Here is a 41,542-nt window from a genome sequence, read left to right as displayed (position 1 = left end):
CTTTTCTGGCTTTCAGATCTTCGAGTGAAGAGCTTGCAGCTGCTTTCCAATCATTCACAAGTCTTTCATGTTCATTAAGAAAGTCATTGGATGCAGCCTGCAGTCTCTTTAGTGCAATTCGTTCGCGACCGGAGGATGAAAGAAAAACTGACAAATCGTTCAATAGGTCATAGACCCCACTAGCTCTGAAAAGATCTTCTGATCTGGAGGTCCTGGATTGAAGGGCTGTTCTGGCGTCGACAAAGTAAATGCGATTTTCTTGCTCACGGCCGAGTGTCTCATTACTGATCTCGCTCAGGCGCGAGTGGAATAGTCGCTTGATCTCATCGACCTCGTCGTCATCAACAAGATTAATCTTGTTGACTACAACAAAAACACCTTCGGGTCCGAAGTTGGAAAAGAGGTCTTTGGCCCATCTCACTTCCTCGATGCTGAGTGGCTGGGTGGCGTCAAGTACTAATATTGCGCCAGTGGAAAATTTAAAAAAGTCTTGAGTCGCCTTTGTTCGTACAGGGTTTTCAGCAAGACCTGGTGAGTCTACGAGAATCACCCCATCTCTGCATAAGTCTAGGTCTACAGGAATGTCTGCATACAAGATATCGCGAAAGCGATCCTCAGCATGCGACCCATGATCGGCTATGTCAAGCATGAACTCTGATTGGAACTCAGCAAGGCCAAGCGTCTTATGTTTGCCATCTGCGTAGTACACGGTCACGCCTTTATCAGGTGATCCGTGGAAGATTCTTGTGATAACAGCTGTCGCTGGCGCTTGCTTGGCAGGCAAAATCTTCTGCCCAAGAAAGGAATTAAGCAGCGTGCTCTTCCCGTTCTTGAATTCCCCAAGGACGATCAGCTGGAAGATGCCTTTTGAGAGTTCACTGTGCTGGCCTGACAATATCTTGCCTGCATTGCTCGAGCCCGCCGACGCTAACGACCTGAGGTCAGTTCCCTTTTCTAGTGAACTCTTGACGATGTCTAGTGCGGTGTGCAGGGTGGGCGCTGCTTTGCGTTGCTCCATGACATTGTGATAATCCCGCTCTTTGATTATACACGATCAACTCCTTGTGTGCACGCGCTGTAGGCAATGTTCTTTTGGCTCTGTCTAATTGCGGCTTTGCTCTGAGGCTTTTTTTGTCGAAGTTTCATGGATTCACCTGTTCCGTGCTGCTCAAGGTCTCTACAGGTTGCGTTTGCTCCAGCCGGTGATCGTGGCTTCGACGTTCTCGAGGTGCCATTGGAGAGGCCCCCGGCCCTGGGTGCAGCCCCAGCGGCGATAGTGCTTGCCCGGGATGAGCACCCCTCGCAGCCGCAGCTGGCGGAGGGTTTCACGGCTCATCCCCAGAGATGCGCACGCTTCTGCAGTCGTTACCCAGACCCGCTGGCGGGATGACGTGGTAGGCGTGTCCATCAGCCCCCTGTCAGCTGGGCGCGAAAGCGCTTGAGCGTGTCGATCAACCAGGACCGGCGATAGCTCTTTACCTGGCGCGGGGCCCCGTCAACAAACTGTTGGCGGCGAGGGGGTTCTTCGCCAAACTCCTCGCGGTAGGCCCTGGCCACGAGCTTGCCGGCTGCGCAGAACTGGTTGCGCGGCAGCACTTGCTGGAACACCTCCAGCCAGGCATCTCCCAAGGTGAGCTCCTCGTCATACGGGGCGCCAGGCAGCATTCCCGAGCTCGCGGTCAGCACGTTGCTGCGCACGATGTCCTTGAACAGGAGCTGATCGCGTTGATCCATGCCGCCAAGCCGCTCAAACAGGCTGATGCTGCGTTCCACCAAGGAGATCACCTCGGCTTCCCGAAGCCGGGGCGCAGTCGTCTCCACCGGTGTCGGCTGCCCCTGCTGGACACTCTCCAGGAACCAGCCATCCATCCACACCGCGAACGGCGCGCTGATCCAGCGGGCCAGGTCGACCGCGACTTGGGGATGGACCCAGGTGCCGCCGCCCTGGCCCTGGCGGGACTCGATCAGGTCAAACATCCGAATTCCGGAGGTTTCAGCGAGGGCATCCAAATAGGTCTGGCAGCGGTCGCTCTCCCGGTATTTTGACCACTGCTTGTTGTTGGCCTTGCACATCGCCGTGGCATTGACATAGCCATCGGTGACGCGCCGGGAAATCGGCGTGCCGTTCCAGGAACGGGAGATCAGCGCGGGGTGATTCATCGAAACGACATGCGCAGCGGGATAGGACGACGTGGTTGTGGTGTTCATCGGTCTGAAAACGGTGTGACGGGTGGAAGCTCACCGGCATCAGTGCCGGCATCGGGACGGAAGACGGTGCTGGTGACTGGCCGCAGCGGTACGGGCCCGGCGAGTACGAGCAGCAGGGTGCTGAGCTGAAACGCCAACCCCAGCAGGACAAGGCCGCGCAGCCCGGCAAGGCTGGAGGCCGTGACCATGACGGTGGGCCGGCGGGTACGGCAGAAGGCAGGCAGCTGGGGGCCGGGCCGGTGAGGGGGCCTGCCCCTCCAGGCCCCGGCGTTGTGGTCCTGACGATCGAGTGGCATCAGAACAGCTCCTCGTCGTCGTCGGCAGCGCCGGCGCTCCAATTACCGGCACCAGCCCCGGAGGTGGTGTAGCCGTCGACCTCCTCGAAGCCATCGGTGGGATCCACCTGCTCGTAAGGCACGAACTCGACCACCTGGACGGCGCGGGGTTGGAAGGTCATGCCGCAGCCGTTCTCTCCGTCCCAGTCGTAGATGTCGAAGGCCACCACAACCTTGGAGCCGTTGCCGATGGCGGCCCCATCCCAGGGCTGCTTCTTGGCATCGACGATGCGGGGCCCATCGGAAAGGGAGCCGTCGCGCCGCTGGAACTGCGGCACCTTGAACCGCACCACGGTGATCTCGCTGGGCTTCTCCTTGTCGGGCTTCCAGGGGAAGCCCTTCTCGGCGCGGCGCTTGCGGCTGCCGTGCAGGGCGATGAACTGATCTTCCATCGCCAGCAGGAAGGACTGGGCCTTCTCGTCACCGTTGGGGAGCAGCAGGTCGGCCGTCCAGGCCTTGGGCTTGCTCTTGTCGAGCTGATGCCTGGGGGTGATCAGGTGGGCCCAACGCACTTCAGCGAGGGGCGTGCGGAAGATGTCTTTAGCCATGGGATGAATCGGTGGAAACCTTGTGTTGATCGAATGGAGGAAGGGGCGGCAGGCCAAAGCGCTCGCGCAGCAGGTGATGCACCGCTCCGCTGGCGGAGATGTTGTGGCGCTCCATCACCTCGCGGATCCGCAGGTACACATCGGTGCGCACCTGGGTCTGGATGAAATGCCGACCAGCCTGAGAGCGGGGCTGCTCGCCGTAGCGGCGTGGCGGCCGGGGGCGATGGCTTGTGCTCATGGGCCTGGCTCCGCAGGAGCTTCCGCCTGCACCTGGCCCTGCGCTTCTTCGAGGAAGAGCTCGATGAACAAGCTGTGCTGCCGCTGGGTGATGCGATCACCGATGGAACGGGCGTTGCGCGGCACCTGGAAGTGCTCGCGGAAGGCTTTGGTCAGCTCCTGGCGTGTCGCCTGCGGCAGTTCGAGGACGCGGCGGTGAACCTCGCTGACCTCCTCAGGGGTGAGGGGAGCGAGGCCTGGATCTCCGTCCGCAGGTGCCCCGTCACCATTGGCGTCAGCCAAGGGAAGCGACTCTTCCGGCGATGGGTCTTCGGCCTTCGGCTTGGAGCAAGCCTGCTGAGCAATGCCCTCACCGGGCTTGTCATCAGACTGCTCTGAATCCGCGGAATAAGGCTGTACAGCCCGAGCCTGAGAAGACATGGGAATGCCCAGCAGCATCGCCAGCATCAGACCGGTGGTTTCGGCCAGATCGCTGGCCTCATCGGCCCAGGACTCGCTGCAGAGCTCGGCCCCGGCGACATGCATCACCGTGACCTGCAGCCTGGAGCGGCCTTGCTGCTCACGCAGCTGGGCGGACCAGCCGATCCCGCGGCGGAAGGCCGGGCGGGCTGAGTGCACCACCTCCGCCAGATCGGCAGCGGTGATGGGGGACACCTCGGCCTGAAAATTGGCCAGGGCATAGGTGAGCTGTTGCTCGGGAGTGGCGTCGGCCAGGACGGCCGGCGGCGCCTCAATGGCGGCCCCTGGAGGCCTTGGGGGTGAAGCCATGACGGATCGATCGGGCGGTTGCCCGCTGGTCCGGATCTTAGGGCTCTTTACTGAAAGCCGCACTCATAGCGGCTGTTAATTCCTAGCCATCAGGCTGGGACTGGCTTCTTGCCTCTGCGGCCGCTGGGCTTGGTGCCCTTTCTGTTGGCCGCCTCCCACTGGTCCAGCCAGCGCTTGGGCAGGTAAAGGTCGCCTTCGATCCACAGTGGGGCCAGCTCTTCCGGCTTGTAGTCGCCGAAGCCCGTGAGCACTGCAAAGAAGCGCTTGCGATGCTCTTCGCTGGCCTCGACCGCCAAGGAGTTGAGGGCGTCGCTGGGCTCCAGCCCGCACTCGTCGACAACCCGGCGCATCTGGTTGCGCCACTTGCTGGAGAGCTCCGTGGCCTTGCGCTGGCCAACGGTCGGCGCGGGCGTGGTGCGGAACGCTTCCGGCACATCTCTCAGGCCGCAGTAGCAGGCCCACAGTTCCAGTGGCGTCCAGGCCGGGCATTCCTCGTCGCCCAGTGGGATGGCGCCTTCCAGCTTCTCTTTGATCCCCTGGGTCTTGACCGGGCCCCAGTCCTTCTCGGCGATTCGGCGGTTCAGTTCGCCCAGCTGCCAGAAGGCCTTCTGGCGCAGCTCGCCGGCCTTGCCCTGCTCGATCACCGAGAGGTTGCCGTAGGAGATCGCATCGAAGCCGGCCTCTTCCGCCCAGCTGCAGGCGGTGTATTGGGTCCAGCCGTTGGTTCTTCGCCAGTTCAGCAGCATCCGACCGAACGCTGCGCGGTTCTCCTCCTGGCGCTCAAGCAGCTCCGCGTAGGTGATGGCCACGTTCAGGATCCTGAATGGGATTTCCCAAACCATACGGCAAACTTGGCACTCCTAGTCACTTCCTGACACGTCCTGGCATATCAGGTCTGATCTTGTCCGAGCCTCTGCAGGATCTGCTTGGCAAGCTGCCCAGTCATCACCTTCCTTGTCTCTGCTTGCAGCCTCAGGGCAAGCGTGTAGGGGTGCTCGCCCGGGTGGGCCTTTGCGAGACGCCTCAGCCGCTGCTGCAGTTCTGCCGGATCCATCAGTGTCCCAGCAGCACTTGCCTCGGCACGCCAAGCAACTGCTCGGCTTCCTCCACAGAGCGACAGGCCGCGGCCAGGCCCCCGAGCTGCTGCACTAGCCGGAGAAACGCCCGTTGCTCCGGGCCGAGCACGCCCTGGGCTGTCTTGACCTCCAGGGCGACGAACTGAGCGAGCCGTAGGCCGACCAGCTCGGGCGTGATCTCCAGCGACCGCAGACCGATCAGGTCGCTGCTGCCCTTGCACAGCCCGAAGCGCACGAAGCGCCCCTGCTGGTCGACCAGGGCACCGGTGTTGTTCCGCCAGAGCCGCACCGGCCCGCGGCCGCAGGCGAGGCGGATGCGCTGCTGGATCTCGTGTTCGCTGGGGGAGGAGTCCATGCCTCCTGTTGCCAGACTCGGGACAGCGACCACCCTGGTAAGCGCCTTACCAGGCCACACCGCCCTTCAGTCGCGGCAGCCAAGCCTGACTGAAACTGACTTCCGGCCTATACCTACATATGCCAAGTAGGACATCGTCAGCCACCAAGGAAATGCACCCGCCATTGATTGGCCATACCTTTTTACGTCCACTGACGGCCCTGATCCTGACCTGGCAGACCTTGCAGGGCTTGAGTAGCAGCGCCCTCGCACAGTCACTTCACTTCACCAGATTAAAGGGCACAACGGCGACTTGTACAGAAGCACAATCATCAGTCAAATCCGAGCTCAGATCGAGAGGCTTCTTCTCTCCCTATCGGGCCAATGCCGGCACTCGCATTGCGCGGATGGTGTATCCAACATTCACGCTCGATAGCACCTCCATCGGCAAGTATTACTACGGTGCGCCTCCAGGGAGACCGCAGCAGCTGGACATCAATTTATCCGGGGACTCCGACAAGCTTTACCAGGGCCTTCTCTCCTCTCCAGTTTACCTATCCGCTCTTGGTGCACGGATCTTGGAAGCATGTCCAGACATTGGTCTGGTGAGCTTCAATCACTGGCATGAGGGCGGTGTCCCAGTTGGCTTTTTCCCTGATGGCACGGCTCGCACCTTTCGATGGGTCGACCTCGGAGATGGCCCGCACACACGCCTGGTCCCTGGAGAGGACGGCATGAATGTCATGCAATACGAATGGGGGTACTACTTCTCACCATGAAAGCACTCATCTCTTTTGTCACGCTTGCTTTGACCATGGCGTCCCTGGCCGGCAGATCAGCTTTTGCGAACGACAGAGCTTCCGCCTACGAAAGCATCAAGGACCCTCGCTGCCTCAATGCCATTCATCAAGTGCACAGTGACATTGAAAACAGGCTGGGCGGGGATCTGCAAGATGTGCAGATCTATTCACCAGCATCAGAAAGTCCCGCTGCAGCCTCGCCCATTCCAGAGAGGCAGCAGCGGATCGTCTTCAACCTCAACACGCAGTGGTCGCGAGGGCTGCAGGCTACTCAGCAAGCGCACAACGCAAACCAGGCACTCACGAGCAGCCCACAGCTCACCAAGAAATACACAGAGCAAGTCCTCTCCGCCTGCCCAGATGTAGGGAGTGTAGTCTTCTACATGTGGGAATGGGGAGTGGGGTGGTCAGTAGGTAGCGACTCCAATCTAGTGCAAGACCGCTGCGTTTACCCCTCGCAAGGTAGATCGTTCTACATCTGGGGTGAAATCGGCTGCACTTAGCGGTTCGCTCCTCCACCTTTTTGCCTGGCTGCCCAGACGTGCCTGGCCCAGCCGGGCTTGTAGCCCCGATCCTGCTCGCGTTGCAGCAGCTGCTCGAAGGTGCGGCAGCCTGCGGCCGGGTGCGTGCGCCGTGGCCGTTGCTGCTGGTTGGGTTTGGGACGGTGGCGGGCTGCGCCTGTGACTTCCACAAGTTCACCCTCAACCTGCTGGACCCCTCGCCGCTGCTCATCGTGCTCGTCGGTCAGGAACAGATGGCCGCAGTCGGGGCAGACCTGCGCTGCGCTGGGGCAGCTGCAGAAGCACACTGGGCAGTCCTTGATGGGGATCGAGACGCCCTCGCGGCGGCGCCGCCCGGCCAGGTTCCACTCGCGCTCATCGGTCGGTAGGCCATGGCGATGGGCGTTGCCGACGTGATCGAGGATCACGGCCTCCTGTTTCCCAGGTGCGGGACGCAGGGCCCGGCCGACCATCTGCAGGTAGAGCGACAGGCTGGCGGTGGGGCGCATCAGGATCGCCCCGCCGACTGAGGGGATGTCGGTGCCCTCGGAAATGATCATGCAGCTGCTCAGCACCTCCAACTCACCGGTGCCGAGCCCAGCGATCAGGCGTTTGCGCTCCTCAGCAGGGGTGCTGCCGCTCACTGACGCAGCGCGAATTCCCGCACTGCGGAAGGCCGCGGCCATCTGCTCGGCGTGCTCGATCGTGCAGCAAAAAACAATCGCCGTGCCCGGGTGCAGTCGGCGCCGGTAATGGGAGACGGCATCGCCGATGGCGGCCCGGTCCCCAAAGGCGCGTGCCGCCTGCTCGAGATCGAACTCGCCCATCCCCCGGCGGAGCTTGCTGTTCCTTGCACCCGGCCAGGAGAAGACCCGGGGCTTGGCCAGCCAGCCCTGCTCCACCAGCCAGGCTGCTGAAGGCCCCAGCACCAAGGCTTCGAAATAGCCGCCGGCCTCCACGCCCAGCCCCTTGCCGTCGAGCCGCTCGGGGGTGGCAGTCTTGCCGATCAGGTGGGCCTGAGGCCAGGCGTTTATGACGCGGCCCCAGACATTGCCAGCCACCAGGTGGTGGGCCTCGTCCTGAATGATCAGATCCGGCGCAGACAGCAGTTCGAGGCGCCGGACCACGGTCTGCACCGAGCCCACGGCGACCTGCCGGCCCTGCAGCCGGTGGCCGGGGGCGATCACGTCGGGCTCCAGGCCCCAGGCCCGAACGGTGCCGGTGAGCTGCTCGATCAGTTCAGCCCGATGGGCGAGCACCAGCACCCGGCGGCCCTTGCTCGCCGCGCCCTGCACGATCGCGCCGATGGTCTGCCCTTTCCCCGCTCCGGTGGGCATGACCGCACAGACCCGCCGGTGGACCTTGAGGGCAGCGCGGAGATCGGCCAGCAGCTGCTGCTGGTAGTCGCGCAGGACGATCGGGGCCATGGGCGTGACGACAGGCTTTGCGCTGAGTCGGACACCTCAGCAATGTTCAACTTATCAAGCCCTGCCGGGTGCGCTTAGGCTGTGCTCAGAGTTCCAGGTATCCATGGCTTCCTTTGCACCGCCCCTGAGCGTCTCCATCACTGAGGCGCAGTTGGCTTGGCTTGACCAGCGCCGCCTGCATGGCGCCCTCAGTCGCTCGGCGGTGCTGCGCCAGGTGATCGATGCGGCGATCGCGGCAGAACGGGCCGGCATGGCCATGCCAGGGCCTGTGCTGGCGGCAGCCGCTGAGCGTTGTTGAGCTGCGGCGACACCCATGGCAACCGACGTGATAACGGCGGCCTCAGGCCGCTGGAGGGAGCTCCTCGAGGCGCTTGCGGGTCTGCACGCCGAGCAGCTCAGCAATCGCCACCAGCCCTGCCCGGCCTGCGGGGGGCGGGACCGCTACCGCTTTGACGACCGGGACGGCAGTGGCTCCTGGTTCTGCAATCAGTGCGGCGGCAAGGACCATCTGGGTGGCGGCGGAACCGGGATGGACCTGCTGATGCGGGTGCGCCGCTGGAGCTTCCGCCAGGCCTGCGTTGAAGTGGAGCGCTACCTGGGCATGGATCCAGCCGGGACCGAGCGGCATCGGCCCCAGCCGGTGAGCACCGGCAACGGTTCCGGCGGCAAGCTCCCTGCCCCACCGGCCACCCCTGCCGCCACTGGCCTACCTGGCCACGCCAGTCGGCCCTGGCGCCAACCCGAGGTGCCACCTGCTGACGCCGCGCCGCCAGAGCTGGAGCGGGGTGTGATCGCCCAGTGGTGCTATCGCGACGCCAGCGGCGCCCAGCTGTTCTGGATTCAGCGGTTCTGCTCCGCTCGCAGCGGCCGCAAGGGCTTTCTGCATCGGGTCTGGCTCGATGGCAGCTGGCACCGCCCCAGCCGCCGCGATCCCTTCTCCTGCGAGTGGCCAGTCCCCCGGCCCCTCTACGGCCTGCCGGGGCTGGCCCAACGCCCAGAGGCTCAGGTCTTGGTGGTGGAGGGGGAGGGCACGGCCGATGCCGCTGCGCAGCTGTTCCCCAAGCATGTGGTGATCAGCTGGGCCAACGGCACCAACGCCATCGGCAAGGCCGACTGGCAGCCGCTGGAAGGGCGGTCGGTGACGCTCTGGCCCGATGCCGATGCGCCGGGCCGCAAGGCGATGGCGCGGCTGGCCGAACTGTTGAGCGAGCAGGGCTGCAGCCTCGCGTTGGTGGATCCGCCGGCCGATCTCCCGCAGGGATGGGATCTGGCCGATGCCGACTGGAGTCCAGCGTCCGCTGCCGAACATCTGCAGCTGTGGCTGCAGCCACTGCCGGCCGCGAAAGGGGCCTCGAACCAGGAGGCAGAAGCTGATCAGCAGGAGCCCACGTCCGGTGTGTCACCGGCAGGTGGCGGTAGCGGGGCGCCATTCCAGTGCCTCGGCTACGACGGCGAGGCCAGCTACTACCGCTCCGGCCGCACCGGGCAGGTGCTGCGCCTGGCCCGCTCTGCCCACACCGCCACCCACCTGATTGCCCTGGCGCCCCTGGCCCACTGGGAAACCCTCTACCCGAGCCGCACCGGCGTGAACTGGTCGGCGGTGGCCAGTGACCTCTACGAGCGCTCGATCGCCGCCGGGCTGTTCACCCCCGATCGGATCCGCGGCCGTGGGGCCTGGTGGGATGACGGCCGGCCGCTGCTGCACCTGGGCGATCGGCTCGTCACCCCCGAGGGGGAGCACCTGATCACCAGCCCCTTTCGTTCGCGCTACGTCTACCAGCGCATGCCGCGGCTCGATGGGCCGGGCGATGTGGAGCCCCTGTCGGTGCAGGAGGCGGCGGTGATCGTGAGCATCGCCAACCGCTTCCACTGGGATGTGCCCGCCTCCGGCACCCTGCTGGTGGGCTGGGTGGTGCTCAGCCCGATCTGCGGCTCCCTGCGCTGGCGGCCCCACGTGTGGCTCACCGGCGGTGCGGGCTCCGGCAAGAGCGCGATCCTCGATCGCTACATCACTCCCCTGCTGGGTGACTTCGCGCTGCTGGTGAGCGGCTCGACAACAGAAGCCGCCCTGCGCCAATCGATCTGCTCCGACGCCGTGCCGGTGGTGTTCGACGAGGCCGAGAGCAACGAGCGGCCGGATCAGCAGCGGATGCAGGGGATCTTGTCGCTGGCACGGGTGGCCAGCAGCGAGAGCGGGGCCTCCCTGCTCAAGGGCTCCCCCAGCGGTGAGGTGAGCCGCTACAGGGTGCGCTCGATGTTCCTGCTCAGCTCGATCGCCACTGCCCTCAAGCAGGGAGCCGACCGCAGCCGCTTTGCCCAGCTCACCCTGCGCAACCCCGCTGAGCTGCCCAAAGGTGAGCGTGAAATGCACTGGGCCTCGCTGGATCGGGACCTCGATCGCCACATCTCCAGCGAGCTGGGCCGGCGGCTGATCGCCCGCACCGTGGGGCTGATCCCGATGATCCGCCAGGCGGAAGGGGTGTTCACCCGGGCGGCAGCACGGCACTTTGACTCCCAGCGCCTGGGGGATCAGTACGGCACCTTGATGGCTGGAGCCTGGTCGCTGCTCAGCGATGTAGTCCCCACTCAGGATGAGGCCGAGCAGTGCATCGCCTGCCACGACTGGGAGAGCTACAGCCAGAGCACCGAGCTCAGTGATGAGCAGCGCTGTATCCAGACGATCTTGCAGCACCCGTTGCGGGTGGAGTGCCCCGATCGCACCGTCACCCGCACGATCGGTGAGCTGGTGGAGCTTGCCGCCCACCAGGCCCATGACCTGGAGATCAGCGCCGAACTGGCGGGCCAAGCCCTGGCCCGCCAGGGATTGCGGTTGGAGCCGCCCCATCTGCTGGTGAGCAACACGGCTGAGCCGATCGCCCAGATCCTGCGGGAGACGGCCTGGGCCCATGGCTGGGCGGTGGTGCTGTTGCGCCTGGCCGGTGCCCAGCGCCGCGGCCCGGTGCGCTTCTGCGGTGCCGGCATGGTCACGCGGGCAGTGGCGATTCCACTGGCGGTTCTCTGAGCCGGAGCGTCACAGCCATGACACCCTGCAACACCCCACCGTTATGCCGAGATCGGCTGCAGCGCAAGCGATTACAGCGGCTGTAACGCTGTGACGCTTTTCGGCGGGGATAGACACCCTCACACACACATAGGCACCCATGCACACCTGCGTAAAGACACACTGCTGCTTGCTAATGCTTCTATTTATAGAAAGAGGGTTACAACGTCACAGGGTCTGCTTAAGCCCAGCACTGGCGCGGGATTTCGGCTGTGACGCTCACCGTCACGGGCTGTTGCAGGGGAAACGGCCATGCTGACCGCCACCTGGCTTGAGCCCATCCCCGGCCTCTGGCGGGATGAGGAAGACCACCGCTACTGGCTGGGGGATCATCTGTTCCCGGTGTCGATCACCGGCGTGCTGGCCCATGGCCTGAGCGAGACCGCCAAACGGGCGATTGAGGCCAAGCGGCCGATCTGGGAGCCGCGCGGCACCACCGTTCACGCGGCTCTTGAGCAGTACAGCCAGGCCCGCTTCCTGGTGGGCAAAAGCGCCAGCGAAGCCCTGCTGGAAGCCGAGACCTTGCTAGGTCATCACCCGTACCGGGACTGGATCCTGCCGCTGCTGCAGCTGCCGCTCTGGGAGGAGGTACAGGTGATCGCCAGCGAGCGGCTCACCTGCTGTCTGGCCCGCAACGTGGCCGGGGCCTTCGATGGCGCCTACGTGTCCCCGGCGCTGAGCGAGCGGCGGGGACGCGAGGTGCGGGTGCTCTACGACCTCAAGACCCTCTCGGCCCACGGCCGGCCCTACTCCACCGCCGCCCAGCTCGGCGGCTACATGGTGCTGGAGGCCGCCCAGGGAAACCACTACGACCTGGGCCAGACGATCTGGAGCAAGCCCGGCGAGGCCTTCACCAGCACCTTCTACAGCCGTGAGCAGTGCCTGGCGGCCTGGGCCGCCGCCTGGAGCCGCTACTGCCTCGCCCGCAGGCCCTTCTGAGCACAGAGGGAAGACTGGTTAGGAATTAACAGCCCCTGTGATTGCGACTCTTAGTACAGAGCCCATACAGTGAAGCCCTGGCGGGCTCTGGTCTGCTGGCCTCTGAACGCCGTGCTCATGGTGATGCCTGCTGCTCCTGCTGAAGCTGCCTCGGTGCCCTCAGGCGCAACCGACGGGGCGACGGATGCGGTCGACGCCATCGATGCGCTGCTTGATGCGATCACGGCCCTCAAGGCGCAGCAGAAGCAGCTGGAGCAGCAGCTCGAACCGCTGCTTGAGGCCCTCAGCGAGGCGATGGCGGCTGGCCAGCTGGATCCCTCCTTCTCCCATAACGACTGGGCCTTTGCACACAGCAGCGGGCGGCTGAGCTACGAGTTCCCACTGGCGGTGCAGCAGATCGAGCAGCAGCTCAAGGCCGCCAAGGACGAGGCGATCCAGCAGGGCAACGCCACGGAGAAGCGCGGCAAGCCCTTCTGGACCATCCGCCCCCCGAAGACCCAGTTCCTGCCGTTCTGAGCTGATGCCGCAGCGTGCCCACGCCCTGCCTCCCGCCGATCCGGTGGAGGAGCTGCGCGCTGCGGCCAGCGCGGAGGACGACAACGGCCAGCCGCTGTACCAGCCCACCGATCCGGCCCGGCCGATCGGCCATGCCAATCCACCGCGCCGCCCCAAGGGCGTGGCGGTTCATCGGCCCCCCAGGCCCTCGCGATTGGAGGTGGAACGGCGCATTGCTCAGGCACAGCTCTGGGTGGCTCAGCGCCTCCCTCTGGTGCAGATCATTGAAAATGCTCGTGAGAACTGGGGAATCCACAACACTCAGACGGTCAACCGCTACCTGAATCTTGCGCGTGAGCGCATGGTTCAGGAGCTGATCTCTGACCGCCGCCGGCACCAGGCCGAGCAGATCTTTGCGCTGAACGACTGCGCCCGCCGGGCGATGGATGCAGGCCAGTTCAATGCCGCCGTCGGCGCCTTCCGGGTGATCGCTGAGATCGGCGGGCTGCTGCGGGCACCTCTCAAGGCACCGGAGGCCAAGAGCTGATGGCTGGGCTGTTGCTGGATCCCGCTACCGACCGCTGGGCCGACTGGGGCCTACTGGATGGTCCTGATCCAGACCGCCAGCTGAACGGCCCCCAGGCCCACCAGGCCTTTCGTGATTTCATCGTGGCCGCTTATCCCGGCTACGCCTTCCACACCTGGGCCGAGCGACTGATCGCCCTGCTGCAGCGCGTGGCCGATGGCGAGCTCAACCGCCTGATCGTTTGCTGCCCCCCGCGGCTGGGCAAATCACTGCTCGTCTCGAAGCTGTTTCCGGCCTACTGGGTGAGCCGCTACCCCACACGCTTCTGCGCCATCGCCTCCTATTCGGCCGAGCTGGCCTATGCCCATAGCCGTGAGGCGCGGCATTACTACCGCGTCGTTGGCCATCCCCTCTCCAAGGACTCCACCGCCGTTGGCAACTGGCTGACGCCCGAGCGGGGCGGCTGTATCGCTGCCGGTGTGCGCGGGCCGTTCACCGGCAAGGGCTACGCGCTGGGGATCATCGATGACCCCTACAAGGGACCAGAAGACGCCAACTCCGCCGGCCAACGCCAGAAGCTGATCGAGTGGTTCCAATCCGTCTGGCTCACCCGCGCCGAACCGGCCCCAGAGGGGCCCTCGCGAGGGGGTTTTGCAGGCGCGGCGCAGGTGGTGGTGCTGACCCGCTGGCACCAGGACGATCTGATCGGCTGGCTGTTGGCGCAGGAGAGCGGTGACGCTCCGCAGCGGTGGCAGGTGCTGAACCTGCCGGCGATTGCTGAACCAACCCAGCTGCAGATCAAATTCCCAAACACCTGCAGCATCGAGCCGGACTGGCGCCAGCCCGGTGAGCCGCTCTGCCCGGAACGGTTCCCGCTGGTGGAGCTGGAGCAGATCCGCATCCGCGCCGGCAGTTACTGGTGGAACGCGCTCTATCAGCAGAGGCCGTCGCCGGCGGAGGGACTGCTGTTTCAACGCTCCTGGATCCGCACCACTGCGGGCACGCCTGCCCCCGGGGCCCGGGCAAGCCAACGGCCCTTTGCAGCGTTGGTGCTGAGCTGCGATCTGAGTTTCAAGGGGGGAGCGGAGAACGACTACTGCGGCTTCTGTCTGCTTGGCCTGTTGCCGTATCCGGAGGCTCGCCACCCGGTGGCCCAGGCCCAGGCACGGGGTGAGCAGCTCCACCGCAGTGCTTCTCATGTCAGCCCTCCAGCCGAAGCCAAGAATGGCGGCGCCCACCGGATTGAAGTGCTCTGGAGCCAGCACCACCGCCTCGATCTACCGGGCGTGGTCAACTTCCTCGGGCAAACCCTTGGAGCGCTGGGGCAGGGCCAGAGCCCTGATGCAGTGCTGGTGGAGGATGCCGCCAACGGCCCGGCCGTCTGCCAGCTGCTGCGGCGCCAGATCCCTGGCCTGATCGCTGTGCGGCCCACTGGCAGCAAGGTGAGCCGCGCCCATGCCGTGGCCCCGCTGATGGAGGCGGGCCAGTTGGCGTTTCGCCGTGGCAATGACGCCCTAATCAGCGAACTGCTGGGTTTTCCCAACGGGTCTCATGACGACCTGGTGGATGCCTTCTGCCAGGGCGTGATCTGGCTGCAGAACCAGCACTGGCGCGGCCAGGGCACGGCCACGCCCCGGCCGCTGCTGTTCTCCCGCTGAGGGACACGACCCCACCTGTTTCTGATGAACACCTCACCACAAACCCACCGCCCCAGGCCCCAGCAGGCCACCGCTCGCGTGACGACATCGGGCCGTTCGCGAGGACCATTGCGTTCGCCGCATGCTGCTGCTGATGCCTTGGTGGTGGAGCACCTGCCCTTTGCAGCGAAAGTGGCGGCCAACTACGCCCGTCGCACCGGCCACCCGAAAGAAGACCTGGAGCAGCTGGCAGCGATCGGGCTGATTAAGGCCTCACGTCGCTACGACATCCACCGCCCGGGCCGCAGCCCCAATCACTTCATTGCCTACGCCAGACCCTACGTGAATGGTGAGATCACTCATTACCTGCGCGACAAGGGGTTCCTGATCTCGGTGCCGGGCCGCTGGCGGGAGCTGCATGTGCGGGGGCAGAGGTTGCTGGGGGAGGGTCAGCCGCTGGAGGTGATGCTCGGGCGGCTGGGCATCACGCTGGAGCGCTGGCGGGAGATCGGGCAGGCCTGCAGCGTGCGGGTGGTGGCGATGGCGGTGCGTGAGACGGATCCAGAGCTGGAATGAGCAGTGAGCAGGTCGGGGGCAAATTTCCTCAACGCCGATCAGGAAATGCGGCAGCGCAGATATCCGCAAGGTCGTCGTGATAGCCCCAGCCGATTCCCGAAGATGAGCGCACAACCTCTCCCAACCGCTCCCTGAAGGGCTCCTGCAGGTTGACAGGCAGGTTGCAGATCACCTCGGCGGCGCGGCGGGCCATGGCCACCAAGGCGCTGTAGAAGCCCGTATCGATGTCGCCGTATTCCAGCGTGAAGGCATTGCCCTGCTCGAGGAAGAACAGCATCAGGTCGGCATGGGCGATCGGATCAGCAACCGCCTTGCAGAAATCCGCAACAGCCTTTTTGGCCTTGGCCACCTGCAGCGGGCGATCGCGCGACACATCGGGATACAGACTCTCAGCAACGATCGCCTTGAACTCCTCAATCGCAACGCCTTGATCTGCGAAGCGGGCATACAAAAACGCCTTGTTCTGACTGGAGAGCCGGTAGAGCTCACCAACCAGACCAAGTAGCTCTTTCTGGCTCAGACTGGAAGCAGCAGATTTAACGGTTGACCATGACTGCTTGGGCATGATGCATGCTGGCCAGAGGTCGGAGAATTGTCAAAACACCTGAACTCAGCGGACGGTAAAAGCGCGGCTTTCGAGGGTCCACTGGAACGATTTATTAGTAGGTCACTTTGGGCCCGCCCTGAGTTTTCCCTTTTCCCAAAGCCTGAAGCTTGTACTGCCAGGCGTATATTTCCTCGCATGCCTAAATGCCACGCCGACACTTTCTCCTACGAGAAGATGAAATGCCAAGAAGGTCTGCGCAAACTGCGATGCTACAGCACCATGCACGCTGTGAAACGGGGCAATGAAGTGGCTGCAAATCGCCATCTCCGAGAGCTTTCCACCTGCCGCCTTGTAGCCAGTTTGACAACAAAGAGAGATAAATACTTTCTTCGGCGCGCCCCTGACTTTAAGGGCGGCATCAAGCACGTCGGACTTGACCCACTCATCAACCGAGAACTTGATGCCTTCAGGGCTACCATGGCCAACAATTACCACATGCGAATAGGCCGCCTGCTCTTTCTGCCAAATACTTTTTAGCTCTGCAATGGAGCGTATTTTGTAAGCGCGCAGATGGTCATCTGGAACAAGCAATCGACAATATTGGAGAACGGACTCTGTCAGCGGATCAAGCAGCCCCACCTCCGTCTCAAGATCTCCAATCGTGAAAATCAGAATGCCGATGTTGTTCTGGCATAAACCAGAGCCAATCCACTCTGAAGTGACTCCACCCTGCAAGTGGACTTTCACTTTTCTGATGCCGACCTCCGCGATGCGTGTTTCATAGAATGCGGAGGGATGCCCTTCCATTCCTGGAATTCTGGATGCCGGAATAAAAACTTTGTCATCGACCGCAAAACGCGTAGCCATCTATCTTCCCTTGCCTGCTAACTCTTTCTTCGGCGATGCTGTGAACCAGCCCGGCAAGCCGATTGTTTTCCGAGAATCACCATCAGGGCATCAGCTGCGTGAACATGTCTGACAGTCACGGCCGTGACTCTGCGCTGTCCTTCGTCAACCGTAGGTGTGGTTCGCGGGTCTGAGAACCATCCTGATCCCTATTGCTGGCCTATGCGCAGCCCGCATATCTTCTCGGTGCACTGGCTGATCCTGGGGTGTGGCACCGGCAATGGCTGGCAGCGCCGCTGATCCCCGTGCCACCTGTGAACGCTGCAGAGCTGCTCCCCTGGCCTCTGCATCCCAGCCTGGCGGCGCTGCTCCCCCGCCTGGAGCTGATCCAGGACTGCTGGCACCTCCTCGCAGGTCGCAAGGAGCGCTACCTGCCCCGCGGTGAACGCGAGCCGGAAACCGCCTACCGCCGGCGGCTGGAGGCGGCACTGCCCTCGGGGTTTTTCCGTGATGCCCTGCGCACCTTCGCGGGGATGCTGGCCTCCAGCCACTGGCGTGAGCTGCCTGCCTCGCTGCAGGCGGTGATCAGTGATGTGGATGGACGCGGCACCGACCTGGGCGTGTTCCTTGAGCGCGCCGACGTGCTGGTGCTCCGCGATGGGGCTGCACTGATTGGCGTGCTGCCACCTGAGCACCTCTGGCCCAGCGAGGGCGACCGGCAGCAGGCGCTGCGCCGTGGTGATCGCCTCTCCCTGCCGCGTCTGGCGCTGCTGGAGCGCCGCGATGTTCTGAACTGGCACCTGCCCGGCCCCCAGTCCCTACCGGACGCGGTCAGCTTCCGGCTACCCAACCCCAAGGCTCAAGGCGAGCCACTCGAGCCGGATCGACCACAGCATCCGTGGCTCTACGGATCCGTGGCGCTCGACGGGGAGGGCATGAGCGTTGAAACCATCGAGCTGGTGGCAGACCAGCAGGCCCCATCGGGCTGGCGCCCGCAGCGCACGGGATTGCAGCACTACAGGGGCTTCAGCCAGCTGCCCCTGATCTGGTACGCCAGTGATGGTGCCGCGTTTGGGGAGGGTGACCTACCGCACCTGGGCCTGGCGCACCAATACCTCAACCACTTCCGCTGCCAGAGCGACTACCAGGAACTGCTGTACCGCACAGCCTTACCGGTGGGGGTGCGCACAGGGGTCATCGGCCCCATGGGCCATGGCAGCAGCGAGCCGGTGGTGCTCGGCCCCAACAGCGTGATCGATCTGCCGGATGGGGCCAGCTTCCAGTTCGTAGAGATCCAGGCCCGCTCCTTGGCGGAGCACCGCGCCTGGCTGGAGTCCCTCGATGAGGGCATGCGTCGAGACGCCCTGATCCCCTCTGTGGCGCAAGGGGCGCCGCGCACCGCCACCGAAATCTCCCTAGCGGCCTCGCAGGCCTATGCGCTGCTGCAAAGCCAGGCGATTCAGAAGGCCTCGATGTTTTCCACGCTGCTGCAGCACTGGTGCGCGATCACCGGTGAACCGCTTCCCGCACAGGACGGGCCCGCCCTGTTGGTGGAGATCAGCCCGCTGGCACCGGCACCCAAGCCGCAACCCACCGTGGCTGAAATGCTGCAGCTGCATGAGCGCGGCATCGTGAGCGAGCAGGCCCTACGGCAATGGCTGGGGGATCTGGCCGGTGTGGCACCGGCTTCTGCATGACCACCAGCAGCAATACGCCAAGCACACCAAGTGGTGCAGCATGGCAACCCGGCGACCAGGAGGCCATCCGCCAGTGCCTGGGGTTGCCGGCCACGGTTCCCTGCCTGGATGCCATCGGCCGGGCGATGGCGGATCTGCTGCGCCAACACCCAGCTGGGGTGCTGAGCGCCCATGCCCTGCTGGATGCGGTGGCCCTGATCGATCAGCAGCTGCTGGCCGGCGGTAGCGAACAGGAGCAGGCAATTCAGAAGACCAGCCACTCGGGACCGATCGTCGGTTCGGTGGCTGCAGCTGGTGATGCGCCCCTGCAAAAAGCAGATGTGATCGCTTACGACACAGCGTTGCTGCGCGAAGAAAGCGAGACCACTTACGCCAGCCCCAGTTCGCCCGCAATGGCCCTGCTGCGCCAGCGGCGCCGCTACGCCGAGCACCTGCTGTTGCTCCTGCCTGCGCTCAACAGCTGGATGCAGCTCACCGCCGAGGCCGCAGGGCAGCCAGGAACCACACCGATGCTGCGGGGTTGAGCGATGACCACAAGCCCCAGGCGGTTCACTAGCAGCCAGCATCCGCGATCAGATCAGCCCTGGCCAGCGACACCCCTGCAGCCGTTTGCCAATGCACGCCTGCTGCTGGCGGAGAACGCCATCCCCGGGGACACCACCTCGGGGGTTGTGGCGGCGCATGTGCTCGAGTGCTTCCTAAGCCGGCAGCGCTACATCTCGGCCAAGGAGAACGGCCCTGGGGTTGACACCGGCGACTTCACCTACAGCGGCACGATCTGCCGGGCCAGCTGCCTGCCGCCCCATCCAGGCGCCAGCTGGCTGAGCAGCACCCTGAGCTGGGAGCAGAACGGCCGCCGCGTGGCCAGCGGTGGCAGCACCGTGGTGGCCCCTTGCGAGGGACTGATCTGGCTGGGGGACCTGAGCCTTCTGAACCCTGCTGGCGCTGCTGATGTGGATCCCTATGCGCTCCACACCGTGTTCCATGTGCTGGAGTTCGGCGCCAGCCATGGCTCTGGCGGCATCGGCGCCCTGGTGCAGCCGCTGATCGGTGAACGGGTGTTCGGGACGCTCAAGCCGAATCGACTCATCTGATTTCTGCCTCGGCAACAGGTGATGGCAGCGCCGCGATGGGCTGCCGATCCCACTGACAGCCGAGACGGGTCATGGCCACAGCTTCCGCAACCCCCAGCACCAGCACCGCCCGCAGTGGGGGTGATGGCAACGAACTGCTGGACCTCCGCGAACCGGAGACCAGCGAGCAGGACAGCACTGCATCAGAGAACAGCAGTGGCGCGGATGCTGCCGGCGCCAAGGAAGCCACCCAGGGAGCTGGCGGTGATGGCCTCAGCGAAGCCCTCAAGGCCGAGCGGCGCCGCAGCAATCAACTGGAGAAGGAGCTGCGCGGGCTGCGGCAGCAGCTGACCCGCTTCTCGGAGATCAACCCCGAGGAGTACGCCCGCCTGCAGGAGGCCGAACGCCAGAAGCAATTACTGGAGCAGCAACTGGAGCTGCGTGAACGCCAGATGGAGGAGGCTGCCGCTAAACGGGTGGCCGCCGTTTCAGCGGAGCGCGATGCCGCCCATGAGCGCGTGCAGGAGCTGCGCAAGGAGCGGCTGCTGGAGCGCGCCTTCTCGGAAGCAGAAGGCCGCACGGGTGGCGATGGACGCGGCACCTTCTTTCAGGTGTTCCGCTCGATGCTCTGGGACTGCTTCCGGCTGGGCAGCGGCAAGGACGGCAGCGATGTGCTCGAACCCCTCGATGTGCACGGCCAGCCGCTGCTGGGTGATGACGGCAGGCCGATGACCACAGCCGACTACCTCGATCAGCTGCGCATCCACCCCGTGTATGGCTTTCTGTTCCAGCAGCGTGGCGCCATGGGCAGCGGTGCCATGCCCCCGGGCACTGCCGCCAGCAGCCTCGGCTCCAGTGGTTTTGGGGAGGTGATCAATCCCCAGGCGATGAGCGCCAGCGAGCTCTATCGAGCCGGCTTTGCAGCCCACGGCCGCAGCCCGCGATAGGAAGGCCCGGCAACGCCGGGCCAGAGGGCCGCCGCCTCAGAGCACCGAGACGGTGCCGAGGCGCTTGGCGGCCAGCTTGCGGGCCAGCTGATGGGCCAGCTCAGCTGGCAGGAAGCGCGGCTTCTTCACGGGCTTGCCGCGGCGGCCATAGAAGACCGTGACGCGCTCGGCAGCGGCAACCTTGAGCCCAGCCGGGTAGCTGTGCAGCACCAGCTGACGGATCGGACAGGCCAGAGGAGCAGAGGAGGCCATGGGACGGAGGCGAGGAACACCTGTCCCATCGCCGCGGACGACACGACCTGGCAAGGGTCGGCGTAGCCGACTCGCGTCAGCCCTTACCAGGGCGGGGCGAGCAGGGCGCAGCCCTGCGCTCCGGGGCAGTGCTGGTGCTTCCTCGCCGACCCCATGGCCGGACGGCTGCCGGGGCCTGGTTGAGACAGCAGCCGCAACACCGGCTGTAGAACGTGGCGATGACGGCTCCTGAGAACGCCCACAGCCAGCGCTACACCGATGCCCTGGGCTGGGCAGCTCAGCTGCACCGCGGTCAGCGGCGCAAGGGCAAGCCGGTGCCTTACATCGCGCACCTGATCGCCGTGAGTGCTCTGGTGTGGGAGGACGGCGGCAGCGAAAACCAGGCGATCGCGGCTCTGCTGCACGACGCCATCGAGGACGCGGGCCAGAGCCAGGCCTCGATTGCCGCGCGCTTTGGCGAGGAGGTGGCCGCCATCGTGGTGGACTGCACCGACACCGCCGGCCCGATGGAACCCGGAGCCGAGAAGGAACCCTGGCTGCTGCGCAAGACCCGCTTCCTCGCCTCCCTGGAGGACAAACCGCAGACCTCTCTGCTGGTGACGGCAGCCGATAAGGCTCACAACGCCCGCGACCTGGTGCTCGATGCACGCAGCAACCCTGGTGGCTGGGATCGTTTCACGGCGGGGCTGGAAGGCAGCGCCTGGTATCTGCTGCGTGTTCAGCAGGCCCTGAGCCATCGCTTACCCGAGAGTCGCTCCACTGCGCTACTGGCAGAAGCAGTGCAGGAACTGCTGAGCAGTGAGGCCTACCGGCGCCTGGTGCCCCATGGCATCGCTCCGGCGGTGTGGGCCGCCAGTTACCTGGAGCGCCCGGAAGTTCATCCCCAGCCATGATGCTCCTGGCGGTTAGCCAGCCATGGCTGGATCAGCTGTCTGGATCGCGGCGTCTGGCGGCCACGATGCTGCCGCCGCCAAGCAAGGCCAGACCGGTGCCGACGGCCGCATCAAACGAATCCTGCAGGTTCTGGGCGTAACTGCTGCAGAGCGGGCCTGAGTCCTGTCGGCCCTGCGGCCAGAAACAGGTGCCCAGGCCCACGGCATAGATCCCGAACTGAGCCACGAACACACCAACAACGGTTCGCAGCAAGAACCGTTCGCGATCAAACCCCTCACCGCCAGCCATCGCACTGCTCCTGGAATCAGGGGTGGCACGTAAGCAGCCAGCCGGTGCCGGGGCCATCGGCCTGCCAGCGCGGCAGCCAGTTCTTCCAGCTGTAGTGCTGCCCTGCCCCATTGGCATTGGCGGTGTAACCGCCATGCACCAGGTCGGCCTCACCGTTGGGGTCGTTGTGGATCGAGGCGGCATCGGTGAAACCGATCACCACACTCCAATGACCGCCACCGCTTGGGGCCGAGGCAGGGCCGTGGTGCAGCCAGCCCACTGCCACCGGCCGTCCCAGGTTGATCTGCTGCTCGAGCGTTGCGCGCTCACCATTGGTGGCGAAATGCGCGATCAGCCCCAGCGAGCGCAAAGCGGCCAACTGCGCTTCTGCTGAGGTGGTGTCGCCATAGCGAGCACGGATGACGTTGTAAGCGTCGTCGCCACTCACCTTGCCCCAGTAGCGGGCGAGCATGGCGCAGCTGCTGGAGAAGCATTCGCGGTAACCGGTGCCTGAGGCGTTGTCGTTCTGGTTCTCCCAGGCGACCGGCAAGGGATTGGCATGGGCAGGGGCTGGGGGCGCCGAGGAGAAGGTCTGCCGCCAGGGGGCTGCTTCTGTGAGGATTGCCGGGTCGGCCGCCATGACGGCCTGGCGCAACTGCTCGATGCCCGCAAGTTGCTGCGGCTGAGCCTTCCAGTGGTCCCAGAACTGACGCCAGCGTTCAGCGCTGAACTCCGCCTGGGCAGCAGGCGTGGCCGATCCGGCGGTGGTGGTCATGGCAGAGGAGCAGTCTTCTGCTGTTGCCGCAGCAGGCCATGCCAGGTCTGCCTGCCCGTCACCTATCGGGGCGGCTGGAGGGCGCCGCGCCGTAGTCCGTGCAGTTCAGGTTGCTTAGCCTGGGGCCATGACCAACCCCCAGCTCACGGAGAACCTGCTTGCCGTGATCCGTAGCCTGCCGGCTGATGATCGCAGCTGGCTGCTCAGGCAGCTGGAGCAGGACAACAGCGACCTGAGTCACGCTGCCCTGGCTGAGATGGCTGTGGCCGGGGGAGCCTTTGACGACCTGGCCGCAGAACCTGATCTCTACAGCTTCTCGGACGGAGAAGCGATCGTTACCGGCTGATGCTCAGCCGCTACGACATCGTGCTGGTCGCCTTCCCCTTCACGGATGGGCCAGCGGCCAAGCCTCGGCCCGCTGTGGTGATCACCACCAGTGATCGTCATGGGGATGTGCTGCTGGCCTTCATCAGCTCCAACATCAGCGGCCCCACAGCCACCGATGAGCTCGACATCCCTGCCGAGCAGCCAGGCTTCTCAGACACCGGCCTGAAGGTGAGCTCAAGGCTGCGGCTCAGCCGCATGACAACGCTGGCCTTGCCACTGGTGAAACGGCGCATCGGACGGCTTCCGCTGGCCTTGCAGACGACCTGCCAGCAGGTGCTGCAGCGGGTGATCTGCGGACAAGGCTGAGCGTTCCTCTGTTGGAAAGTTCGTCACGCCTCGGCAATAGCCCGTGACATCACTGGGGCCTGGCCCCACCTGTGCCATGGGCCTCACCCTGATCGAGGCAGCCAAATACGAGAACCGGCTTGAGCACCTCGCTGTGCTCAAGACCTTCTCGGAGGGCGACCTGCTCGCCCGGCTGCCGTTCATGAACATCGCCGGCAGCGGCCTCTTCTATTCCGCTGAGCAGGAGCTGCCCTCGGTGGGCTTCCGCGCCGTGAACGAGGGCTACACCCAGAGCTATGGCGTAGTGGACCAGCGCGCAGAAGCGGTGCACCTCTTTGGCGGTGACGTGGATGTGGACCGCTCGATCGTGGACCTGATGGGCCCGGAGGCCCGTGCCAGCCAGATCGAGATGAAGGTGCGCTCAATGCGGCTCACCTTGGAAGCGACGGTGATCAACGGCGACACCGCCAGCAACCCGCGCGCCTTTGACGGCTTGAGCAAGCGGCTGCCGCCTGCTAACCCGATGGCGATCAACAATGCCGCCGGTGCCATCCCTGGTGCCCCTCTGAACTTCGATCGGCTCGATGAGCTGATCGATTCGGTGAATGCCTACGGCGGCAGCAAGGTACTGGTGATGAGCAAGGCAATGCGCCGCCAGCTCAACGCACTCGCCCGCGCCAGCATGGGGCGCGGTGTGTACCAAACCAGCACCAACTCCTACGGGATGACGGTGCACCGCTACCAGGATTGCGACATCCTCACCGTCGACCGCGATGCCCAAGGCGTCGAGGTGATGGGTTACGACGAGGCGGGCGGCACCAGCTCGATCTACTGCTGCACCTTTGGTGATCAGGGCGTGACCGGCCTACAGGGCCCGTTCCAGGGTCGCTACGGCATCTCCGTGCGCGATCTGGGCGAGGTGCCCGATGCACCGGTGTTTCGCACCCGCGTGGATTGGTACGTGGGCTTCGCCGTGCTGCAGCCCCGCAGTGCCGGCCGTCTGTTCAACATCACCCCCGCTGCCTGAGCCATGGCCCTCACCAACGGCAACCCTTTGATCGATGCGGAGACCACCCTGGTGGGCTGGACGAACCGCAGCGCCATCCGCAACACAGAACACACCTTCCTCTCCGGCGAGGAGGTGCTGCTCAACACCAAGCTCGATGCGGCCGCCCGTTTTTCGCTGGTGGCCTCCCATCCCGGTGCGCCTGCTGCGGTGGAAGTGGAGCTGCAACTGGCGCCGCTGCTGCGGGATGGCACCACCGGCAGCTGGATCAGCGCCATCCGCGTTGCCCTACCGGCAGAAGGCGGGCGGGTGGAGGCCTTCCTCTCCGGCCACGACATCCAGATCGCTCCGGTGGACCTGCCGAACATCGATCTGCCGGCAGTGTGTTTAGCCAAGGCGCTCGTGACCCCGACCACACCGGCGGGCATGCACGTGGGCCTGACCGCCACCATCGCGGCCTGAACCCATGGCCCGCAAACACTCCACCAGCCCTGTAGAGGAACCGGCAGCTGCGGTGCGGCCGGTGCAGCCCACCGCGATCGCGATGCCAGCCGCCGTGCCGGCTGGCCTGGTGCGCATCAGCAATGGCCGCCAGGAGCGCTTCATCTGGCCGGTGCACCTGAGCGGCTGGCAACAGCAAGGCTGGAACCTGACCGCTGCCGCCACCGGCGTTCAGATCACGCCGGCGCAAGAGCCAAGCAAGGCGGAGCCAACCTCAGAAGGTTCCGCAACCGAGGCGCTCTTGCTGGATGACCCGCTGCTGTGAAAGGCAAGCAGCGCCTGCTTCAAAGCTGTGGTGCGTCCTGCCGCAGCAGTTGCTTCACGGCTGCATCAAGCGGCGGCAAGTCACTCTCGACGGTTCGCCAAACCCGGTTGAGATTGACCTTGAGGTAGTCGTGAATCAGCACGTCTCGCATCCCTGCAATCTGCCGCCAGGGAATAGAGGGATTGGCGGCTCTGAGGTCTTGACTGAGATTCTTGGTGGCCTCACCGATGACTTCCAGATTGCGAATCACAGCGTCTTGAATCAGACGCGATGCAAGAAATGCGGACTGCCCGGACTCCGTGTACTCAGCGATGCGATCAAGGCAATCGCGAATGCTTTCCAGATAGAGCCGATCCTTGTTCACAGACCTACAGCTTGCTGCAGGATTTCCGAGCGGATTAGAGGATGGAGCGAATCCGGCTCGGCCACATCAACTGGGCAACCAAGCAGTTGTTCCAGCTCCTGACCAATGCCAACCAGTGCCAGCAATGACTGACTCGGAGATAAATCGACCAGCAGATCGAGATCGCTGTTCTCGTGCTCCTGGTTGAGGGCTACCGAGCCAAACACCCTCAGGTTGGAGGCTCCATAGCGCTGAGCGACCTCCATCACCGCAGGCCGGAGCCTCTCGAGACGCTCGCGAATGCTGGGTGTGTCTGTTGTCATTGGTCCAGTCTGCTCGTGAATCGGCAATAGCAATCAGACCCTGGCGAACTCCTGTGAATGGCGCAACACTCAAGAGAACGGCTCCGGGCTTGGCTGCTAGCAGTTCCACTGCAAGCGGCGATGCAGCGGCCAGCCCGCAGCTCATCCGCCTGCTGCCGCCGCTGGGCTGCCCAGGCGAGAGCGTGTGGGTGCCTCCCGTGGAGGTGACCCGCTGGGAGCAGCAGGGCTACCGCCGCGCTCCCATCCCCGCCGCACCGCTGGAGCTGGCCTGGCTGCCGGATGCACCTGTGCCTCTGGATCCAGCTGGCAGCACCGCGGTGTTGCTGCTACTCCAGGCCCGGCCACCGCTGCCAACGGCGCTGACCCTTGATTGGGGTGACGGCACCGTTGAGACCTGGGCCTGGCCCAGCGGCGGCAATGCGCCGCGGCTGCGCCATGCCTATGCCTGCGCCCAGGACTGGCAGGTTTCGGCAGAACAGAGCGGCAGCGGCATCAGCGCCGAGCTGGCGGTGCATCTGCTGGGCTGCCCGATCTGGCCGCCACCGCCACCCCTACCGCCGGGGGCGATTCAACCGCTGATCCCCGGCAGTGGCCTGCTTGGCCAACCCTTCGACGGCCGGCGCCGCGAGCAATGGCAGCTGCAGCGCTGGAGTGGCGGCACCAGTAGCGGCGGCGTACCCGCCAGCGATGGCTCCAGCACCCGCTTCCTGCGAGCCGATGGCCTCTGGGCTACCCCGCCGGGCAGTGGCGGCGGCACCCGCTGGTGGAGTGGCGAGGGGCCACCCGGCCTGCTGCCTGATGCCCAAGCGGGCGACTTCTATCTCGACACCCGCAGCGGTGATCTCTACCAACTGGAGCTGAGCTGATGCCCTGGACACGCAGCACCAACCTCAAGGGCCCCTCGATGCTGCGGGTGGCGCGGCTGCCCGCGGCACTCAGCACCACCTCCAACACCAGCTGGCTCAGCCTGTTCAGCACACCGCTGGCGGCGCAACAGGTGCTCTCCTTTTCGGCGGAGCTCTACTTCTCCAGCGGCGCCAACAACACCGGCCTGGTGACCACCCTCTCAGGCCCCGCCACACCGCAGGCGGTGATCCACAACTTGGTGACCGGTGAATCGCTCACCAGCTTTCGCAACCTCACCGCCAGCAGCTACGACACGCCCCTGATCGGAACCACCTCCGCCGGAAGTTCAGTGCTCAGGGCCCAGGTGAGCGGCACGGTGGAGAACGGCGCCAATGCCGGCAACCTCAGCCTGCGTTTCCGCTCAGAAGTGGCCGGCACAGCCGTGACGGTGCTGCGCGGCTCCTGGTGGCAGGTGCTGCAGCACTGAGCTGCGCTCACCCCAGCGCAACAACGGCAATAGGGGGTGTGCTCTCGCCGGCCACAGGGCCGTTGCTCTTCCATGGCCTGGATTCCCTCCGGTTCACTCATGGGCCCGCAAGGGGATCCCGGCCCGCAGGGACCTCAGGGGGTACAGGGCCAACCCGGTGCCGATGGCGCCCAGGGCGTGCAAGGCCCACAGGGACCAGCGGGGATGCAGGGCGTTGCCGGCCCGGAAGGACCGCAGGGCCAGCAGGGCATCCAGGGTGCTCCGGGCCTGGGCATCACCTTCAAGGGGCATGTGGCCACCGTGGCGGACCTGCCCGCCGATGCCGCCCAGGGCGATGCCTACATCGTGCAGGCGGATGACTCCTTCCGCGTCTGGGACGCCACCAGCAGCACCTGGGTGGATGGGGGTTCGATTCAGGGCCCCCAAGGCATCGCCGGCCCGCAGGGACCCCAAGGCCTGCAAGGAGAGCCAGGCCCCCAGGGCCTGCAGGGGGTGGAGGGCCCCAGCGGCCCCCAGGGCAACCGCGGCACCGGCTGGTTCACCGGCAGTGGCGCACCCACAACCGTGCCCGGATCTGTGCCGGGTGACTTGTACCTGGATCAAACCAGCGGCGATGTGTACGTGCTGAGCTGAGGCCCGGCGCTGCGTGCTGATCACGCCCGCCGGGCCTGGATGGGCTCAGGCCAGCATCAGCCGGCGCTGCGCCTCGAGCTGGGAGCGCCGCAGCAGCTCCTGCTCGGCCAGCAGCCGCTCATCGAGCTCATCGATGCGGGCCAGGCACTGCTGGATTGCGGGGATCACCTCCTCCTCGAGCAGGGTGATCTCCTCTTCTCCATAGGGCTGCTCGATCCAGGTGCGCCGCAGCGGCAAGCCCCGCCGACGCTGAAGGATTTCCTGCACGGAGCGGAGCGTGGATTCCAGCAGCAGGAACGGATCTTCCTCAGGGCGGCAGAACGGCGATTCAGCGGAAGCCGGAATGCCAGCAGCAGAGCGTGTGGCCATGACGATCGGCGCCGAGAGCGGCGCAGCGACGGGACCGATCCCAGCGGAGGCCCGACCGCAGGAGGGCCTCAGACTGGAGAGGCCCGGAGCAAGCCCCGCCAAAAAGGGAATAGAGGAAGCGCCTCAGCCCCCACCCACCAGCTGCAGGCGCAGGGCTGCGATGGCCTTCTTCTGGGCTCGCTGCACGGCCATGGCGCTGATGCCCAACTTGAGCCCAGCGGCGCGCAGCGATAGGCCCTCCAGCAAGGTGAGCCGCAACGCGGTGGCCTGGGCAGCGGGCAGCTGCTCGACCAGCTGCTCCAAGGCCAGCTCCTCGGCATCACTGCCTGAGGCCAGCTCGGCTGCGGGCGCCTCCAACTGATCGAGCAGGGAGTGCTCGCCATCAACCTGGGCATCGAGGCTGGTGTGGCCGAGCGGGCAGGTGCCCTTCTCATGCTCCCGGCGGGAGATGCGCACCAAGCGAACGCGATCGCGGAGGTGGTGCTGCACGGCCCCGGCGATGCAGCGGCGCAGATAGGGCCCAGCGGGCTCGCCTGCTCTGCCGCGGGGAGCGGAGCGGACCAGGGCCTCCCGGGCCACCTGGATCAGATCCTCCCGCTCCACCAGCGGGAACAGGCGCCGGGCAGCTACTGAGGCAATGGCATCGGCCAGCGGCAGGTGCTCCAGCACCAGGGCATCACGGGCACGCAGGGCAGAACGGCTGAGGGTTGGGGACTGCTGGCGGCGGGAGGGAGATGAGAGGGAAGCCATCTGTGGACGGCGGAGAACCCCACCCCCACCGGTCGGCCGCAGCGCCGTGGAAAGGACAACCCGCAGGGGAGCCTGGCCCGATCCTTGACGCGGCGTGAGGACTGGCCGAGGGATGCGGTGGGTCTGCGCCGGGCTGGTGGCGCGTTTATTACGACAGCTAATGGAAGAAACCCCGAAGCCCTACTGGGGCCGAAGTTGTAGCTGAACGACAGCAGCGCCGCCTGCTGGTTGGTGCTCATCTCCGCCCAGCCGGGAATGCGCTGGGCCAAAGACCTGCAGTCGCGCTCAAGGCGGACGGAAAGCAGGGCATCGGCGAGCTACTGGCTGATCGTGTCGCCGACCTTGACCGGAGTGCCATTGATGTAGGTCGTCGTACCCCAGCCAATCGTCCAGGGGTCGCCGCCGGTCTCGGGATCGGGGTAGGCCGTGAGCCGGCAACCCTCAAACTCATTCACTAGGGGAAGCGCCACGGCTACCACTGCGGGGATGTCGGCCACAGGAGCCGGCCCAGCTCCGGCGCCAGCCTGATGGGCGCTCCAGAGGGGCCGCAGGGTGCCGTCTTCCTCAAGTGCCTGGGGGCTCATGGGCCACTAGCTGCTGCAGCTCCGCCAGCAACCAGGCCCGGTGATGTGCCCGCTCGTGATCGAAGTGCTCGTCGTAATCGCCCGCAGGGATGGGGCGGCTCATCGGAACACCACCAGCCGGCCGGGCGGCAGTGCCGGCTGGGCATGGCGATGGTGGCCTGCATACCGGAGGGGAAGAACAAGGCGCTGACCGCCATCCATCGCTCCAGGCAGGCGTTCACCTGGCGGGGCGCCTTGATCCAGTTCGGCAGCTCGCAGGCCCCCACGAAGGCCGTTAAGAAGACGATCTGACTGGTAAGCAGACCGTGGGAGGCCGTAGCTCAGAGCAGCCGCTGCATGGGGGAACATCACAAAAACAGGGGGAGCGATGCAAGCCCTTGCCGGCACGAAAACAGCACTGCAAAGTCAGCCAGTCCTCATTACCATTCGCGCAACCGAACAGGTTGACCTACCGCCTTCAATTAAGGCATCACTAGAAAGATCACACAAGGAAATGAGCTAATAGCTCACAGACCTCTACTTACAGCTTCCACCATCCACACGTGCCAGCGCAAGAAGAATTACAATAACAACAAATAATTGTCTGCCTGTACTCATTGATCTGGGAAAGGGTGAAATGTATGCGCCGGATACGAACATCTTTCATCAAGTGAGGGTAAGCAATCGCAGCAAAATCACCCGGCATCGAATGCTTGAGCGACATAGAGTCCAGAATTATGTTGGATCTAACTTCAACATTCGAAGTGGGATCCGATTCGGGGTCGCATGAATGGAAAGACATCACTTAATCCTAAGGCCAAAAGGGCAATCTGAAAACTCAGCGGTGACACAGTCGCCAGCAACTGAAGAGGTGGCTTTGAAGCCAAGCGTCAAGTGATCTGATGTGAAGAACTCAAGGAAGATTCGCTCCTTGAACACGTCGCTGAGAACTTTGCTCACCGCAACATTTAAAACAGATGATGCGACAGGCCTAGAGCCTTTGGCCTCCTCAATAATTAGGCTGGCAAAGCCATTTCGATTATCAGTGCATATCAGGGAGATGCTCCCAAAGGTAAGCTCAGGCTGCATCGGGGCACCTGAGGCAATCAAAGGGTATGTAGACCCATCAGCCAATTTGAGAGAGTAGTTATTTGAATAATACGGAAGCCACTCGTGGTAGCCAATGATTGCGGCACCGTCAGAGATTAGAGAGTCAGCAAATTGTGATATGTCGACACGCAAAAGCCCAAACTCTTGCCTGAAAGCCTCCGAAACGGCAGGAATACGAGAGGTTCCCCCAACAAGAAGCACCTTATCAACCTGACTAGGATCAATCCCAGCCCTCGCGAGCATTCTCATGGAATGGTCAAGGGCTGAGGCAACCTCATTTAAGATCAGCTGCTTGAATTCTGCCCGGCTTACTGTTAGATCAACATCAATTGGAGAACCTTCACAACGCAACGCTTGAGGGACAAAGAGATCAGCACTATCGACTGCACTAAGATCAATTTTAATCTGCTCTATGTCCGAGCGAAGGACACCCCGGAACTGAGGGTTTATCGAAAGGCTATGAGAATCAATGCCACGCTCTTGTGCGGCTTTATTCAAGACGTATTCAGTCAGAAGATTGTCGAAGTAATCTCCAGACTTATCTCTAATGCATTCAGTCGCGAGTTGCTCAAGGCGTCCAGACCCATACTCAATCACGCAGATATCCAGAGTTCCTCCACCCCAGTCAACGATTAGGCTACGGCGCTTAGTGGGGCTATCAATCATTGAAAGATTATCTTCTCTTGCTAAGTGACCTACAAATGCTGCCAGTGGCTCGTGTACAAATGTCTTTATCGAAATCCCAGCACTTGAAGCGGCGCGACTTAGGCGCTGGCGCTCATAAGAAGAGAACCTTACTGGAACCGTGAAGACCGCGTGTGAGAGTTCAGGGAATCCAGCAAAGCGCTCCAAGAGGTCGCTGCCTAGATATCTAAGGATGAGTCCAGCGATATCCTCAGGAAAGTAGTCCTCACCATAGACCGAGACAGAATAATCAGGATCAGCGAAGTAAACCTTAATAGACCGCGAAAAGATCTCCGAGATAGAGGCTGGCCTACTGTTGACAGCTTCGTATGCAACATGCCCACATTGAGGTGGGTCCGTATGATTAGGGAAATAAACGACTGATGGATGCGGCTTGTCGTTGATATTCTTGTGACTCACCAGCGATTGACCATCAAAGCTTGAGACAAGCGAATTGGTAGTGCCAAAATCAATGCCATAGGTGACCTTCATGAGATAACCTCCAGAACCTTAGCCTCAAGTTGGACAATGGCATTGCGGATCCTGCCCACTAGGCGTTGCTTAGAAGATACTGGATCTCCAGAAGAACTTTGAAGAAGCAGCTCTAGCTTAGTCACTTCAGATTCAAGGCGACGACGTGACTCAATAAGAATTGAACGTATTTTTTGGCCAGTTTTAGCGATATCAACAGTATTCCCACGTTCATTTGATAGCAGCTTAGACTCTAATCCTTCAAGCTCATCTGCGTGATGGTTCTTGATACGCATTATCTCTTGCCTAAGCTCGATCTTCTCGGTTTCGGCAATAGAAAGATCCGAACTCAACAAGGCGATAGATTTTTTGAGGCCACTAGCTTGAGATTCTGCATCCTGCAAGCTTGTGAGTTGAGAAACAAACTCGCTCAACTCATGGAGTGACCCTTCGCTGATTCGTAAGCCCCGGATGTATCTTGCTAGCGATTCATCAAAAATACGGCACACAAGTCTTGATTGAATAGGCAGGGACTTCTTGGGTTGTGCCGAGTCAAATGCTTGCAGGCTGGGATGGTTTTTTGATAGCTTTACGGTTGTATAGCTTGCCTTGACAACATCCATGCCTACCTTCGCGCGAAACTCGGAATTGGAACGGCTGTAAGCAACGGTGGCCATAAGATACGCTGTCGACGCATCAATTGATCGATTGAGATGGCTAGGCAGAAAAGTCTTCCTTCGATTATTTGAGTTATGTGATGCATCTTGCTTCTGATGTTCTCCTGCTAGGCGTTCTAAAAGGCTTTCGTCGAGTATCAGTTTCCGTTTCGCGCCGGCCAGTTTGCTAAATACCAGGGAATCATATTCTTTGACTTGGTTGGAGTTCAATATGTCAGGACAGACGTCAGAAGCAATGGTCTGAGTGAGTAGAGAATGCATTGTTGACTTAAAGTAACTAAGGCCAGACTCATCAGATAGTCCATCTTTTTCATCATTGCAATCCCGGAGAAGCCTATATAGAGAGACCGGATCGAGGAAGAGCAGTGGCTCTAGAGCCTTTTCGTATTCGGATGGAGAGAGCTGAGAGTAGCGAACTTTTATTTTATCTGTAATACGATTGATGCGGGTTTCTTCTGAGAGTTTTTCGACCAGGAGTTGGATGATTGAATCCCTAAGGGATGCGTTCTTATTTTGACCTGCAGATGCCAACGGAAGCTCGTGCTTCATGTCCTTGCACCATCTGAGCCGTACACTTCGGTAAGCCTAGCGTGGGAGACATCAGAGGGCTCTAAGACGGCAGAGCCAGAAAACTTTGCATTTACAAATGAAGCCAGGAAATACGCTTTTTTGTTTGTATATGGAGGGACATGACCGGTAGAAGTCAGCTGTTTCCACTGCAAGGAGACGTGCTTCGGGGAGATCTTCTACTGTGGCAGTGACTGCGCGGGACGCTAGGCCAATAAATTGAATCATTTGATTGGGAACACAGATTGATATTGTGCGAGTCGTGACCGGTGGACTGTCATTCAATGATAGGAGATCGGCAATCCTAGAAGGCTGAAAGAGTGAGGCTACTTTAAAGAAAGGACCTCGAGATGATGGAATGCATTCGTACCAGTCGAAGTAGACTTCGATGACCGCTCGAGCAGCAACACCAAGAGCACCGGGAAGTGAGTGCAGTCGTGGATAAATACTTTTTAGATCTTGATAGCGCCTGAATGGCAGCTCATCATATTCGTCCTCTGAATAAATCAAGAAAAGGAGCTGTATAAAGGCCGACTTAAGCCTCGATCCACTGCTGTCACCTGATAGAGCCAGCCGCTTCTCTTCTTCCCAGTCAATATCACCTTTCGCGTACAGAGCTAGTGCTTGAAGGCAAAACTCTAGGCACTCGATAGACTGCTGAGTCGATAGATCCTGGCGTTGGCGAACTGCGTCTCTGAATCTTGAGTCGCCATCTGCAGTGTGTAACAATAGACCGTGCCTGTGGACATTGAAGACATGCGAGTCCATGTCATCTCTGTCTATCTTTGCTCTGCAGATGGGGCAGATGTCAATGCGACGAGAAACAGGCAAGGGGCGAATGCTGCCCTCGAACGGTACGGTGTCAATTGCATCATCAATGAAGGCAGAGAGTATCCCCATAGCATTCGGCTCCGTTGTTACTCCTCCAATCCCTTAAACACCGCGTCCTCGGGATCTTTGTAGAACTCAATCGAGATCTTGGTCCAGAGGTCATCGGGTAGGTCGTTGAGGCCGCGGCGGGCGGAGACAGGCATCAGCAGCACTTTGGCCTGCTTCTCTACTGCCAATTCGGCGATGGCGATGGCGTTGGGGATCATCTCCACCGAGCCACCCAGATTTAGAGAGCCAATGACGATGGTGCCGCCTCGCGTGTTGCGATCAAGCAAGCCACCGACTAGGGCAATCATCACCGGTAGACCCAGGCCAGCGCCGCTCCGGTCGTTGTCCATGGCGCGCAGCTGGATGGAGTACTCATGGCCGCGCGGGTCGCGATCACCCACCAGACTCTTCGCCCGCGAGTAGAGGTTCTGCTCGCCCACCTTGGTGCTCTCGCGGAAGGCAGGGGGCACGGGCTGGTTGAGGATCTTGACCCCACTGCCAGGCCCCACTGCCACCTCAATCCGGTAGAGGCTGGGGCCGGTTTCGCCGGTGCCGGGGCTGATGGCCCACACCTGGCCAGGCGGCAGTGGATCGCCGTCAATGGCGTCATCGCTGTGGAGCTCGGGGGTGGCCACGAACTTCTCAACCCCATCGAGGCCAAGGGTGTAGCTGAAGTGGGTGTTGCGGAATTCGCTCTTGAGGCAGCGCTTCTGCTGCTCCTTGACGCGGCGGCGTGATTCCAGCGCCAGGCGCACGATCCATTCGAGATCCTCGTCCGGGATCTCCATCTCGGGATCGGGGAACAGCAGCTTGATCAGGGCGCTCACGGTCTTGTTGACACCCTCGATGTCGCGGCCGCTGAGGGCGCCACCGAGGTGGATGCGGTTCTGCATGGCCGCCAAGCGGCTGCCATCGCGCAGGCGGCTCCAGCACTCGCTGAGGAAGTCACTCACCAAACCGAAGTGGCTGCTGAGGTGTTCGTTGGGGTTGAGCTTTGGGAAATCCCAGCCCGGCGCGTAGGCGTGGATGCGGTCCTGGAAGGCCGTGTCGTCGCGCATCTCACGCGGCAGGGGGCTGAGCAGGTGGCCGATGCGTTGCTGCTGCTCCACATCGACGTCGAAGTTGCCCACCATCACGATCCCGCCCTCGGCGCGGATGCTCTCCTTGCCGCGGCTGAATTCGCCCGAGGCCATGTAGCCCTTGAGGATGTTGACGCCGTCCTTCTGATCGAAGGAGACGCCGGCCACCTCGTCAAAACAGACAACGTCGTACTGGCAGACCAGGCCGCGTTGGCCGTTGCCGTTGTTGACGAACATCTTGGCGACGGTGGCCTTACCGCCTGAGATCAAGTGGGAATAAGGGGAGATCTGCTGGAACAGGTGGCTCTTACCCGTGCCGCGTGGGCCCAGCTCGACCAGGTTGAAGTTGCGCTCCACGAAGGGAGCCATGCGCAGCAGCACCACCATCTTGGCCCGCTCATCGAGGGCGGTTGGCTCAATGCCGATCGAGCGGATCAGGAAGTCGCGCCACTCATCTGTAGTGAAAGCAGCTCGGCCCTTGGCCAGTATCCCCAGCACGTTGGGGTTGGACATCTGGATCGGCCGCAGTCCGGCGATGCGGAACGGCCGGCCGTTGCGCTCCTGGGCGATCACCGGGTCGTATTCGAGCGTCACCTCGGCGTAGAAACCATCGGTGAGCATGCGCTCGTTGGCGCGCACCAGCTCGTCGTCGATCTGGGCGTCCTTGATGGCCAGGCTGGGCACTTCTGCCGCATAGGAATCGCTGCGGGTGTCGAGCCGGGCCCGCACGATATCGATGATCTTGACGCTGCCTTGATCACGGGAGCGGGCCTTGAACAGCTCCTCTTCTCCAGTGCGCACGGTGCGGCCCTGGAGCTGCTTCTCGACGATCTGCAGGCCTTCTTCTATCTCTGCTGGATCGGTGCTGGCGCAGTAGCGGCCCAGGAGGAACTCCACCACGTAGGTGGGTACCGGGTACTGGCGGGAGTATTTGCGCACCAGGTCCTTGCGGACCAGGAAGCCATCGAAGGCCTTAGCCCCGAGCTGGTCGAGATGGTCCATCTCGCTGGTGGCGGCGATGTCGGCGCTGCTCATGCTCCGCCTCCCACCACGGTGCGGCGTTGGGCGATCACCCGGCCATCAGGGCTCAACAGCACTGCCACCACCACTGCACCTTCCAGCTCGTCATCTTCCACCAGCAGGCGGGCTCCGCCATCGTCGATCGGCTTGGCCGTGGTGGCCACTGACGGGCCTCCAGCGGCTTCTCGGCGCAGGTCGGCTGACATGCCGGCCGTGCCGCCGCTCACCTCCAGGTTGCAGCGCAGGCCCTTCCAGCTGATCTCGGTAATAGCCGCAGTGGGCGCATTGCTTGCTCCGCCAGAGACCACCAACACGGGGGTGAGGCACTCCTGCAGGCTGATGCCGCCATGGGCATAGGAGTAGCTGCCCCCTGTGTTGAAGCAGGCAGCGCCGCTTGGGGTAGCGAACTGCTCGCTGGGGTTCCAGCTCCAGGGGGCGGTGGGAACTGGCACCTGGGAGTCGCCCTTGATGGCGGCGCAGCGGGCCCACTTGCTGGCGGTGAGGTGCTTGGGCAGCTCAGCTATGGGCAGGCCATCGGGACAGAACAGCCAGCCGTGGTCGGTGACGACCTTCACTGAGCGCCAGCCGGCTTCCAGCAGCTTCTGGATACGGAGTGCCAGCCGCTCGATCTCCGGCTGGATCTGACGCGGCAGATCGTTTTGGAGTTGGTGGCCGCGGTGATCGAGATCACCGATCTCCAGCCAGCCGCGTGCGTCCGGGCCAGAAGGGAAGTTCAGTTCGCCGTCGCCCAGCACGGTGTAGCCCTGGGCGGTAAGGGCCTTGCGCAATTCGGCGGCACTGGTGGGCTTGCCGGAGCGGAAGGTTGGAGCGAAATCTTCCGGTAGGGCCTGGCCCTGGATGTCGCTGATCAGGGGCGTGATGGCGGGCTTGGCTGTGGCTGTGACGGTGGGCAGCCCCGCCCAGCGGGTGGTGAGGCTGCCGGTGATGCCCATCACCTCCAACGACTTCTGCAGCTGCCGGGCAACGTCGTAGCGGAGGCCATCAGCAAAAAACAACACCTCGCCGGGTGCGGCGGTGATGGCTCCTTGCTCTGCAGGCGCAGGCAGGCCGCTGCTGGCGACAGCTTTTTGGAAGCAGCTGGCGGTGTCATTCAGCCAGATCCGTAGCAAGGCTCCGGCCGCCTTACGCACCACGTCTTCCTCGGCGGTGCTGGCCATCGCCACTGCCTGCCAGGCGCTCAGATCAGCCTCCCAGCCATCGGTTGTGTAGGGCGCGATGAACTCCTCAGGGGTGACCCCGACCAGGGGTTGATCGGCGCGTTGGGCGAGCAGGCCGAGCGGCTCAAGCAGCTTTGCCATGGGGGAGAGCCCCAGCTGGGCCCAAATCCAGCTGCGCCGCTCGCGGTGCTGGGCTTCCAGCTCACGCACGCAGCGGCAGGCCTCGGCATGGGATTTGCCGCCCAGGGCCTGGAGACCTGCGAGCACCTGGTCTTCGCAGGCGGCGTTGTGGGAGGGCCAGCGGGAGAGGTCTTGTCCGCCGACGGCCAGGCCCATCTGTTCGGGCTCGACCCGACGCAGCAGCTCAGGGATACCTGGGAAGGCGGTGGGGTTTTCTGCAAAGCGCTGCCAGACCTTGTCCCAACCGCCTTGGCCCTTGGCGAGCCGCTCGGCAGCGGAGAGCTCACCGTCTTTGGCTGGATCGAACTTGAGCTCTTTTTTCCAGGTGGAGCAAAGGACTGCCCACTGTTCTTGGCTGCAGCGTTGCTGGAACGCCGGTGGATCCGCCATCCATTGCAGGAGGTCGCGGATCGAATCAGGAACCAAGTAGGCGTTGAAGTCTTCTGCCTCCAGCCGCTTGCCGTGCAGCTGCTCGAGCGGCACGGAGGCCACTTCAGCAAGGGCCCGGCTGAGAGCTGCTTTGGTGCCCTGATCGCCAGCAAGATCAAGACCCAGGGCATCACTGGAGCTGAGGAACGCGGCCAGGGTCCAGTCGCGCCCATTGCGCTGGAGCCAGAGGCTGCCGCGGAACATCAGCTCAATCAACGGCTCCAGCGCCCAGGGGCAACCCTCGCCGGCACGCAACTCCTGGCGGCTAATGCCAGGCAGATAAATCACCGGGATCTGACCTGCAGCCGCTTCTGCAGCGGGCAGGCTGCGATCGACGATGCAGCGCAGCCACAGCGCCGGGCCCTGCTGGTGATCGGGGTCATAGTTGCCCAGGCAAAGCAGTTCGGGTAACTGCTGCCGCAGCAGGGGAAGCAGCGGCTTCCACTCGCTGCGGGGATCGGTCCAGAGGATGGCGACGGGCGACTCTTCTGCATCGCCGTGGACGTTGCAGCCGCGCAGCTTCTGGATCAGGGATTCGAGCAGGGTGCGGGGCATGACCATCAGGTATCGCCCTCCTGGTTCAGGGGCGCTGGCTGAGCCTGAAGCTGAAAACCTTTTGCGCGTAGGCGGAGATCGATCTCTTCTGCTGCCTTAGCTGCTCGATTTCGGAGCTCGTCAGCCGTTCGGAAACCACTGAGATAACTGGCTTCGTTAGCGCTGAGGGCACCGGGGTCGATGCCGAAGGTGTGGTGGATGGCATCAGGGAACTTCTCGCGCAAACGGCGGATCACCAGGGCTTCAGGCTTGAGGGGCTTGAGCCTGCCGGCATTTACCAGCGTAATGACAGCAGCAACCTGGCCGCCACCGGCCTGGACGTAGTCGGCCAGTTCGGCCAGGGTGCCGCCTAAGCAGGTCACGTCGTCGACCAACACGTAGGCCGTGCCTGGGGTGACTGGGCCATCGAACTGTGGGCGCAGCAACAGGCGCTCCATGGCCTTGGCGCCGGTGTGAAACACACGGGAGGCCTGCACGATCTCGGTTTCCACCTCTCCGTGCAACACCTCTGCGCAGGCACTGGCGAGCACCAGGGGGATGGCGTTGTCGCCCGTGGCCTCGCGTGCATGAGGGGCCACGTAGGTGAGCTCCAGCGGGAGCTTGGCTTGCAGGTCGCTGAGGAAGTCGATGGCCAGATCCCAGACCAGATCAATGGCAGCGTCTTGCTCACCGGCTTTGGCCTGGCGGTAGGAGGGATGGGCCTTTAGCGCTTGGTCGTCGTCCCACAGCCAGTAGGGCAACGCTGCTGCGTCGGGGAATGGCTGGCTGCGGATCCGCATGCCTCAACCCTCACCCCGATGGCGAGCCCTAGCGGCTTCCTTTGCTTCACGGGTGTAGTGCAGGTCGTTCCAGCGGTTGCCGTCGAAGCTGTCGCCTGCAGGCGGTGCGCCTGGAACTGGGGCGCCGAAATCAGTGGCCATGGCTGGGCTGTTTTCATCCCAGCCCCAGAACCAGGGGAAGTCATCTTTGGAGCGCATTGGCTCCTTGCCCCTGTCCTTCGCCCACTTGATCGTGCCGGGCTTGGCACGCAGGATACCGGCGCCGGTTTTGCCGCCTTTGTGCAGCTGAGCATTGAGGAACGGGCGGATGTTGAGTCGCACACCGTCGTTGATGTCGGGCTCCCAGCCGATCGCTTGCTGGTAAAGAGGCTTCCAGCGGACAAAGATGTCGTAGGGCGATTCGCCTTCGAGGATCTTCTTGAGTTGGCCTTGCAGATCAAGAGCTGCGGCTAAGCGGTCGTCAGCGCCATTGACGCCTTCGGCCTGGTCGAGCTTCTGGCGATCAATCCAATCGCCCAGGTAGGTGTAAGCGAGCAACTCCAGAGTTTTGCGGCCTTGGCCGTTGGGTGCAACGAGCTTGTGGTAGTTCACAAGGGCGCTGAATCCGTGGGGGTTGCCATCCCAGATCTGCCAGATGAAGGGGCGGCTCTGGAAGAGCTTGTAGTGCTCGGCAAAGAAGTTCTGGCGCAGCCAGTCGCCCAGATCGGCAGCCGCTTTCTTGGCATCACTAGCCACGGCTGTTTCCAGCAACAGCTCCCGTTCCTTGGCGTTGCTCCACTCTTCGCCGAATGCTGCAGCAAGCATTCCTCGCAGACGATCAGAGGCCGCAGCTTCTCCGCGGGCAGGCGACAGGCAAACGATCCCATCATCATCAGCCAGTTTTTCCAGGCCATCTGTGGTGAGGACCGGGCAATCGGGAAAACTGGAACCGGTCTGGCGCGGCCACTGGTAGCCGAGCAACCGCGCCACGGCCACGTGCAACGGGTGGTCTGCACCTGCAGGGTGGCCGTTGAATAGCCATTGCGTCGCGTCGCTGGAAAACGGCTTCGGTAATCCGTGCGGGTATTTATACGCTGCCACCTTCTGCCAGCGCGCTAGGTCGAAGGGAACCTTCGGGAAGTAAACATATTCAACAACAACCTGCTTGTTAAATGAACGAACGGTCTCAAAGAACTCGGGCGATTCACAGAAAGTCCAAATTGCGGCGAGGTGCTTCTGGTCGCGTGGGACGAGGACAGCAATGGTGGTATCAAAAGAGGTTCCGCCATAAATTGTTGCGTTGAGATTGCGAAGACGGTTAATGCCGACACCATTGCGCCCCCAAGCATCAAGCCCAGTAACAACAACAGTAGCTCCGGCCTCCTGAAGCTCCCTTAACGCTCCTTGTCCGCTTTGCCAGAATAAAACTCCCGATCGCCCACTAAAATGCTCAGTTTTCTCAACAGAGCCGTGATGAAAAATCCAATCCTCAGATTGAGAAAATTGCTCCCAAAACTCGCAGCCAAACCTTGGAAAGTCGGTCGTTGTAATTCCGTGATAGCTGTCAATGTAGTCGCCAAGTGTTTCGGAGAAATTGATGCCAGCAGTTGATATAGACGAATCAGGATTCTTTAGTTGAGACCTCTGGCTAACTAACAAAACCGGTTGCTGAGCAATCGCAACAGCTTTCGCGCTTGGAGTAGCGCTTTTGGTTGCATCAAGCCCTAGAAAACGATGGTTTTCATTTGGCTCTTGTCTCGTCAGCCCAATCAGCGCGACGTATGCACCCGCAGCCTGTGAGCTTTCAAACGCGCTTTCCCCAAGCTGGAAGACTGTGTTCCAAGTCTGATGATTTAGTAGTGGAGGCCGCATCTTCTTGTATTTTCCAAGAAACAGCCAATTTTGAGGGGATACGAGCCCCATACTTCCACCTGATATGCAAAATTTGAGACAGCGCTCCACAAAACAAGTAGCGAGGTCTGTTTTTGCTTCAGGATGAATAGATTCGCAGTAATCTTTGAGGACATCATCCTGACTTCCGCGGCCGAGATAAGGGACGTTGGTGGCGACGAGCATGAACTGGACGGCGAGAATTTCCGCCGCCTTGGCCAGGCCGCGAGCGGTCACTGCTATTTCATGTGCGGTTTCGTCTTGGCTCTCATGCGCCAGCGCCCGTTCCAGCAAGGGTTGGAGTTCATAGAAATCTGCCACCAGCAAATCGCCTTCGTCAGCTCGCGGGTTGATAAGGCTGCCCAGCACAGAAGCCTTTTGGAACAGCCTGTAAAGCCGCTCCATTCCATTCCTGGTACCCGTTCAGGGGCCGTGACGCAGCAGCGCAGCATTCCGCCCTTGATCACTGATCAACGAGCGACCACAGGCACCACGATCGATGACAGCCGATTCAGGGATTCGGCAACAGTGATGGCATCTCA

General features: G+C 62.8%; 51 protein-coding genes. 23 read left to right on the top strand and 28 right to left on the bottom strand.

Annotation, left to right across the window (positions count from 1 at the left end):
* The 9 genes from VB734_RS00440 to VB734_RS00400 form a co-directional block, all read right to left on the bottom strand.
* A partial coding sequence (locus tag VB734_RS00440) for a dynamin family protein (protein ID WP_323242855.1) occupies positions 1-1,018 on the bottom strand: 1,018 nt, incomplete at its 3' end.
* Between the two features lie 159 nt (positions 1,019-1,177).
* Entirely contained in the window at positions 1,178-1,408 is a 231-nt protein-coding gene (locus tag VB734_RS00435) for a helix-turn-helix domain-containing protein (protein WP_322782385.1), read from the bottom strand.
* Positions 1,408-2,208 (bottom strand): KilA-N domain-containing protein, encoded by an 801-nt coding sequence (locus VB734_RS00430; protein ID WP_322782386.1) that lies wholly within the window; start codon positions 2,206-2,208, stop codon positions 1,408-1,410. Before VB734_RS00430 ends, VB734_RS00435 begins: the two co-directional genes overlap by 1 nt.
* Complete coding sequence (locus VB734_RS00425; RefSeq protein ID WP_322782387.1) at positions 2,205-2,504, bottom strand: hypothetical protein; 300 nt, start codon at positions 2,502-2,504, stop codon at positions 2,205-2,207. Before VB734_RS00425 ends, VB734_RS00430 begins: the two co-directional genes overlap by 4 nt.
* Positions 2,504-3,091 (bottom strand): hypothetical protein, encoded by a 588-nt coding sequence (locus VB734_RS00420; RefSeq protein WP_322782388.1) that lies wholly within the window; start codon positions 3,089-3,091, stop codon positions 2,504-2,506. The genes VB734_RS00425 and VB734_RS00420 overlap by 1 nt, the downstream gene beginning before the upstream one ends.
* On the bottom strand, positions 3,084-3,329 hold the full coding sequence (locus VB734_RS00415) for a hypothetical protein (protein ID WP_322782389.1): 246 nt from the start codon (positions 3,327-3,329) through the stop codon (positions 3,084-3,086). Before VB734_RS00415 ends, VB734_RS00420 begins: the two co-directional genes overlap by 8 nt.
* Positions 3,326-4,096, bottom strand: coding sequence for a hypothetical protein (locus tag VB734_RS00410; RefSeq protein WP_322782390.1), 771 nt, complete (start codon positions 4,094-4,096; stop codon positions 3,326-3,328). Before VB734_RS00410 ends, VB734_RS00415 begins: the two co-directional genes overlap by 4 nt.
* 89 nt (positions 4,097-4,185) lie before the next feature.
* On the bottom strand, positions 4,186-4,905 hold the full coding sequence (locus tag VB734_RS00405; RefSeq protein ID WP_322782391.1) for an XRE family transcriptional regulator: 720 nt from the start codon (positions 4,903-4,905) through the stop codon (positions 4,186-4,188).
* A 244-nt stretch (positions 4,906-5,149) separates the two neighbouring features.
* Entirely contained in the window at positions 5,150-5,527 is a 378-nt protein-coding gene (locus VB734_RS00400; protein ID WP_322782392.1) for a VRR-NUC domain-containing protein, read from the bottom strand.
* Between the two features lie 152 nt (positions 5,528-5,679).
* On the opposite strand from VB734_RS00400, the gene VB734_RS00395 reads away from it, so the two are divergent.
* A complete protein-coding gene (locus tag VB734_RS00395; RefSeq protein ID WP_322782393.1) occupies positions 5,680-6,285 on the top strand; it encodes a hypothetical protein in 606 nt (201 codons plus the stop codon).
* A complete protein-coding gene (locus VB734_RS00390; RefSeq protein WP_322782394.1) occupies positions 6,282-6,809 on the top strand; it encodes a hypothetical protein in 528 nt (175 codons plus the stop codon). Before VB734_RS00395 ends, VB734_RS00390 begins: the two co-directional genes overlap by 4 nt.
* On the opposite strand, the gene VB734_RS00385 is transcribed toward VB734_RS00390, so the two are convergent.
* On the bottom strand, positions 6,806-8,233 hold the full coding sequence (locus VB734_RS00385; RefSeq protein ID WP_322782395.1) for a DEAD/DEAH box helicase: 1,428 nt from the start codon (positions 8,231-8,233) through the stop codon (positions 6,806-6,808). The two genes, VB734_RS00390 and VB734_RS00385, sit on opposite strands and share 4 nt — an antisense overlap.
* Before the next feature lie 103 nt (positions 8,234-8,336).
* Here VB734_RS00385 and VB734_RS00380 point away from each other — a divergent pair, with 103 nt between their 5' ends.
* The 7 genes from VB734_RS00380 (at position 8,337) to VB734_RS00350 (ending at position 15,467) form a co-directional block, all read left to right on the top strand.
* On the top strand, positions 8,337-8,531 hold the full coding sequence (locus VB734_RS00380; RefSeq protein ID WP_322782396.1) for a hypothetical protein: 195 nt from the start codon (positions 8,337-8,339) through the stop codon (positions 8,529-8,531).
* Positions 8,532-8,546: 15 nt separating this feature from the next.
* Positions 8,547-11,255 (top strand): primase-helicase zinc-binding domain-containing protein, encoded by a 2,709-nt coding sequence (locus VB734_RS00375; protein ID WP_322782397.1) that lies wholly within the window; start codon positions 8,547-8,549, stop codon positions 11,253-11,255.
* A gap of 291 nt (positions 11,256-11,546) precedes the next feature.
* A complete protein-coding gene (locus VB734_RS00370; protein WP_322782398.1) occupies positions 11,547-12,233 on the top strand; it encodes a hypothetical protein in 687 nt (228 codons plus the stop codon).
* 153 nt (positions 12,234-12,386) lie between these two features.
* Positions 12,387-12,749: a hypothetical protein gene (locus VB734_RS00365; RefSeq protein ID WP_322782399.1), complete on the top strand. Its 363-nt coding sequence runs from the start codon at positions 12,387-12,389 to the stop codon at positions 12,747-12,749.
* A 4-nt stretch (positions 12,750-12,753) separates the two neighbouring features.
* On the top strand, positions 12,754-13,275 hold the full coding sequence (locus tag VB734_RS00360) for a hypothetical protein (protein ID WP_322782400.1): 522 nt from the start codon (positions 12,754-12,756) through the stop codon (positions 13,273-13,275).
* 11 nt (positions 13,276-13,286) lie between these two features.
* Positions 13,287-14,912, top strand: a complete 1,626-nt coding sequence (locus tag VB734_RS00355) for a terminase (protein WP_323242854.1) — start codon at positions 13,287-13,289, stop codon at positions 14,910-14,912.
* Between the two features lie 141 nt (positions 14,913-15,053).
* The gene (locus VB734_RS00350) at positions 15,054-15,467 is read left to right on the top strand and encodes a sigma factor (RefSeq protein WP_322782649.1); all 414 of its coding nucleotides are present in this window, start codon (positions 15,054-15,056) and stop codon (positions 15,465-15,467) included.
* 28 nt (positions 15,468-15,495) lie between these two features.
* Here the strand turns inward: VB734_RS00350 and VB734_RS00345 are convergent, their stop codons facing one another.
* Both VB734_RS00345 and VB734_RS00340 read right to left on the bottom strand, forming a co-directional pair.
* Complete coding sequence (locus VB734_RS00345; RefSeq protein WP_322782402.1) at positions 15,496-16,032, bottom strand: hypothetical protein; 537 nt, start codon at positions 16,030-16,032, stop codon at positions 15,496-15,498.
* A 102-nt stretch (positions 16,033-16,134) separates the two neighbouring features.
* On the bottom strand, positions 16,135-16,881 hold the full coding sequence (locus VB734_RS00340; protein WP_322782403.1) for a hypothetical protein: 747 nt from the start codon (positions 16,879-16,881) through the stop codon (positions 16,135-16,137).
* Between the two features lie 284 nt (positions 16,882-17,165).
* Here VB734_RS00340 and VB734_RS00335 point away from each other — a divergent pair, with 284 nt between their 5' ends.
* The 4 genes from VB734_RS00335 to VB734_RS00320 all read left to right on the top strand — a co-directional run bounded on the left by VB734_RS00335 (position 17,166) and on the right by VB734_RS00320 (position 20,577).
* A complete protein-coding gene (locus VB734_RS00335) occupies positions 17,166-18,557 on the top strand; it encodes a DUF4055 domain-containing protein (RefSeq protein WP_322782404.1) in 1,392 nt (463 codons plus the stop codon).
* On the top strand, positions 18,554-19,081 hold the full coding sequence (locus tag VB734_RS00330; RefSeq protein ID WP_322782405.1) for a hypothetical protein: 528 nt from the start codon (positions 18,554-18,556) through the stop codon (positions 19,079-19,081). The genes VB734_RS00335 and VB734_RS00330 overlap by 4 nt, the downstream gene beginning before the upstream one ends.
* Positions 19,082-19,084: 3 nt before the next feature.
* Positions 19,085-19,651 carry a hypothetical protein gene (locus VB734_RS00325; protein WP_322782406.1) on the top strand — a complete coding sequence of 189 codons (567 nt, stop codon included), beginning with the start codon at positions 19,085-19,087 and terminating at the stop codon, positions 19,649-19,651.
* Between the two features lie 71 nt (positions 19,652-19,722).
* Entirely contained in the window at positions 19,723-20,577 is an 855-nt protein-coding gene (locus VB734_RS00320; protein WP_322782407.1) for a hypothetical protein, read from the top strand.
* A gap of 36 nt (positions 20,578-20,613) precedes the next feature.
* Here the strand turns inward: VB734_RS00320 and VB734_RS00315 are convergent, their stop codons facing one another.
* The gene (locus VB734_RS00315) at positions 20,614-20,829 is read right to left on the bottom strand and encodes a hypothetical protein (RefSeq protein ID WP_254935721.1); all 216 of its coding nucleotides are present in this window, start codon (positions 20,827-20,829) and stop codon (positions 20,614-20,616) included.
* A gap of 218 nt (positions 20,830-21,047) precedes the next feature.
* Between VB734_RS00315 and VB734_RS00310 the strand changes: the two genes are divergently transcribed.
* A complete protein-coding gene (locus tag VB734_RS00310; protein WP_322782408.1) occupies positions 21,048-21,722 on the top strand; it encodes an HD domain-containing protein in 675 nt (224 codons plus the stop codon).
* 31 nt (positions 21,723-21,753) lie between these two features.
* Here VB734_RS00310 and VB734_RS00305 read toward each other — a convergent pair whose 3' ends face one another.
* Complete coding sequence (locus VB734_RS00305) at positions 21,754-22,011, bottom strand: hypothetical protein (RefSeq protein ID WP_322782409.1); 258 nt, start codon at positions 22,009-22,011, stop codon at positions 21,754-21,756.
* Positions 22,012-22,027: 16 nt separating this feature from the next.
* On the bottom strand, positions 22,028-22,765 hold the full coding sequence (locus VB734_RS00300) for a C39 family peptidase (RefSeq protein WP_322782410.1): 738 nt from the start codon (positions 22,763-22,765) through the stop codon (positions 22,028-22,030).
* Between the two features lie 127 nt (positions 22,766-22,892).
* Between VB734_RS00300 and VB734_RS00295 the strand changes: the two genes are divergently transcribed.
* From VB734_RS00295 to VB734_RS00275, 5 genes are all read left to right on the top strand, one after another.
* A complete protein-coding gene (locus VB734_RS00295; RefSeq protein WP_322782411.1) occupies positions 22,893-23,111 on the top strand; it encodes a hypothetical protein in 219 nt (72 codons plus the stop codon).
* On the top strand, positions 23,111-23,458 hold the full coding sequence (locus tag VB734_RS00290; protein WP_322782412.1) for a type II toxin-antitoxin system PemK/MazF family toxin: 348 nt from the start codon (positions 23,111-23,113) through the stop codon (positions 23,456-23,458). Before VB734_RS00295 ends, VB734_RS00290 begins: the two co-directional genes overlap by 1 nt.
* 76 nt (positions 23,459-23,534) lie before the next feature.
* Positions 23,535-24,464 carry a major capsid protein gene (locus tag VB734_RS00285; protein ID WP_322782413.1) on the top strand — a complete coding sequence of 310 codons (930 nt, stop codon included), beginning with the start codon at positions 23,535-23,537 and terminating at the stop codon, positions 24,462-24,464.
* Positions 24,465-24,467: 3 nt separating this feature from the next.
* Entirely contained in the window at positions 24,468-24,905 is a 438-nt protein-coding gene (locus VB734_RS00280; RefSeq protein WP_322782414.1) for a hypothetical protein, read from the top strand.
* Between the two features lie 4 nt (positions 24,906-24,909).
* Positions 24,910-25,209 (top strand): hypothetical protein, encoded by a 300-nt coding sequence (locus VB734_RS00275; RefSeq protein ID WP_322782415.1) that lies wholly within the window; start codon positions 24,910-24,912, stop codon positions 25,207-25,209.
* Positions 25,210-25,228: 19 nt separating this feature from the next.
* Here the strand turns inward: VB734_RS00275 and VB734_RS00270 are convergent, their stop codons facing one another.
* Both VB734_RS00270 and VB734_RS00265 read right to left on the bottom strand, forming a co-directional pair.
* The gene (locus VB734_RS00270; RefSeq protein ID WP_322782416.1) at positions 25,229-25,573 is read right to left on the bottom strand and encodes a DUF86 domain-containing protein; all 345 of its coding nucleotides are present in this window, start codon (positions 25,571-25,573) and stop codon (positions 25,229-25,231) included.
* On the bottom strand, positions 25,570-25,818 hold the full coding sequence (locus tag VB734_RS00265; RefSeq protein ID WP_322782417.1) for a nucleotidyltransferase family protein: 249 nt from the start codon (positions 25,816-25,818) through the stop codon (positions 25,570-25,572). Before VB734_RS00265 ends, VB734_RS00270 begins: the two co-directional genes overlap by 4 nt.
* Before the next feature lie 146 nt (positions 25,819-25,964).
* On the opposite strand from VB734_RS00265, the gene VB734_RS00260 reads away from it, so the two are divergent.
* Both VB734_RS00260 and VB734_RS00255 read left to right on the top strand, forming a co-directional pair.
* Positions 25,965-26,741 (top strand): hypothetical protein, encoded by a 777-nt coding sequence (locus VB734_RS00260; RefSeq protein ID WP_322782418.1) that lies wholly within the window; start codon positions 25,965-25,967, stop codon positions 26,739-26,741.
* Positions 26,741-27,208 carry a hypothetical protein gene (locus VB734_RS00255; protein ID WP_322782419.1) on the top strand — a complete coding sequence of 156 codons (468 nt, stop codon included), beginning with the start codon at positions 26,741-26,743 and terminating at the stop codon, positions 27,206-27,208. The genes VB734_RS00260 and VB734_RS00255 overlap by 1 nt, the downstream gene beginning before the upstream one ends.
* A gap of 93 nt (positions 27,209-27,301) precedes the next feature.
* Here the strand turns inward: VB734_RS00255 and VB734_RS00250 are convergent, their stop codons facing one another.
* Positions 27,302-27,499 carry a hypothetical protein gene (locus VB734_RS00250; RefSeq protein WP_322782420.1) on the bottom strand — a complete coding sequence of 66 codons (198 nt, stop codon included), beginning with the start codon at positions 27,497-27,499 and terminating at the stop codon, positions 27,302-27,304.
* Between VB734_RS00250 and VB734_RS00245 the strand changes: the two genes are divergently transcribed.
* Positions 27,500-27,841: a hypothetical protein gene (locus VB734_RS00245; RefSeq protein WP_323242853.1), complete on the top strand. Its 342-nt coding sequence runs from the start codon at positions 27,500-27,502 to the stop codon at positions 27,839-27,841.
* A gap of 45 nt (positions 27,842-27,886) precedes the next feature.
* Here VB734_RS00245 and VB734_RS00240 read toward each other — a convergent pair whose 3' ends face one another.
* The 4 genes from VB734_RS00240 to VB734_RS00225 form a co-directional block, all read right to left on the bottom strand.
* Positions 27,887-28,210, bottom strand: a complete 324-nt coding sequence (locus VB734_RS00240) for a hypothetical protein (protein WP_322782422.1) — start codon at positions 28,208-28,210, stop codon at positions 27,887-27,889.
* A gap of 123 nt (positions 28,211-28,333) precedes the next feature.
* On the bottom strand, positions 28,334-28,960 hold the full coding sequence (locus tag VB734_RS00235) for a sigma-70 family RNA polymerase sigma factor (protein ID WP_322782423.1): 627 nt from the start codon (positions 28,958-28,960) through the stop codon (positions 28,334-28,336).
* Positions 28,961-29,277: 317 nt separating this feature from the next.
* Positions 29,278-29,544 carry a glycoside hydrolase family protein gene (locus tag VB734_RS00230; RefSeq protein ID WP_322782424.1) on the bottom strand — a complete coding sequence of 89 codons (267 nt, stop codon included), beginning with the start codon at positions 29,542-29,544 and terminating at the stop codon, positions 29,278-29,280.
* Positions 29,525-29,647, bottom strand: a complete 123-nt coding sequence (locus VB734_RS00225; protein WP_322782425.1) for a hypothetical protein — start codon at positions 29,645-29,647, stop codon at positions 29,525-29,527. Before VB734_RS00225 ends, VB734_RS00230 begins: the two co-directional genes overlap by 20 nt.
* Before the next feature lie 41 nt (positions 29,648-29,688).
* On the opposite strand from VB734_RS00225, the gene VB734_RS00220 reads away from it, so the two are divergent.
* A complete protein-coding gene (locus VB734_RS00220; RefSeq protein ID WP_322782426.1) occupies positions 29,689-29,835 on the top strand; it encodes a hypothetical protein in 147 nt (48 codons plus the stop codon).
* A 489-nt stretch (positions 29,836-30,324) separates the two neighbouring features.
* Here the strand turns inward: VB734_RS00220 and VB734_RS00215 are convergent, their stop codons facing one another.
* The 6 genes from VB734_RS00215 to VB734_RS00190 form a co-directional block, all read right to left on the bottom strand.
* Positions 30,325-31,809: an Hsp70 family protein gene (locus VB734_RS00215; protein WP_322782427.1), complete on the bottom strand. Its 1,485-nt coding sequence runs from the start codon at positions 31,807-31,809 to the stop codon at positions 30,325-30,327.
* Complete coding sequence (locus VB734_RS00210) at positions 31,806-33,014, bottom strand: hypothetical protein (protein WP_322782428.1); 1,209 nt, start codon at positions 33,012-33,014, stop codon at positions 31,806-31,808. The genes VB734_RS00215 and VB734_RS00210 overlap by 4 nt, the downstream gene beginning before the upstream one ends.
* Before the next feature lie 935 nt (positions 33,015-33,949).
* Positions 33,950-36,025 carry a BREX system Lon protease-like protein BrxL gene (gene brxL / locus VB734_RS00205; protein ID WP_322782430.1) on the bottom strand — a complete coding sequence of 692 codons (2,076 nt, stop codon included), beginning with the start codon at positions 36,023-36,025 and terminating at the stop codon, positions 33,950-33,952.
* Positions 36,022-38,352, bottom strand: coding sequence for a BREX-1 system phosphatase PglZ type B (pglZ, locus tag VB734_RS00200; protein WP_322782431.1), 2,331 nt, complete (start codon positions 38,350-38,352; stop codon positions 36,022-36,024). Before pglZ ends, brxL begins: the two co-directional genes overlap by 4 nt.
* A 5-nt stretch (positions 38,353-38,357) precedes the next feature.
* Positions 38,358-39,131 (bottom strand): hypothetical protein, encoded by a 774-nt coding sequence (locus tag VB734_RS00195; RefSeq protein ID WP_322782432.1) that lies wholly within the window; start codon positions 39,129-39,131, stop codon positions 38,358-38,360.
* A 3-nt stretch (positions 39,132-39,134) separates the two neighbouring features.
* Positions 39,135-41,405 (bottom strand): Eco57I restriction-modification methylase domain-containing protein, encoded by a 2,271-nt coding sequence (locus VB734_RS00190; protein WP_322782433.1) that lies wholly within the window; start codon positions 41,403-41,405, stop codon positions 39,135-39,137.
* Positions 41,406-41,542 lie beyond the last annotated feature (137 nt).

Source organism: Synechococcus sp. BA-124 BA4 (genome assembly GCF_034931165.1).
This window is presented reverse-complemented; position numbering and strand designations above follow the sequence as displayed.

What these genes read in the sequence shown, in the direction of transcription:
- VB734_RS00415 (WP_322782389.1), bottom strand. Translation starts at nt 3,329, where the DNA reads ATGAGCACAAGCCATCGCCCCCGGCCGCCACGCCGCTACGGCGAGCAG.
- VB734_RS00435 (WP_322782385.1), bottom strand. Translation starts at nt 1,408, where the DNA reads ATGGACACGCCTACCACGTCATCCCGCCAGCGGGTCTGGGTAACGACT.
- VB734_RS00295 (WP_322782411.1), top strand. Translation starts at nt 22,893, where the DNA reads ATGACCAACCCCCAGCTCACGGAGAACCTGCTTGCCGTGATCCGTAGC.
- VB734_RS00230 (WP_322782424.1), bottom strand. Translation starts at nt 29,544, where the DNA reads ATGAGCCCCCAGGCACTTGAGGAAGACGGCACCCTGCGGCCCCTCTGG.
- VB734_RS00425 (WP_322782387.1), bottom strand. Translation starts at nt 2,504, where the DNA reads ATGCCACTCGATCGTCAGGACCACAACGCCGGGGCCTGGAGGGGCAGG.
- VB734_RS00195 (WP_322782432.1), bottom strand. Translation starts at nt 39,131, where the DNA reads ATGCGGATCCGCAGCCAGCCATTCCCCGACGCAGCAGCGTTGCCCTAC.
- VB734_RS00220 (WP_322782426.1), top strand. Translation starts at nt 29,689, where the DNA reads ATGGCGATGGTGGCCTGCATACCGGAGGGGAAGAACAAGGCGCTGACC.
- VB734_RS00410 (WP_322782390.1), bottom strand. Translation starts at nt 4,096, where the DNA reads ATGGCTTCACCCCCAAGGCCTCCAGGGGCCGCCATTGAGGCGCCGCCG.
- VB734_RS00225 (WP_322782425.1), bottom strand. Translation starts at nt 29,647, where the DNA reads ATGAGCCGCCCCATCCCTGCGGGCGATTACGACGAGCACTTCGATCAC.
- VB734_RS00400 (WP_322782392.1), bottom strand. Translation starts at nt 5,527, where the DNA reads ATGGACTCCTCCCCCAGCGAACACGAGATCCAGCAGCGCATCCGCCTC.
- VB734_RS00320 (WP_322782407.1), top strand. Translation starts at nt 19,723, where the DNA reads ATGGCCACAGCTTCCGCAACCCCCAGCACCAGCACCGCCCGCAGTGGG.
- VB734_RS00360 (WP_322782400.1), top strand. Translation starts at nt 12,754, where the DNA reads ATGCCGCAGCGTGCCCACGCCCTGCCTCCCGCCGATCCGGTGGAGGAG.
- VB734_RS00210 (WP_322782428.1), bottom strand. Translation starts at nt 33,014, where the DNA reads ATGAAGCACGAGCTTCCGTTGGCATCTGCAGGTCAAAATAAGAACGCA.
- VB734_RS00390 (WP_322782394.1), top strand. Translation starts at nt 6,282, where the DNA reads ATGAAAGCACTCATCTCTTTTGTCACGCTTGCTTTGACCATGGCGTCC.
- VB734_RS00385 (WP_322782395.1), bottom strand. Translation starts at nt 8,233, where the DNA reads ATGGCCCCGATCGTCCTGCGCGACTACCAGCAGCAGCTGCTGGCCGAT.
- VB734_RS00340 (WP_322782403.1), bottom strand. Translation starts at nt 16,881, where the DNA reads ATGGCTACGCGTTTTGCGGTCGATGACAAAGTTTTTATTCCGGCATCC.
- VB734_RS00265 (WP_322782417.1), bottom strand. Translation starts at nt 25,818, where the DNA reads ATGGAGGTCGCTCAGCGCTATGGAGCCTCCAACCTGAGGGTGTTTGGC.
- VB734_RS00395 (WP_322782393.1), top strand. Translation starts at nt 5,680, where the DNA reads ATGCACCCGCCATTGATTGGCCATACCTTTTTACGTCCACTGACGGCC.
- VB734_RS00240 (WP_322782422.1), bottom strand. Translation starts at nt 28,210, where the DNA reads ATGGCCACACGCTCTGCTGCTGGCATTCCGGCTTCCGCTGAATCGCCG.
- VB734_RS00370 (WP_322782398.1), top strand. Translation starts at nt 11,547, where the DNA reads ATGCTGACCGCCACCTGGCTTGAGCCCATCCCCGGCCTCTGGCGGGAT.
- VB734_RS00310 (WP_322782408.1), top strand. Translation starts at nt 21,048, where the DNA reads ATGACGGCTCCTGAGAACGCCCACAGCCAGCGCTACACCGATGCCCTG.
- brxL (WP_322782430.1), bottom strand. Translation starts at nt 36,025, where the DNA reads ATGAGCAGCGCCGACATCGCCGCCACCAGCGAGATGGACCATCTCGAC.
- VB734_RS00300 (WP_322782410.1), bottom strand. Translation starts at nt 22,765, where the DNA reads ATGACCACCACCGCCGGATCGGCCACGCCTGCTGCCCAGGCGGAGTTC.
- VB734_RS00275 (WP_322782415.1), top strand. Translation starts at nt 24,910, where the DNA reads ATGGCCCGCAAACACTCCACCAGCCCTGTAGAGGAACCGGCAGCTGCG.
- VB734_RS00330 (WP_322782405.1), top strand. Translation starts at nt 18,554, where the DNA reads ATGACCACCAGCAGCAATACGCCAAGCACACCAAGTGGTGCAGCATGG.
- VB734_RS00375 (WP_322782397.1), top strand. Translation starts at nt 8,547, where the DNA reads ATGGCAACCGACGTGATAACGGCGGCCTCAGGCCGCTGGAGGGAGCTC.
- pglZ (WP_322782431.1), bottom strand. Translation starts at nt 38,352, where the DNA reads ATGCCCCGCACCCTGCTCGAATCCCTGATCCAGAAGCTGCGCGGCTGC.
- VB734_RS00255 (WP_322782419.1), top strand. Translation starts at nt 26,741, where the DNA reads ATGCCCTGGACACGCAGCACCAACCTCAAGGGCCCCTCGATGCTGCGG.
- VB734_RS00280 (WP_322782414.1), top strand. Translation starts at nt 24,468, where the DNA reads ATGGCCCTCACCAACGGCAACCCTTTGATCGATGCGGAGACCACCCTG.
- VB734_RS00235 (WP_322782423.1), bottom strand. Translation starts at nt 28,960, where the DNA reads ATGGCTTCCCTCTCATCTCCCTCCCGCCGCCAGCAGTCCCCAACCCTC.
- VB734_RS00420 (WP_322782388.1), bottom strand. Translation starts at nt 3,091, where the DNA reads ATGGCTAAAGACATCTTCCGCACGCCCCTCGCTGAAGTGCGTTGGGCC.
- VB734_RS00430 (WP_322782386.1), bottom strand. Translation starts at nt 2,208, where the DNA reads ATGAACACCACAACCACGTCGTCCTATCCCGCTGCGCATGTCGTTTCG.
- VB734_RS00305 (WP_322782409.1), bottom strand. Translation starts at nt 22,011, where the DNA reads ATGGCTGGCGGTGAGGGGTTTGATCGCGAACGGTTCTTGCTGCGAACC.
- VB734_RS00345 (WP_322782402.1), bottom strand. Translation starts at nt 16,032, where the DNA reads ATGCCCAAGCAGTCATGGTCAACCGTTAAATCTGCTGCTTCCAGTCTG.
- VB734_RS00315 (WP_254935721.1), bottom strand. Translation starts at nt 20,829, where the DNA reads ATGGCCTCCTCTGCTCCTCTGGCCTGTCCGATCCGTCAGCTGGTGCTG.
- VB734_RS00290 (WP_322782412.1), top strand. Translation starts at nt 23,111, where the DNA reads ATGCTCAGCCGCTACGACATCGTGCTGGTCGCCTTCCCCTTCACGGAT.
- VB734_RS00325 (WP_322782406.1), top strand. Translation starts at nt 19,085, where the DNA reads ATGACCACAAGCCCCAGGCGGTTCACTAGCAGCCAGCATCCGCGATCA.
- VB734_RS00285 (WP_322782413.1), top strand. Translation starts at nt 23,535, where the DNA reads ATGGGCCTCACCCTGATCGAGGCAGCCAAATACGAGAACCGGCTTGAG.
- VB734_RS00380 (WP_322782396.1), top strand. Translation starts at nt 8,337, where the DNA reads ATGGCTTCCTTTGCACCGCCCCTGAGCGTCTCCATCACTGAGGCGCAG.
- VB734_RS00250 (WP_322782420.1), bottom strand. Translation starts at nt 27,499, where the DNA reads ATGCCCCTTGAAGGTGATGCCCAGGCCCGGAGCACCCTGGATGCCCTG.
- VB734_RS00215 (WP_322782427.1), bottom strand. Translation starts at nt 31,809, where the DNA reads ATGAAGGTCACCTATGGCATTGATTTTGGCACTACCAATTCGCTTGTC.
- VB734_RS00190 (WP_322782433.1), bottom strand. Translation starts at nt 41,405, where the DNA reads ATGGAGCGGCTTTACAGGCTGTTCCAAAAGGCTTCTGTGCTGGGCAGC.